Below are 57,671 nucleotides of genomic sequence, written 5' to 3' on the forward strand. Positions count from 1 at the left end.
CCGTGACCGTGGGGACTGGGTCATCAGTCGTCAACGTGCGTGGGGCGTACCAATCCCAATCTTCTATGCAGAGGATGGAACGGAAATCATCACAAACGAGACAATCGATCACGTCGCGAACTTGTTCCGCGAACACGGATCAAACGTTTGGTACGAGCGCGAAGCAAAAGACCTTCTCCCTGAAGGATTCGCGCATCCGAACAGCCCGAATGGCGAATTCCGTAAAGAGCTCGACATCATGGACGTCTGGTTCGATTCAGGTTCATCACACGCGGGTGTGTTAGAAGAACGTGAAAACCTACGTCGCCCGGCAGACCTCTATCTTGAAGGGTCTGACCAATACCGTGGTTGGTTCAACTCGTCACTCTCAACAGCTGTTGCGACGACGGGCAAAGCTCCATATCGTAACGTCTTGAGCCACGGTTTCGTCCTTGATGGAGATGGACGTAAAATGTCGAAGTCGCTCGGCAACACGATTGCACCGAACGATCTCGTGAAGCAGTATGGTGCTGAAATCGTGCGTCTTTGGGTCGCTTCGGTCGACTATCAGTCGGACGTTCGCGCTTCACACGATAACTTTAAACAAGTGTCAGAAGTATACCGTAAGATGCGTAACACCATTCGTTTCCTTCTTGGAAACTTGAACGGTTTTGAGCCGTCGATGCGCGTTGCATTCGATGACATGCCAGAGGCAGACCGCTTCATGGCGACAAAACTGAAACAGCTTCAGGCGAAAGTTGTCAAAGCGTATGACACGTTTGACTTCATGGCGGTGTACCATCTCGTCCATAACTTCTGCGTCAACGAGTTGTCATCGTTCTATCTCGACTTCACAAAAGATATCCTTTATATCGAACGTGAAGATGATCTTCGCCGTCGTGCTGTTCAGACGGTCATGTACGATGCGGTCGTCCTGTTAACGAAGCTGTTGGCTCCAGTTCTTCCACACACTGCCGATGAGGCGTGGAAAGAGGTTCCTGGGAAGTCAGAAGCAAGCATCTTCTTGACTGATCTTGAAGAAGTCGATGCGTTGACGACTGACGAGCAAGCGTTGTTAGACAAATGGTCGAAATTCCTCGTCTTCCGTGACGATGTCCTCAAAGCGATTGAAATCGCACGTGGCGAGAAATTGATTGGGAAACCGCTTGAAGCGAAGTTGATTCTCGCACCGAAAGCTGAGACTGCAGCGTTGTTGGAAACAATCGATAACGTCAGTCAGTTGCTTCAAGTTTCACAAGTAGAATGGGCTGAGACGGCAGACGTCGATTATGCGACGACAAAAATCACAGTCATGAAAGCTGATGGAGCTGCTTGTGCACGTTGTTGGACATACTCGACAGAGCTTGGACAAAACGAAGAGCATCCTGAGCTTTGCCCACGCTGTGCATCAGTAATCGGTTAAGACGAACCGGAGTGGCGTCCCCACTCCGGTTTCTTAACGGCTTGAAAGGAGACGCATATGAAACGATATTACGGATTGGCCGTCATCTTGATTTTGATCGACCAACTCACAAAATGGGTTGTCGTTCAGACGATGACGATCGGTCAATCGATTGAAGTCATCCCGAACTTGTTATATTGGACCTCTTATCGCAATAAAGGAGCGGCTTGGGGGATGTTAGAAGGACAGATGGTGTTCTTTTTCGTCATCACAATTCTTGTCGTTGCGGGACTAGTTTACTTCTTGCATAAAGAAGTAAACGGGTATCAGCTTCTTGGATATAGTGTTGGGCTACTCTTGGCCGGTGCGATTGGTAACTTTATCGATCGCTTGTTCCGTGGCGAAGTCGTCGACTTTGTCGATACGTATCCGTTTGGCTACAACTTCCCGATATTTAATGTGGCCGACATGGCACTCACATTTGGTGTCATCTTGATGGTCATCGCGATTTTATTTGAAGAAAAATTACACAAAGAAAGGGGACAATCGTAATGGAATCCTATACTTTTGTCGCCGATGAAAAGGCAAGAATTGATAAGTGGGTGAGTGATCAGGGTGAATGGTCACGCTCACAAGTACAAGAATGGATTAAGACAGGTGCGCTTCTCGTCAATGGAAGTGCCGTCAAACCGAACTACAAGCTCCAAGTGGGCGATGAAATCGAAGTGCACGTACCTGAAGCGGTGGAACTCGAAGTATTACCTGAAAACATTCCGCTTGAGATCGTGTTCGAAGATGAAGATATGATTGTCGTCAATAAAGCACGTGGGATGGTCGTTCACCCTGCAGCTGGTCACACGTCTGGAACGCTCGTCAATGCGCTACTCGGACATTGTGATGACCTTTCAGGTATCAATGGGGTGAAACGCCCAGGAATCGTGCACCGAATCGATAAAGATACGACGGGTCTCCTCATGGTCGCTAAAAATGACTTGGCTCATGAGTCGCTCGCGAGCCAATTGAAAGATAAGACGATTAAACGCGAATACATCGCGCTCGTTCACGGCGAACTCGTTCACGAACTCGGGACGATCGAGGCACCGATTGGTCGTGATACGAATGACCGTCAGCGTATGACCGTGACGGACAAGAACGCAAAAGAAGCGGTGACGCATTTCCGATTACTCGAGCGCTATAAAGACTTCACGCTCGTCGAGTGTAAGCTCGAGACAGGTCGCACACACCAAATCCGTGTGCATATGCGCTATATCGGGCATCCGCTTGCGGGAGATCCGAAATATGGACCGCGCCGTACGATTGATTTAGGCGGTCAAGCCTTACATGCGGCAACGCTTGGATTCCACCATCCACGTACGAAAGAATGGATGGAATTTGAGGCACCACTTCCGGAAGACTTTAAAGCAGAACTCGCAAAGTTAGATAAAATCGAGAAAACTCGTTGACTTCTATCACGTTCCGATTTATAGTCTAGGAAGCATAACACCTTTAAACCCAGTCCAGAGAGGCTGCGAAAGGATTGTGACCGCGGTCACACTAACGTCAATTCAACCCGGCATCAGACTGCCGTTTTTGATGAAGACTCCCTTTCCAGCCGGACGAGGGAGTCTTCTTTTTTGGATAAAGTAAGAAAGGAGGAATGACATGAAACAATCCGTCATTTTAGATGAATCAGCCATCCGTCGCGCGCTGACCCGAATCGCTCATGAAATCATCGAGCGCAACAAAGGGATTGATGATGTGGTGCTCGTCGGAATCAAGACGAGGGGAGAGACGCTCGCCGACCGACTCGCTCGTCGCATCGAAGAGATTGAAGGCAAGCCGATCGCACTCGGGAATCTCGACATCACGCTTTACCGGGATGACTTATCGAAAAAGTCACTAGACCCGGAAGTGAAAGCAACGGAATTGCCACATGATATTAACGGTAAGACCGTCGTCCTCGTCGACGATGTCCTGTATACCGGTCGAACGGTTCGTGCCGCAATGGACGCACTCGTCGACCACGGTCGCCCAGACTACATTCAACTTGCGGTCTTGATTGACCGAGGGCATCGGGAGCTCCCGATTCGACCTGACTTCATCGGGAAGAACGTTCCGACATCGAAGTCCGAGCAAGTCGTCGTCCGACTCAGTGAAGTCGACACGGCAGATGAAGTGACAATCAATCAGCAATAATCCCATACCTTTAAGGTGGTCCAGAGAGGCCAGGAAGGAGAAATTCAATATGAAACAACCCGTTCTACACATCCACGAGCGTCCTGCTCACTTTCCACAATGGCTGTTATTCAGTCTTCAGCACGTCTTCGCCATGTTCGGAGCGACGATTTTAGTCCCGATTTTAACAGGATTAAATACATCGGTCGCCCTCGTCGCTTCCGGAGTGGCCACGCTCTCATTCTTAGCGATTACTCGCTTCAAAGTCCCGACATACCTTGGTTCAAGTTTTGCCTACATCGCTCCAATCATTGCGGTCAGTCAACAATGGGGTGTCGAAGCCGCACTGTTCGGCGGAATCATTGCCGGTTCGGTATACGGCGTCGTCTCCTTGATCATCTACAAGACAGGCGTCAACTGGTTGCTCCGGTTGCTCCCACCGGTCGTCGTCGGACCGGTCATCATGGTCATCGGATTGTCGCTCGCGCCGGTCGCCATCGACATGTCCATGAATCAAGATGGAGCCTACAATGGAACGTTCATGACAATCGCACTTCTTACACTCGGGATCACAATGCTCGCCATGACGAAACTGAAAGGCGTTTGGGGAGCGGTTCCAATCCTTTTCGGAATCGTCGGAGGATATGGGATTGCCGCAGCATTCGGAATCATCGACTACTCACCGATCCAACAAGCAAGCTTGTTCCAACTTCCTGACTTCACGATGGTGTTCGTCGACTATATGCCGATGTGGCAAGTCGGTGCACTCCTCGCCATCGTACCGGTCGCACTCGTCACGATGACAGAGCATATCGGCGATCAAATGGTCACATCTAAAATCATCGGACGAGAGACGATGAAAGATCCTGGCCTTCATCGCACGCTACTCGGCGACGGAGTAGGGAAAGCGGTCGCTTCCGCACTCGGTGGTCCGCCATGTACGACATACGGGGAGAACAACGGCGTCATGGCCATCACTCGTGTATACAGCGTCTACGTCATCGCCGGAGCAGCGCTCATGGCCATCAGCTTCGGGTTCCTCGGTCATATCGAGGCATTCATCTCAACCATTCCGAATCCGGTCAAAGGCGGCATCTCGATCCTCTTGTTCGGGGTCATCGCGTCGAACGGACTACGCACGATGGTGGAGAGCAACGTCGATTTGGCAGAAAAACGCAATTTGATCATCTCATCGGTCATCCTCGTCATCGGTCTAGGCGGGGCGATGATTCAACTTGGAAGCTTCCCGGTACAAGGGATGGCGCTCGCAACGGTCGTCGGGATTCTCTTGAACGCCATCTTACCGAAAGAAGAAGTCGAGACAGTGGTTGAAGTCAACACAACTGAAGAAACGAAACAAGCAAGTAACTTTTAATTCGATCCCGTGAGGTCGGCAAAGTGAAGGCTCGTTTATTTGGGTGTACCTTGCCCAAATAAAGGCGTCCCTTCACATCGGTGAAGAGACGCCTTTTCTCTTTGCCTCTAACAAAAGGAGGAGACGAACTTGAATACGATGCAAACCAATGTGAAACCAGTGAAACACTTCGTCAGCTTGGACACACTCTCGCTCGATGAGATCATGGGCATGATTGAAGAGTCTTTGCGCTATAAGCAAGGAGACCTACCGCCTTTATTTGACGGGAAGACGGTCGCGAACCTGTTCTTTGAAAACTCGACACGTACAAAAAACTCGTTTCAAATGGCCGAGCGACATCTGAACATGCAAGAGATTCCGTTCGACGTGACGACATCCTCGGTCACGAAAGGCGAGACGCTGTATGACACGTGCAAGACGCTCGAGGCAATCGGCGTCGATGCGCTCGTCATCCGACATCCGGAAGCGGGATACTATCATGAACTCGTCGAGAAGTTGAATATCCCGGTACTAAACGGGGGCGATGGGAGCGGCGAACATCCTTCTCAATCGTTACTCGATCTCGTCACCATCTTTGAAGAGTTCAAAACGTTTCAAGGGTTAAACGTCGCCATCTGTGGAGATCTCGTCCACAGCCGCGTCGCACGATCGAATGCGAGTGTGTTGAAACGTCTTGGTGCAAATGTGGTCGGATGTAGCCCTGCTTCTTGGTGGGACGACTCAATGGGACTCGAGCGTAAGGAGCTCGATGACGTTCTAGCAGAAAGTGATGTCATCATGCTACTCCGTGTTCAACACGAGCGGCATATCATGGGAGACATCTTCTCGAAAGAGGAGTATCACACGCAGTTTGGCTTGACGGTCGAACGAGTCGAGCGGATGAAAGAAGGAGCCATCATCATGCATCCGGCACCGGTCAATCGGGATGTGGAGATTGCAGGCAGTCTGATTGAACATGAACGTTCGCGCATCTTCCCACAAATGAAGAACGGCGTCTATGCACGCATGAGTATTCTAAATCGAGCACTAGGAGGACAACAATGATACTTCAACACGCGACATGGTATGACAACGGGACAAAGCGCACGACAAACATCTTCGTGAAAGACGGGAAAATCGAATCGCTCGACTATAAAGGGACGACAGCCGGTGAAGAGACCATCGATGCGACGGGCTATTTACTCGCACCAGGGCTTGTCGATGTACATGTACATTTACGTGAACCAGGAGGCGAAGCGAAAGAGACGATCAAAACAGGGACGATGGCTGCGGCGGCAGGCGGATTCACGACAATTTGTTCGATGCCGAACACGCGACCGGTACCAGACAATCGAGAAACGATGGACGCACTCCTTGAGAAGATTAAGGAAGATGCGGTTGTCCGTGTCCTTCCTTACGCCGCCATCACGAAACGGCAACTCGGCGAAGAACAAGTCGATATGGAATCTCTATCAGATGCATTCGCGTTCACCGATGACGGCGTCGGTGTTCAATCAGCGGCGATGATGCGTCAAGCGATGCGCGAAGCCAAGCAATTGAACAAAGCGGTCGTCGCACACTGTGAAGACAATACGCTCAAAGCGGGTTCGGTCCACGAAGGGAAGTTCAGTGAGGCTCACGGGATTCAAGGGATTCCAAGCCTTGCAGAAAGCATCCACATCGCCCGTGACGTCCTGATTGCGGAAGAAACCGGTTGTCACTATCACGTGTGTCACGTCTCATCTCGTCAATCGGTTCGTGTCATCCGAGATGCGAAGCGGGCAGGCATTCAAGTGACAGCAGAAGTGACACCCCATCATCTTGTCTTGAGCGAAGAGGATATCCCGGGGCTCGATGCAAACTTTAAGATGAATCCACCGCTCCGAAGCGAAGATGATCGACAGGCGCTACTCGAAGGGTTATTCGACGGGACGATCGATATGATTGCGACCGACCATGCCCCGCACACGGCAGAGGAAAAAGCGCAAGGCATCGAGAGAGCTCCGTTCGGGATTACCGGGTTCGAGACGGCGTTCCCACTTCTATACACGACGTTCGTGAAAGAGGGTGTCATGGAAGAGCACCAGTTGATCGACTGGATGACGAAGCGTCCGAGCGACGTGTTCGGCCTATCAAGAGGTGAACTGGAAGTAGGGGCGGATGCTGATTTAGTACTGATCGATACAGAGACGATACGGTCGGTAGATCCGACGACGTTCTATTCTAAAGGAAAGAACACACCGTTTACGGGGAAACAACTTGTCGGGTGGCCGGTCATGACGATGGTCGGTGGCGAAATTGTATATAAGGGGCGATTTGATGAAAAGAACATTATGGCTTGAGGATGGAATGAAATTTGTCGGAAAAGGATTCGGAGCACCAGCGGATACGATGGGGGAAGTCGTCTTCCAAACAGGTATGACCGGCTATCAAGAAATCTTGTCGGATCCTTCGTATTGCGATCAGATGATCGTCTTGACGAACCCGTTGATCGGAAACTATGGAGTCAATCGTGAGGACTTTGAAACGACGGTTCCGATGGCAAAGGCGTTGATTGTGAAAGAGGCGTGTGACACACCATCAAACTTCCGTTCAACGGCAACGCTTGACGCGACGCTTACGCGATTCGGTATCCCTGGCTTGTCGGACATCGATACGCGTATGTTAACACGTCACTTGCGGGCGCAAGGTGTCATGCGAGGTGTCCTTATCGATGGGGAGTTGACGTGGGACGAGGTACAATCACGCTTTGACGAACTGTCACCGAACGACCAAGTGGCGCGAGTTTCGACGAAGCGGACGTATGTGAGTACAGGTAAGGGACCACGAATCGCGTTGATTGACTTCGGGGCGAAGCTTGGAATCATGCGCGAGTTGATGAAACGAGACTGTGAAGTCATCGTCTTCCCACATGACGCCACCGCAGAAGAGGTGTTGCGGTATGAGCCAGATGGCATCATGTTGTCGAACGGACCTGGGGACCCGAAAGACGTCCCGACAGCGATTCCGCTCATTCAACAACTCATGCCGACGACACCGATGTTCGGGATTTGTCTTGGGCATCAACTGATCGCCCTTGCAAACGGTGCGAACACGTTCAAGCTTCCGTTTGGACATCGTGGGGCGAACCATCCGGTGCTCGAATTAGAGACAGGCGCCGTGACAATCACGTCACAAAACCATGGATATGCGGTAGAAGAGTCATCGCTTCTCGATACTGCGCTCATCGTGACGCATCGCGCGGTCAACGACGGAACAATCGAAGGAGTGAAACATCTACACCATCCGACATTCTCGGTACAATACCACCCGGAAGCAGCACCTGGACCATTTGACGCCAACGATTTATTTGACCGTTTCATGCAACTCGTTCAAGAAAACAAACAGAAAGTGGGAATTTGACATGCCAAAACGACCAGATATTCAGAAAATCCTTGTAATCGGATCAGGACCGATTGTGATCGGACAAGCAGCAGAATTTGATTATGCTGGTACACAGGCATGTCTCGCCTTGAAAGAAGAAGGCTACGAGGTCATTCTCGTCAACTCGAACCCGGCAACGATTATGACGGATCCGACGACAGCGGACCGTGTCTATATCGAACCACTCGAACCAGAATTTGTGGAGCGGATTATCCGCCAAGAACGCCCTGATGCGTTACTCGCGACACTCGGTGGACAGACGGGATTGAACTTGGCGTTTGAACTCGATAAGCGAGGGGTCTTACGAGACTGTGGTGTGGAATTACTCGGGACGAACCTAGCTGCCATCGTACAAGCTGAAGACCGTGAACAGTTCCGTAACCTCATGTTCGAACTCGGACATGGCGTACCTGAAAGTGAAATCGTCCATACGCTTGAATCCGCTTGGGGCTTCGCGGAGCGCATTGGATATCCAATCATTATTCGACCTGCCTACACGCTTGGCGGTACCGGTGGAGGGATTGCCCATGACCGAGAATCGTTCGAGCAAATCGTCGAATCTGGATTAAAAGCGAGTCCAGTGACACAAGTCTTGCTCGAGAAATCGATTGCTGGGATGAAAGAAGTCGAGTTTGAGGTCATGCGTGACTCGAGCGACCAAGCCATCATCGTCTGTGCGATGGAAAACTTTGACCCGGTCGGTGTCCATACGGGAGACTCGATCGTATTCGCACCGACCCAGACGTTGTCGGACCGGGATTACCAGATGCTTCGTAGTGTCTCGCTCGATATCATCCGGGCACTCGGGATTGAAGGGGGATGCAACATCCAGTTCGCACTCGACCCGGACAGCTTCACATATTACGTCATCGAAGTGAACCCACGTGTCTCAAGAAGCTCGGCACTCGCATCAAAAGCGACTGGTTATCCGATCGCCAAACTCGCTGCAAAAGTCGCTGTCGGCTATAAGTTGTCAGAACTGAAAAACCCGGTCACCGAGACGAGTTACGCCTCATTCGAACCGGCACTTGACTATGTCGTCGCCAAAATTCCTCGTTTCGCTTTCGATAAGTTTGAGTCCGCGGATCGCCGCTTAGGCACACAAATGAAAGCAACGGGAGAGGTCATGGCCATCGGTCGAAATTTAGAAGAGGCATTGTTGAAAGCAGTGCGTTCGCTCGAACTTGGGATGGAAGAATTATACGTTCCGCAACTTGAGCAATTGAATACAGATCAGCTCGAGCACGGGCTCGTTCATCCGACAGACGAGCGCTTGTTTATGGTATATGAAGCGCTACGTCGCGGATACACGGTGGAAGCACTTCACCAATTGACGAAAATCGATCGTTTCTACTTACACAAATTGAATCATATTTGGCAAGCCGAGCAACAACTCGCTAACGAACCGTTGACGTCAGAACGTTTACTCGACGTGAAGCGACTTGGCTTCAGTGATGTGGCGATTGCCCGCATCCTTGCATCAGACGTTGAGACGATTCGTTCGCAGCGTCACGGATGGAACATTCGACCGGTGTATAAGATGGTCGATACGTGTGCGGCGGAGTTCGCATCGGAGACGCCATATTTCTACGGGACGTATGAAGTGGAGAACGAGGCGGTGAAGACGGAACGTCCATCGATCCTCGTCCTCGGATCAGGTCCGATTCGAATCGGTCAAGGAGTCGAGTTCGACTATGCGACCGTCCATTCGATTCAGACGATTCGCGACGCCGGATATGAAGCCATCATCATTAACAACAACCCAGAGACGGTCTCGACAGACTTTTCGATCTCCGATCGATTGTACTTCGAGCCGTTGACGACAGAAGATGTGTTAGAAGTCATCGATAACGAAAAGCCGCTCGGCGTCATCGTTCAATTTGGTGGACAGACTGCCATCAACTTAGCGGCATCGCTTGAGGCGAACGGTGTGAAAATTCTCGGGACGACGCTAGAAGACATCGATCGGGCTGAAGACCGAAAGGCGTTCGAAGCTACGTTGTCTGCCGAACGATTGGCTCAACCACCAGGCAAGACAGCGACGAACGTCGAAGAAGCAGTAGCCTGCGCGAACGATCTTGGATATCCGGTGCTCGTCCGACCATCTTACGTCCTTGGCGGACGGGCGATGGAGATCGTATATGAGCAGTCGGAGCTCGAGCGGTACATGCGAAATGCCGTCATCGCCTCAAAAGATCGTCCAGTCCTCATCGACCGCTATTTGACGGGGATTGAGATTGAAGTCGACGCGATCTGTGACGGGACGGACGTCTATATCCCAGGCATCATGGAGCATATCGAGCGTGCCGGCGTACACTCTGGCGACTCAATCGCAGTATATCCACCGCAACGTCTCAGTGATGCGTTGAAACAAAAGGTTGTCGACTACACAATCAAATTGGCGAAGGCATTCCGCATCAAGGGACTGCTCAACATCCAGTTCGTCTATGCAGATGACTTGTACGTCATCGAAGTAAATCCGCGTGCGAGTCGGACGGTCCCGTTCATCTCGAAAGTGACAGGCTTACCGGTCGCGCGAATTGCGACGCAAACGATCCTTGGCACGAGCCTGAAAGAACTCGGTCTCGGAACGGGCATCCATCCTGAGTCAGACAGTATCTCGGTCAAAGTGCCGGTCTTCTCGTTTGCGAAATTAAAAGAAGTCGATCCGTCGCTCGGACCTGAGATGAAGTCGACCGGGGAGGTCATGGCGACAGACCGCACACTTGAAAAAGCACTCTATAAAGGTCTTGTCGCAGCAGGAATGAACATCGCTTTAAAAGGAAACGTCCTGATGACCATCGCAGACCACGACAAGGAAGAGGCGGTTGCCTTAGCCAAACGATTTGACCGTCTCGGCTTCCGTCTTATGGCGACGAGCGGTACAGCAGATACGCTAGAAGCGGAACAGATGCGTGTCAGACGGGTTGGGAAAATTCAAGAATCGGGTGAGACGATGCTGAGCGTGATCGAGCGCGGGGAAGTCGACTTGATCATCAATACGACGAGTCGCGACGCACTCGTGACAAAAGATGGCTTCTTGATTCGCCGTACGGCCGCCGAGCAAGGCACGCTTTGCCTCACATCGCTCGATACGGTTGAAGCGTTGCTACAAGTCATCGAAAGCCTGTCGTTCCAAACGGTCAGCATCCCGGCATTCACTAAGTTCGGGGTGATGGTATGAGACGTGACGTCACAATCATCAGCAATCGTCAAATCGCAAAAGCGACGATGGAGATGAAAGTACAGTGTCCTGGGGTGGAAGTCGCCCCTGGGACGTTCTTTCACATCAAGACGTCCGGTTTGTTACGTCGACCGTTATCGGTGGCGAACGTCGAAGGAGACGAGGTCACATTTTTATACAAAGTGATTGGAGAAGGCACTTCCGAGTTGGCAAGAAAGCGCGTCGGGGAAACGCTCGATGTTCTCGGACCTCTCGGGAACGGCTTTCCGCTCAAACAACATGGAAAACGGGTCGTCCTCGTCGGTGGCGGAATTGGGGTACCTCCACTTTATTACGTCAGACGTCGTCTACATGAAATGGGAATTGAAACGATTGCGATTCTTGGGTTTGATTCAAAAGAAAGTGTCTTTTATGAAGAAGCCTTTCAAGCGCTTGGGGAAACGATTATCACAACAGTTGACGGGAGCTACGGAGAACGCGGATTTGTGACGGGACCACTCGCACGCATCGAGGCGGACGTGTTATTCAGCTGTGGTCCAGAAGCGATGTTGAAGGCGGTCGCTGCTTCACCGATTCCGGAGCGGTACGTCTCGATTGAAAATCGAATGGGTTGTGGCATTGGCGCTTGCTTCGCTTGCGTCTGCAAAGCACCGGAAGGCTACGTGAAAGTGTGTAGTGATGGTCCGGTATTCAATGCGGAAGAGGTGCTGTTATGAGATTACACGTCGATTTACCAGGACTCCAGTTAAAGAATCCGATCATCCCGGCTTCCGGTTGTTTCGGATTCGGAGAGGAGTTCGCCAAACTGTATGACCTCTCCATCTTAGGTGGCATTATGATCAAGGCGGCGACAGAAGAGTCGCGATTTGGAAATCCGACGCCACGTGTCGCGGAGACGGCGCAAGGGATGCTCAATGCGATTGGACTTCAAAATCCAGGCGTCGATGCGATCATCGAAGAGAAATTACCGTTCCTCTCCACGTTTGATACAGAGATCATCGCCAACGTCGCCGGGTCGACACCAGACGAATATGTGGAAGTCGCGCGTCGCATTAGCGCGGACCCGACCATCAAAGCGATCGAGTTGAACATTTCATGCCCGAACGTGAAGTGTGGGGGCATGCAATTCGGAACAGACCCTGAGATGGCAGCAGAATTGACTAGACTCGTCAGAGCGGCTTCAAGTAAGCCGGTCTATGTCAAGCTGTCCCCGAACGTCACGTCCATCACTGACATGGCACGCGCGGTCGAAGCAGCTGGTGCGGATGGATTGACGATGATCAATACACTCGTCGGGATGAGAATCGATATCCAGACAGGTCAACCGATTTTGGCGAACCGAATCGGAGGATTGTCGGGTCCAGCGATCAAACCGGTGGCGGTTCGGATGGTATACGAAGTCGCACAAGCGGTCGATATTCCAATCATCGCCATGGGGGGAGTCCGGACAGTCGATGACGTTCTCGAATTCATCTATGCGGGGGCTTCTGCCGTTGCAGTCGGTACCGCGAATTTTGAAAATCCATACGTTTGCCAAGAAATTATCGAGGCATTACCGTCACGACTTGATTCACTCGGGATTGACCACATTCTGGATGTGAGGGGGAAAGCATATGCACAACTTGTATCTCGCCCTTGACGTGGAAACGCGTGATGAGGCACTTCAGTTATTAAAACCGTTCCCAGTCCGTCCGGCTGTCAAAGTGGGGATGGAACTATTTTATCGAGAAGGCGGACGCTTTGTCGAAGAATTGGTCGATCTCGGCTATCCGGTCTTTCTCGATGTGAAAGTACACGATATCCCGGAGACGGCACGACGGACGATGCGTCAAATCGGAAAGCTTGGGGTCACGATGACGAATGTTCATACGCTAGGCGGTGAGAAGATGATGCGCTATGCATTGGACGGTCTTCGTCAAGAGAATGACACGACTCGATTGATTGGTGTCACACAGTTGACGTCTACGGATGAACACATGATGCAGACGGAGCTCGGAATCGCGGGTCGACTCGACCAAGCCGTCATCCGTCAGGCGACGCTCGCCAAACAGGCAGGACTTGACGGGGTCGTCGCATCTGTCCGAGAAGCGAAATGGATTCATGAGGAACTCGGTGACACGTTTATGACGGTCACACCTGGAATCCGACTCGGTCAATCCGATGACGACCAAGTGCGTGTTGCGACGCCGCGTGAAGCGAGAATGATTGGTGTCCACTCGATTGTCGTCGGTCGCCCGATTACACGCGCAAATGATCCGATGGCCATGTATGAACAATTTATGAGGGAATGGGGACAAACATATGAAACAAATCGCTGAAGCATTATTAAAAATTGAGGCCGTCACATTATCACCGACGGAGCCATATACATGGTCGAGCGGATTGAAGAGTCCAATCTATTGTGACAACCGATTGACGCTCAGTTATCCCGACATCCGTAACAGAATCATCGATGGGTTGGTCGATGCAGTCGAGTCAATAGAAATCGATGTGATCGCGGGAACGGCCACAGCCGGTATCCCACATGGAGCTTTGCTTGCCGACCGTCTCGGGCTTCCGTTCATTTACGTTCGTTCGAGTGCAAAAGGACACGGGAAAGGAAATCAAATCGAGGGGAGACTCGACAGCGGGGCACGTGTCCTTGTCATCGAGGATTTATTGTCGACCGGTATGTCGAGTATCGAGGCGGCGCAGGCGATTCGTGAGGCGGACGGTGAGGTCGTCGGTATTCAAGCCATCTTCTCTTACGGATTGCCGATTTTAGAGAAGAATCTAGCGGACTCACATCTCGAAGCTGCTTCATTGACGACATTCCTCGAACTGATCGATGTTGCGCAGTCGACCGGAATCTTGAACGAATCAGAAATTCTTTCTCTTCGTGAGTGGCAGCAGGATCCTCGCGCCTGGAGCGACCTTGTCACATCGTAAGAATCCACCTTCGGGCGGATTCTTTTTCAATTCGGCATATGTCATACTTCATGGTAAACTGATGAAAGTGAACCAAGAAGGAGAGGCATATGGCGTATTCAAGAAGCAAGGAAAAAACATGGAGGGCACGGTTTCGGGCAATTCCGAAACATCGTAAAATCGCCTTTGGTCTCGTCTTGACGGTCATCCCAACGCTCTTTCTCGTGAATTTATTCGTATTCAGCCATCTGTTGGCGTTGGGAGATCAGTATGAAGATCGATACCAAATGAAAAAGTTACGACTCGAGACGTATCATGGGAACGTCGAGTTTGTGCGTAGTCCGAATGAAAAAGTACAAATCGAAGTGGTACAGACCAATTCGAAAGAACGACGGATTAAAGTCAAATCGGTCGGCGATACGATCTATGTCGTCGAACGGTATGGATGGTTCAGTTACTTCGGCAGTCGTGCCAGTGAAGAACCGTCACGCTATAAGCTACGTGTCGCCTTGCCTAGCTCGATGACTTCGGTCCATTTAGGGGCTGAACAAGTGACCGGGCAAGGACTGAATGTGAAAACGATCGTGATGGATGCGAACGCGGTCAATTTGAAACAAATCGACAGTGATCGCCTCCGAATTGAGACGAAAAGCGATGCGACAATCGAATCAGCACGTCTCGTAACGGGAGATATTCGTTCCTATCGCCATGCGACCGTCAAGGATGTCGTCGTGAATCAGGCGATGACCGTTCAAACGGAAGCGGGAACGCTCAGTTATGCACCAAAACATGCGACTGGGCAAGTGAACGTGACGACGGCCGGAAAAATTTCAAGTAGCGACCGTTACGACGAAGTTGAGCCAGGTGTCTATCAGTTGTCGACATCGAATCGACCCGTCGTTGAGTTGATTTCTGAGACAGGGAAGGTCGAGCTGAAATGAACAGAAAACGCTACATCCCGAAAATCGGGCTTCGTACGTTAAAGACGGGAATTGCCGTATCGATTACCGTCGCAATCTCGTGGTATGTATTTGGAATTTATTCCGGAATGGGTGCGATTGCAGCCGTCGTGGCGATGCAACCGACCGTCAAGCGTTCGTCTAAAATTGTATTCAGTCGAATATTTGGAACGGTCCTCGGGCTCATGTGTGGACTGTTCATCGTCTATTTGTTCGGTGTCAATCCCATTTCGATCGGGTTGGCGGTCATCGTTTCGCTCACGCTCAATACGACGTTCGATAAGACACACATGTCGACATACGCGGCGTTCGCCATCGTCATGATGCTAGAGAACCCGACATCGGATTTCTTTCATTATGCATGGACGCGTTCTTTATTGACGGCGGTCGGTGTATTTGTCTCACTCGGTGTGAACTACGCGTTCTTGCCACCACGTTATGAAGATCGATTATTGAATGAAGTTAGAAAGACCTCATCTTACTTGTTCCATCATTGGCGTGAACTCGTTGGCTCCCCGGCGGAGCTATTAGAGACGCGTGCTCGTATTCTCGGCCATCAGGAACTCCACATGATGCTTCAAGAGGATATGAAAGTGACGAACGTGAAGTTGAAGTATATGACAATCAAGCAATATCGATTACTGATTCATCTAGAAGACAAGCTCGTCTTATTGTTAGAAAGTCTGGCCGAGCACCGTGAAGCCTTCCTGCTGATGAGTGAGGAAGAACGTCAGGCGTTCGAATCGGAGTTCTTATATTTGCTCGCGCACCATCATGATATTCTCTATACGTGCGATAAACCATATTCACTGTTTAGACTACCGCATGAAGATTTATCCGTTTCAGAAATTTTACACGGGCACTTGCTCGATTATCATGAACAGCTCGAAGCGTTTAAGCATGATCCAAAAGCGTGAACAAGCTATAAAGGCCCGCCATCAAGAAATGGCGGGCCTGACTTTTTTGCAGAATGGTTTTGTTTGCCTTGCCTTCGGAAAGCGTGGGCGCAAGAAAGCCGAGTGCGATTTTTATCTTTCCCAATATTTAGATGAAACCTCGCCATGAGAACACGGCGAGGTTTCGATTACGACTGTTTCAACGACTTCATCAATTGTTCATCTGGCGTCACGTAGACGGTCTGTTGATCCGTATAGATGACAAAGCCAGGTTTGGCGCCGCTCGGTTTTTTCACGTAGCGGGCGCGTGTATAATCGACGGGCACACCGCTCGATGCGCGTGCTTTCGAGAAGTAAGCAGCGACCGATGCGGCTTCGAGAAGCGTCGTTTCATCCGGTTCCGTCGAACGAATGATGACATGAGAGCCGGGGATATCTTTGACGTGAAGCCAAATCTCGTCACGACGGGCGAACTTGAACGTCAAATGATCGTTTTGTGTATTGTTTTTGCCGACAAAGAAGTCCGTTCCGGTCGAAGACGTGTACGCTTCAAGCGAAATTTTCGGATTCGCTTTTTTCTTTTGACGTTTTTGACGGATATATCCTTCTTCGGCGAGCTCTTCCCGAATTTCGAGCAAGTCGGAAGGCGAAGCAACATCGAGCTGAGCGGTGAGTGTTTCCAAATATTCGATCTCCGCGTCGTTTAATTCGAGTTGCTTCTTCACTTCGACTTTCGCAACTTTTAGCTTGTTGTATTTCTTATAGTATTGCTGTGCATTCTCGTTTGGTGTTTTGAGCGGGTCGAGCGGAATCGAGATGGTCGCACCGTCTTCGTCATAGTAATCGACGACTTCTGCGACACGCATTCCTTTCTCAAGTTGGAACAAATAGGTCGTCAATAACTCACCGAACTTTTGTAATTCGTCTGCTCGTTCTGTCGCTTTTAAGTCTTCTAAGAGACGGCGACGTTTCAATTGATTTTTCTCGAGTTCTGATTTTAAGAGACGTTCGACATCGTGAGCTTGCTGTCTGACACGATCGCGGTTTGCTTTTTCATAGAAGAAACGGTCGAGCACTTCTTGACTCGATGCATATGTTTCCTCGGAGACGATGTCTCCGGCCGTTAATACAATCGGAGCGAAACGCTCTTTACCATTCGCAAGTTGTTGAAAGACGTAAGGTCCCTCGAGTTGACGTAGTACGTTCTCGAACGCTTGCTGAACCGAGTCGCGGTTAGGCATCTTCGCAAGATGAACGACTTCCTGGGCGATTTGAGGGCTGACACCGGCGAACGTGGCGACAATCTGTTTGTCGAGTTTGCCGGCATTCCAGTCGATTCGCTTCAGTCCTTCCGTCAAATCAGACAACGGGTCGAACTTATGTTGTTCAGGCGGGAGGAGGTATTCACTTCCCGGCATGATCGTCCGATAGGTGTTTTGCGAAGGCGGGAGATGTTTGATCGCATCTAAGATTTTCCCCTCTTCTGTCGTTAGGACGACGTTTGAGTGACGTCCCATCAGTTCAATGTAAACTTTTTTTGATTCTTCGTCGCCGAGCTCATTTCGAGAGCGGACAGAGATGACGATGACGCGGTCACGTCCAATTTGTTCGACCGCCGTGATAAATCCGCCTTCTACATGTTTCCGTAACATCATGCAGAACATCGGGGGTTCTTGTGGGTTTTTAATCGGTGTATCCGTCAGCTGGAGACGGGCATACATCGCATTTGCTGATATGAGTAGTTGCGCGTTTTGTCGGTTCGAACGTATCTGGAGCATCAAATCGAGAGAATACGGTTGATGTACTTTATTGATTCGTCCTCCGACGAGCGATTGTAATTCTTGTACGACACGATATGTCATTAATCCATCATAAGCCAATGATCTCATCACCTTTGTTCATTTTCTGTCTCTACGTTATCAGAAAAACAGAAAATATGGTACGATGGAGTAGGAAATCCGAACTTCTTCTTGCCGGGACAATTGATTGACTGCTATTATAATTAAATGTGATGTTAGAAGATGGAGGGCTTGCAGTGAATTTTAAAGAACGAGGATTATTAATCGTTTTGTCTGGACCGAGCGGTGTCGGAAAAGGGACCGTTTGTCGTGCTCTTCGCGAGGAAGAGGACAATAACCTTCAATATTCGGTGTCGGCGACGACTCGAAAGCCACGTGAAGGGGAAGTCGAGGGAGTACATTACTTCTTCAAATCGAGAGAAGAGTTCGAACGCATGATCGAACAAAAAGAATTGCTCGAACACGCCGAGTTCGTCGGCAACTATTACGGGACGCCTGTAGAGTGGGTGCGTGAAACGCTCGAAAGCGGCCAAGATGTCATTCTTGAAATTGAGGTGCAAGGGGCGTTCCAAGTGAAGGAACTTCTCCCGGAAGCCGTCTTTTTATTCTTGGCACCACCAAGTCTTCAAGAACTTCGCAATCGTCTAATCGGACGAGGCACGGAGTCAGAAGAAGTCATTAAGCAACGCCTGCTCGTCGCGCGTGAAGAAATCGAGTTGATGGACGCCTATGATTACGTCGTCACGAACGACGAGGTCGACAAAGCCATCGATCGAATTAAAGCGATCGTGACAGCTGAGCATTGTAAACGTGAACGTGTTGCGTCACTCTATAAAAAAGCCATGATGGAGGTCATTTAATGTTATACCCTTCGATTGATGCCTTACAACGTACTATCCCGTCAAAATATACGATCGTTACGGTCGCTGCGAAACGGGCGCGTCAGATTCAAGATGGAAAAGCACCGAAAGTCGCCGAGCCAAAATCATATAAGCCGGTCGGTCAAGCGTTAGAAGAACTATTTTCGGGTGATACGACAATCATCGTGAACGAAAAAAACAACGGATGAAGTGTGACCCAAGTCGTTTGCGACTTGGGTCTCATTGTCTATAAGGGGGAGTTTGGGAATGGTGAAGGATCGTACTATTTTGTTATGTGTGAGTGGTGGCATCGCCGCCTATAAGGCGTGTGCGCTCACATCGAAATTGGTTCAAGCCGGAGCGAATGTTCGTGTCGCGATGACGAAATCGGCAGAACAATTCGTGGGTCAGGCGACCTTCCAGGCGCTCAGTCGAAACCCGGTCTATACCGATGTGTTCGAAGAGCACGACCCGACAAAGATTGCGCATATCGATGTCGTCGACTCGAGTGATTTGATCGTCGTTGCTCCTGCGACAGCAAACATGATTGCAAAACTGGCGAACGGGATTGCAGATGACTTTATCACGACGTCGATTCTTGCGGCGAAGTGCCCGGTCATCGTCTCACCGGCGATGAACGTGAATATGCTCGAACATCCTGCCACACAGCGGAATATCGAGACGTTGAAATCATACGGCTATCAGTTGATCGAACCGGGCGTCGGCAACTTGGCATGTGGTTGGATTGGTGGTGGACGCCTACCAGAACCAGAAGATTTGGTACGCATCATCGAAAGCCAGTTCGTCCCGAAACTATACCTCGGAAAAGAAGTATTGATTACAGCTGGTCCGACGGTAGAGCGTATCGATCCGGTCCGTTACTTATCGAACGACTCATCAGGGAAAATGGGTGTCGCGCTCGCAGAAGTGGCACGTGATATGGGTGCCCGTGTCACACTCGTCCACGGTCCGCTTCAAGTCCCGGTTCCAGACGGTGTGACGGCGATTCCGGTTAAGTCGAGTGAAGAGATGCTACATGAAGTGACAAGTCGTTTTGATTCACTCGACCTCGTCGTGAAGTCGGCGGCCGTTGCGGATTATCGTCCGAAAACGGTTCATGCAGAGAAACATAAAAAAGTTCACGGACCACTCACCATCGAACTTGAAGAAACGACGGACATTTTAAAAACACTCGGTGAACGAAAGACTCATCAAGTGTTAGTTGGGTTTGCTGCCGAGACAGAACGGCTCGAAGAACATGCCGCAGCCAAACTGAAGAAAAAGAACGTCGATTTCCTCGTCGCAAACGATGTATCCGGCAGCGACGTCGGATTCGGTGCGGACGACAATGAAGCAGTCCTCTTTCATGCAGACGGGACGACGCTCAACTTACCGAAACAATCGAAGAAACAGTTGGCGTTCGAACTGCTCACACATTTTAAGGAAGCGGTCCGATGATTGCCCACGTCCATGTCGATGCACCGGTGATCACGATTGATCGTCCGTTTGACTATGAAGTGCCGGAACAGTTCGAATCCTTGATTGAACCAGGGATGCGCGTCTCGGTTCCTTTCGGCTCACGCCGTCTGTTAGGAATCGTCGTCGGCACGTCTGACGGGACGAGAGATGGATTGAAGCCACTAGAAGCTTTATTAGATGAAGAATCGTCACTCACTGATGAACTGCTCGACTTGTCCATCCATGTGAAAGAGACGACGCTTTGCTTTCGGTCTTCCGCGCTTCTCGCGATGCTACCTGCAGCGCTGAAAGTCAGTTATGACAAAGAAATCAAAGAAGGGCATGTGCCTGACGGTGTTCGTCTAGGGACACATTTATCGGAGTATCCGAAAGACATACAGTCTGTCATTTTAGGACTCGCTAAAAAAGGGGAGCTTACCCTAGCCCCTGTTCTGAAAGAGAAGAAAACGGTCAAAACCGACATCGTCGTCGAACTGCTCGATGCGACCGTCGTCTCGAAACGCGCGAAAAAACAGCTTGAAGCGATTCAGCAGTTAGAAGAGACGCCGCGTATGTACTGGTCGGCACTTCGTCAAATCGGATTGACTCGCCCACAACTTCAAAAGCTTGAAGACATTGGGGCGGTACGGTTGACGGAAGTTGAATTGAATCGCGACCCTTACGCGACGATTGAACAAGTACAGGAATCTGTGCAGTTGAATGATAGTCAGGCGAATGCGGTCCAGGCGATTCATGAAGCGGATGCAGGAGAGACATTACTCGTCCATGGCGTGACGGGTAGCGGAAAAACCGAAGTGTATTTAGAGTCGATCGGACAAGTCATCGATGAAGGAAAACAGGCCATTTTGCTCGTGCCTGAAATCAGTTTGACCCCGATGATGGTGAAGCGATTTAAGCGTCGCTTCGGGGAACGTGTCGCAGTCTTACACAGTGCTCTTTCAAAAGGTGAGAAGTATGATGAATGGCGTAAAATCAAGCGGAAAGAAGTCGACGTCGTCGTCGGGGCCCGTTCTGCGATTTTTGCGCCGCTCGACCGTCTCGGTCTCATCATCTTGGATGAAGAGCATGAGACGACGTATAAACAAGAAGAAAATCCACGTTATCATGCGCGTGATGTCGCCATTTGGAGGTCTCGCTATCATGGGTGTCCCGTCGTATTGGGAAGTGCGACACCTTCTCTCGAATCTTACGCACGTGCGCAAAAAGGTGTATATCGTTATTTACACTTGAAAGAGCGTTACGGCGGGGAAATGCCACCTGTCCACATTATCGATATGCGCCGCGAACTGGCAAAAGGCAATACGACGATGTTCTCGGAAGAATTGTTCGACGGGATTCTCGACCGAATCGCAAAAAAAGAGCAATGTGTCATTCTGTTGAACCGTCGTGGGTTTACGACATTTGTCATGTGTCGGGACTGTGGGGAAGGGATGACGTGTCCGCACTGTGCCGTCAATTTAACGTATCACCAGTATGGTGATCGATTGAAGTGTCATTATTGTGGCTATGAAGTCGGGATGCCGTCGACGTGTCCATCGTGTAACAGCAAAAAAATCAAGCAGTTCGGATCAGGGACGCAAAAGATCGAAACGGAGCTGTTGAACCGGATTCCAGAGGCGCGCATCATCCGCATGGACCAAGATACGACGTCGCGGAAAGGTTCCCATGAACAACTGTTACGACGCTTTGAAGAAGGAGAGGCCGACATTTTACTCGGCACCCAAATGATTGCCAAAGGACTCGACTTCCCGAACGTCACCCTCGTCGGGGTACTCGCGGCAGATGCGACACTCGGGATGCCTGACTTCCGAGCGACCGAACGGACTTTCCAACTCGTCACCCAAGTGGCGGGAAGGGCGGGGCGCGGCAAACTTCCAGGTGAGGCATTCGTGCAAACGTACAACCCGGACCATTACGTGATTGAGACAGCGAGTGAACATGATTATGAAACGTTCTTTGCGAAAGAGATGGGTCTTCGTCAAGTCGGGAACCACCCGCCGTATTGGTTTTTGACGCTCGTCACGTTCTCAGCAGAGAACCCGCTCGTCGCCAAAGCGGAAGCGGAACTGTTCGCATCGGACTTTTTACAAGCGCAAGTAGAGAATAGCCGCTTGAACGGTCCGATGCCTGCCCCGCTATCAAAATTAAAGAACGCGTATCGTTATCAAGTGTTCATTAAAACGAAACAACCTGACACGCTCTACGCGGAACTAGCACGACTTCAACAAGCAAGAGCAAAAGCAATCAGTAAGAAAGAATATCAAATGAGTATCGATGTGAACCCATACGTATTCATGTGAGGTGGAGAGACATGTATAAAGTAGTAGAAGTACCAAACGATATTTTACGTGTGACATGCGAACCGGTAACGAAGTTCGATAAAAAATTGCGACAAACGGTCGACCGTTTGTTTGATACGATGTATGAGTACGATGGAGTCGGAGTCGCGGCGCCACAGGTCAATTTGAATCAGCGACTCGCTGTCGTCCATACCGATGATGAGACGGGTCCACTCGTCTTGATCAATCCTGAAATCATTGAAACGTCTGGACGTGAGGTCGGTCTTGAAGGATGTTTAAGCATCCCAGGAGAATTCGGATTCGTGGAACGTCATGAGTCGATCGTCGTCAAAAATCAGGACTTGAAAGGCCGGACGCATACCATTCAAGCGAGCGGTTTCTTCGCTCGTGCGATTCAGCATGAGATGGATCATTTGGATGGGGTCTTGTTCACTGACAAGCTAGCGGTTCCAAACCCTGGAAAAGACAAGCGAATCGTCTTTATGGGAACTCCGACATTTGCGGTATCTGTACTTGAGCGACTGCTCGAAGAAGGATACAATGTCGTAGGTGTCGTTTCGCAACCGGACAAACCGGTCGGACGAAAACGTGAACTCAAACCAACGCCTGTGAAAGAGTGTGCACTCCGTCACGGTATTCCTGTCTTACAACCTGAGAAAGTTCGAACAGATTATGCCGGAATTTTAGAGTTGCGCCCGGACCTCATCGTCACGGCAGCGTATGGACAAATCGTGCCGACCGCATTACTCGAGGCACCGCCTCACGGAGCGATCAATGTCCATGCCTCACTTCTTCCAAAATATCGGGGAGGCGCCCCGATTCATCAAGCCATCATCGATGGTGAATCGGAGACAGGTGTGACGATCATGTATATGGTCGACAAGTTAGACGCGGGTGACATGATTGCGAATACAATCGTCCCAATCGAAGAGATGGATACGGTCGGAACGCTATTTGATAAACTTGCCGTAGCGGGAAGTGATCTTCTCATTCGCACACTTCCAGCTTTCTTAGAAGGATGGATTGAAGCGGTCCCTCAAGATGAGCGGGAGGTGACGTTTGCGCCGAACATTAGCCGTGAGCGCGAACAGATTGACTGGAGTATCGGTGGAGAAGCCATCTATAACCATATTCGAGGGATGAACCCATTCCCGACGGCCTACTCGACGCTTGACGGAGAACGGGTGAAACTGTTCATGGGAGAAAAGACGACCGGTGCAGGTCAACCGGGAGAAGTCATTCGCCTAGAAGAAGACGGGTTCGTCGTGGCGACCGGAAACAATGTCGCCATCAAAGTGACGGACCTACAACCAGCAGGTAAAAAGCGAATGGATGGTGCGACCTTCATGCGCGGAGCTGGACAAAAGTTGCGTGTTGGTGACCGATTAGGAGGAACTCATGAACGTACGTGAAGCAGCGCTCGATACGCTGATGAAAATTGAACAAGGCGGCGCGTATTCAACGATTGCCGTCAATGATGTATTAAAACAAAAAAAAGTTGCCCCGAAAGATGTGGGTCTGTATACCGAACTCGTCTACGGGACACTCAGTCGGAAAGGGACGTTGGACTACATCTTAAACGATCGAATCCGTTCTCCGAAGAAGCTCGACAAGTTCGTGCTTCCGCTTCTTCGAATGAGTGTATATCAACTTTTTTACCTTGATAAGGTACCGGATCGTGCCGTCTTGCACGAAGCCGTCGAAATCGCAAAAAAACGAGGACATCATCTCGGGACGAGTAAGTTCGTGAACGGGGTGTTACGTAACGTTCTCCGTGAAGGATTCCCTGATTTTAGTGAATTGACGGATGCGGAGAGAATCTCGATTGAGCATAGTCACCCGAAGTGGCTCGTTTCGGACTGGATTGATTTGTACGGTGTCGAGACGGCTGAAGCCATCTGTCAATTAAACAATGAGCCGGCTCCTGTCACGGTACGCGTCAACCGGAAACGTGCGTCTGTCGACGAAATGATGAATCGCTTGGCCGACTTGGGCGTCTTGACATCTCGCTCTGAACTATCGAGCGATGGACTCGTTGTCGAATCGGGCAACGTCCATTCGACCCCATTCATCGAGGAAGGACTTTTATCGGTTCAAGATGAGAGCTCGATGCTTGTCGCAGATGCGCTCGGCGTTTCGAAAGATGACCATATTTTAGATGCGTGTGCCGCCCCTGGTGGGAAAGCGATGCATACGGCTGAGCGGATGGAAAGTGGATCGCTCACAGCGCTCGATTTACACCCACATAAAGCGAAATTGATTGACCAGCAAGCCAAACGTCTTCACATCAATGGAGTGACCGCACTTGCCCTTGATGCTCGTCTGGCAGGTGAACAGTTCGAAAAAGAGAGTTTTGATCGAATCCTTCTGGACGTTCCTTGTTCAGGGCTCGGTGTTATTCGTCGCAAGCCTGATATCAAATGGACGAAAGACAAAGCCCAGCTCGAGAACTTACCGAAGATTCAACGACAAATCATTGATGCCGTATTGCCACTGCTCAAGCCAGGTGGTACGCTTGTTTACTCGACATGTACAATTGATCCGTCTGAGAACGAGACACAGGCTGACTATGTGTTATCAAAAGGATTGGTCTGGGACGAAACGTTACGAGAACGTCTCCCACAATCTGTTCGTCCGATCATGGCATCGGACCGTGCTGAATTAAAACTATTACCGACGACATTCGGGACCGACGGCTTCTATATCGCCGCATTTAAGAAAGAGGTATAAAAAATGAATCCAAAAGCAGTAGAAAAAAACCCACTTTTAGGCGCAAAACCGTCACTTTATTCGTTGACGTTCCCTGAACTTGAAGCGTGGGTCGTGGAAGCAGGAGAAAAATCATTCCGTGCGAAACAATTATATGATTGGATGTACGTTAAACGTGTCACGTCATTCGACGATATGACGAACGTTCCAAAGGCACTACGTGACCAATTAGAAGCATCATTCCAATTGACGACGTTAAAAGAATTGGTCAAACAAGAATCACAGGACGGTACAATCAAATTCTTATTTGAACTTCAAGACGGTTATTCAATTGAAACGGTTCTCATGCGTCACGAATATGGGAACTCAATTTGTGTCACGACACAAGTCGGTTGTCGAATCGGTTGTACGTTCTGTGCTTCAACACTCGGTGGATTGAAGCGAAACTTAGAAGCCGGTGAAATCACGGCACAAGTGCTCGACGTACAGCGTGCGTTAGACGCGACAGGTGAGCGTGTCGACTCAATCGTTGTCATGGGAATCGGTGAGCCGTTTGATAACTATGATGAGTTAATGCGTTTCTTGCGCACGGTCAACCATGATCACGGACTCAACATCGGAGCACGCCACATCACAGTATCAACAAGTGGAATCGTTCCAAAAATCTACAAGTTTGCGGATGAAGGAATGCGCATTAACTTCGCCATCTCGCTTCATGCGGCTACGACAGAACTACGTACACGTCTCATGCCAATCAACCGTGCCTTTGACTTAGACAAGTTGATGGATGCCGTCCGTTACTATACCGAGAAGAGCGGTCGTCGCATCACGTTCGAATACGGATTGTTTGGTGGCGTCAATGATACAGAAGACCATGCCCATCAATTGGCTGATTTGTTGAAAGGAATCAAATGTCACGTCAACTTGATCCCGGTTAACCACGTATTGGAACGCGATTATGTACGCACACCGAGAGCTCAAATCTTTGCCTTCGAAAAAGTGCTCAAAGACCGCAATGTGAACGTGACGATTCGTCGCGAGCAAGGGTCGGATATCGATGCTGCTTGTGGGCAACTTCGAGCGAAGGAGCGCGAACAAGAAACGAGGTAATCAGAAAGATGGAATTAGCATTTCGAACAGATCGTGGACAAGTACGCACACAAAATGAAGATGCAGTTTTAATCTTAGGCGATGCCTTCTCAGGAATTGCGCTCGTTGCCGACGGGATGGGTGGACATGCAGCGGGAGAGGTCGCGAGTCAAATCGTGATTGAGGAGTTTCGACGGGCTTTCCCGTCTCTCCCGTCGACCCCGGTCGATATCGAGCGATGGTTCCGTCATCACATTCACTTGGCGAATGAACAAGTGTTGCAATTTGCAAAGCAGTCGAACCTCGTCATGATGGGAACGACTGTGGCAGCCGTTTGTTGGAACGGAGAGACGGTGGTCATCGTTCATATCGGTGACAGCCGTGTCTATGCCTTGCAAGCAAATGAATTAAGACGTCTCACAGAAGATCATTCTTACGTCAACGTGCTTAAACAGCTCGGTGAATTGACAGAAGAGGAGATGCGCGTTCATCCGAAACGAAATGTCATCACCCGGGCGATCGGTTCAAGCGAACAAGTCGAACCTGACGTGCAAGTGCTCGCTGACCCTGAGTTTGATGTGATATTAATTTGTACGGATGGATTGACGACACATCTGACGGATGGCGCAATTCAACACGTGTTACAACAAGCTGTATCGGCTGATCAAAAAGCAGATCAACTCATTGCTGAAGCCAATCAATTGGGAGGGAGCGACAACATCACGGTCGCGCTCGTTCAATTCACAGATAGAAAGAGAGGATGAATCCGATGCGAAGCGGAGAACGAATCAACGATCGTTATCGGATCGAACAACAAATCGGCAGCGGAGGCATGGCAAATGTCTACCGGGCTCATGACGAGATTTTAAACCGAACCGTCGCCATCAAGGTGTTGCGATCTGAATTCTCACATAACGAACAATTTATACGTCGGTTCGAGCGAGAAGCCCACGCGGCTACGAGTCTGAACCATCCGAATATCGTCGCCATCTACGACGTCGGTGATGAAGATGATTTATACTATATCGTCATGGAACACGTCGATGGCGTGACGTTAAAACAATATTTGCAAGAAGAATACATATCTGTCGATGAGGCGTTGCGCATCATGGGACAGATTTGTGATGCGATTGATCACGCCCATGCGAATCGAATCATTCATCGGGACATCAAACCACAAAATATGATGATCGATCAGCATGGAAATGTGAAGGTGACCGATTTTGGAATTGCGGTTGCGATGTCGAATGCGACGTTGACGCATACGATGTCCGTCCTAGGCTCTGTCCACTATTTCTCACCTGAACAAGCTCGCGGGAAATTCGCGGATGAAAAGTCGGATATTTACTCGCTAGGTGCCGTTTTGTACGAATTGTTGACGGGGCGCGTACCGTTTATCGGCGAGACGCCGGTCGCAGTCGCGCTTCAACATTTGCAAGATGACCCGATTCGGCCGATGGATTTGAATCCGAATATTCCACAAGCGCTTGAGAATTGTGTCATGCAAGCCTTGTCGAAATCACCGGGTGCCCGTCATATATCGGTCGCAGCTTTCAAGAAAGATTGTATGACCGCATTAAGCCGAGAACGTGCCAATGAGCCGAGACGTCTCTCAGCCAATCAAGACGAGTTCGACCAAACACTCGTCATGGCGCCGGTCATGCCTGAAGAAAAACAAGATGTACCGGTGACACCGCCCCCGGTCACACCACCAAAGGAACAGGAGCCAAATGAGGCACCGGTTAAAAAGAAGAAACGCAAATGGTGGATTTGGATATTACTCGTCATTCTCTTAATTGGGGGAAGCATTGCGGCGTATGTGGTCGCCGACGAAATGTCGCGCGCCGTCGTGCCTGATGTCGTCGGCATGAGTATCGGGGACGCGACGACAGAACTCGAGGCTTCTGGATTTGTCGTCGAAGTGACAGAACGTGCGAGCGATGATATTGCGGAGGGTGAGGTCATTTCGCAAAATCCGCAAGAAGGACGTAAACCGAAACGCGGCACGACTGTGACGATTGTCGTATCGGCCGGAAAAGAGACGGTCGAGATGCCGAACGTGGAAGGTCTTTCACAGACTGCCGCTGAGCGTATGCTAAAAGACTTGGCATTCAGCGATCTTGAAATCAAAACCGAAGCTTCTGAAACGGTAAACAGTGGGGATGTAATTTCACAATCGGTTGACCCAGGTGAAGAGGTCGTTCCTTCAGAGGTGACGGTCACGCTCGTTGTGTCGACAGGTAGCAACAAAGTGGAACTATCTAACCTTGCCGGGTATACGTTCGACGAAGCATCTATTTATGCTGAACAGAACAAATTGAAAATCGTGAAGAAGGATGAATTTTCGACAAGTGTTCCAAAAGGTCAAATCATCCGTCAACTTCCGACAGCCGGGACGGCAGTCGACCCGGGAACGGAGCTCACGGTGATTGTATCGGAAGGCGTCGAACCGACCGATATCTCGATTGAACGTGAAGTGAGTGTTGAAGTCGAGCAACTGGATAAGGATAAGAAGCCGAAAGCGGTCGAAGTCGTCATTCGTACGGTTGACGCACGTGGTGAAATTGAGGTACTTCGTGATCAAATCACAGAGACGACAACGTACTCGTACACGCTAGTCATTGCCCCTGACGAAGTCGGGACAGCAACGATTGAAGTTGATGGTGAGATTGTTCGAACGGATTCAGTCACATATGCGCAAGCCGAAGAGGCACAATAAAGAGGTGACGGTGTCGTCACCTCTTTTTTAAAAGGAGGTAGTCATAATGAAAGGAACAATCATTCGTCTTCAAGGCGGGTTTTATGATGTGATGACCGAGGCGAATCAAGAGATTCGTTGTCGGGCAAGGGGGAATTTTCGAAAACGCAATATCTCACCTGTCGTCGGCGACGATGTGGTGATTCAAGATCAAGAAGATGGGACCGGCTATATTCTTGAAGTGGAAGAGCGCCAAAACCATCTCGTTCGGCCACCGATTGCGAATATTGATCAAGCGTTCCTCCTCTTTTCAGTTAAGGAACCAGCGTTTTCCTATCATTTGCTTGACCGTTTTCTCATTCTCATTGAATCGAAGCAAATTCATCCAATCATCGTATTGACGAAGATGGACTTGCTCGATGAAAGTGAAGTCGAACCGATTCAAGTGGCGATTGCTCGCTATCGGGCGATTGGGTATGACGTGATCGAAACGTCGACGGAGCATGGGCACGGTGTTGATGAAGTGCGCAGTCTATTCAAGGGAAAAACGAGCGTCTTCGCCGGTCAGACCGGTGTCGGGAAAAGTTCGTTACTCAATGCAGTCGCGCCAGAACTCGAGTTGGCGACAGGTGCAATCTCGAAATCGCTCGGACGAGGAAAACATACGACACGTCACGTGACGTTAATCCAATTGGCGGATGGTCTCGTTGCCGATACACCGGGTTTTTCAAGTCTAGAGTTTCCTCAGGAACTTGAGACAGATGAGCTCAGATGGTGCTTCCCCGAATTCGTGGAACGCCATGACGATTGTAAGTTCCGGGGATGTGTCCACGTTAATGAACCAGGATGTGCCATCAAACAAGCGGTTGAAAATGGCGAAATTGCTTCAACAAGGTACGAAAATTATGTTACCTTTATGGAGGAGTTAAACGATCGAAAACGGAGGTATTGACAGATGATTAAAATTGCACCATCTATTTTAGCTGCCGATTTTGCCAACTTGGAAGCTGAAGTAAAAGCCGTTCAAGAAGCAGGGGCTGACTATATCCATTTTGACGTGATGGACGGGCAATTCGTACCAAACATCTCGATTGGTCTACCTGTTCTCGCGAGCTTGCGTAAAAAATCAGACATGGTACTCGATGTACATTTGATGATTGACCAACCAGAACGCTACGTTGAAGATTTCGTGAAAGCCGGTGCGGACATCGTAACCGTACACGTGGAAGCGACGAATCATTTGCATCGTGTCTTACAGCAAATCAAAGCGGCAGGTGCGAAATGTGGGGTCGTCTTAAACCCACATACACCACTTTCGACGATTGAACACGTACTCACGGACGTCGATATGGTGTTGCTCATGACGGTCAACCCAGGATTCGGGGGTCAGGCGTTTATTGAATCGGTCGTGCCAAAAATTTCAGCGCTTAGCCAACTTCGTCAAGACCATCAACTTGATTTTGAGATTGAAATCGATGGTGGTGTGAACGCAGAAACGGCAAAACGTTGCATCGATGCTGGAGCTGATGTGCTTGTGGCAGGATCAGCCATCTATAGTCAATCGGATTATAAAGCAGCCATCGATAGCATTCGTGGCGCATCTCGTGTATAATCGACGGTAGAACAACAAGATAGAGTCGCAAGGGGTGTCACATCATGTGGCTGAGAGGCATACGCTAACCCTTTGAACCTGTTCCGTTCACACGGACGTAGGGATGTGGCGAAAATGCACGTTGCGAATTCAAGCAGCATGGCGTTTACGTCATGCTGCTTTTTGTCGTTCAAACAAATAAAGGAGGAAGAAGGATGAAATCACGTTTCAAATTACAAGCGCTCATTGAAATTTCATTGTTTGCGGCGCTCGGGCTTATTTTTGATTTGCTCATTCCATATCGTTTACCACAAGGTGGGTCTATCAGTTTAGCGATGCTCCCGATCTTTGTCATGGCGTTCCGTCACGGGCTGAAAAGTGGTCTTGCGACAGGCGCGCTCGTCGGGACACTTCAACTCTTGTTCGGAGCATACATTTTCACACCTGTACAATTCTTGCTCGACTATACGGTCGCATATGGCCTCGTCGGTATGGCCGGGGTATTCGCAGGGCGAGTGAAACATGCTGCGAGTCAAGGTGCGACAAAGACGCTTGCCATCTATTTAGTGCTCGGGGCATTGCTCGGGTCGATGTTACGATACGCAGCGCACGTCATCTCGGGTATCGTCTTCTTCGCTGAATACGCAGAAGGTCCGGTCGTGGCCTACTCGCTCGGATATAACGCCACGTATATGCTCCCATCCTTTGTCATCTCGGCCATCGTGTTAGTACTTCTCTTCACGACAGCACCACGTTTCACGCGTGTGGCGACACGGGATATCCGTCAATGAACGTACTAATCGTCGCGGCGAGTCCGGCACCTATTCCGGACTTACCGCGTGATGCCGATTTTGTGATTGGTGTGGATGGTGGATATCAAAGACTGTTAGATGAAGGAGTTGTACCAGACGTCGTGGTGGGAGATTTTGATTCGTTCGATGGGACACCACCTGATCAAGCGTTACGCTATCCTTCGGAGAAAGATGTGACAGACTTAGAAATTGCATTGGAGTTAGCAAGAGAACGGGGAGCAACACGAATCGATGTGTATGGGGCTCTCGGGGGACGGATCGATATGACGTTTGCGAACGTAGGCTTACTGGAGTCCTATCCGGAGATGCACCTTCATGATGAAGGGCAAACGGTCTATCTTGTAAGAATAGGAGACTATACCATTCCGAAACGGGACGGTCACTATTTGTCTTTCATGCCATGGAAGACAGCTACGATTTCCATTAAAGATGTCAAATATCCACTTGACCATCATGACGTGACGAGCGGAGAGGCGCTGACGATCTCAAATGAATGGTCTACGGATTCTGCCCGGTTGACGGTCCATCAAGGGACCGTTCTCGTCATGATTGTCAAAAAATGAGCACAAAAAAATCCCATCGGCGAATGCCGCTGGGATTTATTCGTTCGTGTATAAGTATTATACGCGTTCAACGAGACCTGATTTAAGTGCGCGAGCTGAAACCCAAACGCGTTTCGGTTTACCGTCAACGAGAATACGAACTTTTTGTACGTTTACACCCCAAGTACGTTTTGTCTTGTTGAGTGCGTGCGAACGGTTGTTACCTGATTTAGGTGATTTACCTGTTACGTAGCATTTACGTGCCATGCGTTTCCCCTCCTTTTTTATGTGGGTTCGTCCTAATAGACACTCGTTTATATTAGCACGGCTTTTTTCCCGATGCAACTAGAAAATCGTACCATGACAAGAAAAAAACTTGACATTACTCTCAAGGATTTGAATAATGAATGAGGTTATCGCGTTAATTGACCGAGTTTCTGGAGCAGGTTCTTTTAATAACTAGGTACTTATTGTAGAATGTACATTAGGAATCATTCCGAATAAAGGAGGCTACTCCATATGGCAATTGAAATGAAGACAACATATGGCAATATTGACATCACAAGTGACGTCATCGCGACACTCGCAGGTGGTGCAGCGATGGAATGCTTCGGTGTGGTCGGCATGGCTTCACAAGCACAATTGAAAGACGGCATTGCTGAATTGTTAAAACGTGAAAATTACGCGCGTGGTGTCGTCGTACGTCAAGAAGACGAAGACGTACATATCGACATGCACATCATTGTAAGCTACGGGACGAAAGTATCTGAAGTCGCATACAACGTGCAGAGCCGAGTCAAGTATACGCTCGGAGAAACTTTAGGATTAAACGTTTCGTCGGTAAATATATTCGTTCAAGGCGTTCGTCTGACGAATGACTGACGAAAACGGAGGAGGATTTGGTGTGGGTTTAAAACGTTTAGATGGATTGGCGCTCTCAAACATGATCGCGAACGGAGCGGCCAACTTGAGCCAAAACGCAGATTATGTAGATTCGCTTAACGTCTTCCCGGTTCCAGACGGAGACACGGGGACGAACATGAACTTGACGATGACGTCGGGCGCGAAAGAAGTAGCGGCGATGAACTCATCAAATATCGCAGAGGTGTCATCAAAGTTTGCACGTGGACTACTTATGGGAGCACGCGGAAACTCGGGTGTTATTTTAAGTCAGTTGTTCCGTGGATTCGGTAAAGCTGTTGAAGGAAAAGCAGAACTGACAACAGTTGATTTTGCAGAAGCGCTCAAGCGCGGTGTCGACACGGCATACAAGGCGGTTATGAAACCGGTTGAAGGAACGATTTTGACGGTTGCTCGTGAAGCGGCCGACGAAGCGCTCCTTGCGTCAGAGTCGACAAGTGATTTCACTGAATTTATGAAACGCGTCATCGAAGAAGCGAAAGCATCGTTAGACCGTACACCGGACTTGTTGCCGGTATTAAAAGAAGTCGGCGTCGTCGACTCGGGCGGTCAAGGACTTCTCGTCATCTACGAAGGTTTCCTTGCTAGCCTTGAAGGCAAAGAGCTCGAGAAACCACATGCTCCTGTCATGGATGCGTTGATCGAGGCAGAACACCATGCGCATGCGGCACAAGGGTTCATGTCTACAGAAGATATCGAATTCGGTTATTGCACAGAGATCATGGTTCGTTTCCAAGACGAAAAGTTAAAGGATGCACCGTTCAATGAAGATGCGTTCCGTAACGAATTGTCTGAACTGGGAGATTCTCTCCTTGTCGTCGCGGACGAAGAACTCTTAAAAGTTCACGTTCACGTTGAGACACCGGGTGAGGTCATCACGAAAGGTCAACGTTTCGGTGAACTCGTCGCCGTTAAAATCGAGAACATGCGTCAACAACACTCGACCATTCTCGAAGAAGAACATGGTGCGAATCAACACGGTGTTCAACAGGCAGAGAAGCCGAAAGCACCATTTGCGATCGTCACGGTAGCAATGGGTGAAGGCGTCAGCGAATTGTTCCGTTCACTCGGGGCAGCACACGTCATCGAGGGCGGTCAAACGATGAACCCATCAACAGAAGATATCGTCAAGGCGATTGAGTCTGCACATGCGGAACACGTCTTTATCTTCCCGAACAACTCAAACATCATCATGGCTGCTGAGCAAGCAGCGTCTGTCGCACCATGCGGCGTCTCTGTCATCCCGACGAAGACGGTCCCACAAGGTCTTGCGGCAGCAATCGCCTTCAACCCAGAGGCGGATGTCGAGATGAACGAACAAGCGATGAAGTCAGCTGCCGCGACTGTGAAGTCCGGACAAGTCACTTACGCTGTTCGTGACACGAGCATCGATGGTGTGGAAATCAAGAAAGACGAGCACATGGCGATTGCAGAGAAGAAAATCGTTTCTTCCTCAACGTCGAGCCTCGAAGCTGCTAAAAAGTTGGTCGATGCACTCGTCGAAGCAGATGATGAAATCATTACGATCTTAACGGGTGAAGGTTCATCTGAAGCAGACGTAGAAGCGTTGACGTCATATATCGAATCTGTAAATGATGAGATTGAGATTGAAGTACACGACGGCAAACAACCGCTTTACTCTTATATTTTTAGTGTGGAATAAGCTGTTTCAAGTCCCTACCTTCTGTATAATGAAGGTAGGGATTTTTGAAAGGGGGAAAATTAGGTGAAATATCGTAGTGTGTTTGACATCATTGGTCCTGTCATGGTCGGGCCATCGAGTTCGCATACAGCAGGTGCCGCGCGCATCGGGCTGATGGCAGGGAAATTATTCGGAAGAACGCCACGCACCGCACGCATCACGTTTTATGGGTCGTTTGCGGACACGTATCGTGGTCACGGTACGGATGTCGCGATTGTCGGTGGAATTATGGGGTTTGATACGTTCGACCTGCGAATCCCACAAGCGTTAGACATTGCCCGTGAAAAAGGAATCGAAGTCATCTTTGAGACGAGCGATTTGTTGACGGATCATCCGAATACAGCGCGTGTCTTGCTCGAAGACGAGTTCGGTACGTTTGAAATCGTCGGGATCTCAATCGGTGGGGGAACGATTGAAATCACGGAACTGAATGGATTCCCGTTAAAGTTGACAGGTGGGGGACCTGCGCTCGTCGTCTTGCATCATGACCGATTCGGGGCAATCGCCGCAGTGACAGGTGTCTTGGCGAATCATCAATTGAACATTGGACATATGGAAGTGAGTCGTCACGAAAAAGGAATGCAAGCCTTGATGGCCATTGAGATTGATGAAACGATTCCTGCTGAAGTGTTAGCAGAGCTAGAACGATTACCGCAGATCGAACGGATCGCTATTTTTGGGGAATAAGGAGAATGTGAGATGTTTAAATCAGTAGAAGAGTTAGTGACGATGGCAACAGAACGAGGTATCCCGATTTCTGAGGTGATGATCGAACAAGAGATGCACGTCAGACGCTCGAGCCGGGAAGACATCATCGGAATGATGGACCGTAACCTCGAGGTCATGGAAGAAGCGGTCGAACGTGCGCTTCAAGGTGTCACATCGGTGACGGGATTGACGGGGAACGATGCCGTACTCATGCAAGATTATATACGTTCAGGCAAATCACTTGCCGGAGACCTTATTTTAGATGCCGTGTCAAAAGCAATCGGGACGAACGAAGTGAACGCGGCGATGGGACGAATTTGTGCGACACCGACTGCGGGGAGTGCGGGCGTCGTGCCAGGAACGTTATTCGCGGTGAAAGATCGCCTCGAGATGGACCGCGATGCCATGATTCGCTACTTGTTCACGTCAGGAGCGTTCGGGTTTGTTGTGGCGAACAACGCTTCGATTTCAGGAGCGGCAGGGGGATGCCAGGCAGAAGTCGGTTCAGCGACCGGAATGGCAGCAGCAGCGATTGTCGAAGCGGCCGGCGGGACACCGGACCAGTCGGCTACGGCGTTTGCAATCGCCCTTAAAAACATGCTCGGCCTTGTCTGTGATCCTGTGGCAGGACTCGTTGAAGTGCCGTGTGTGAAACGGAACGCCATGGGCGGTGCTAATGCCATTGTCGCAGCGGACATGGCCCTCGCGGGAATCACATCGCGTATTCCTTGTGACGAAGTCATCTCAGCGATGCATGAAGTCGGTCAAATGATGCCGACTGCGTTGAAGGAGACGGCTAAAGGTGGATTGGCGAATACGCCGACGGCTCGTCGCCTCGAACGAAATATTTTTGGAGCGAAAGAAGATGCAAAACAATGAACGGCTGACGACTCTGAAAGGAGTCGGGCCAGAGATGGCCAAAAAACTAGAAATGATGGGACTTGTTCGAATCGAGGACGTGCTAGAGCACGTCCCGTTTCGTTATGAGAATTATAATAGTGGGACCGTAACGACCGCTGTTCACGGGGACCTCGTCAAATGGAGTGGGACGGTACAAGCAGAACCACTCGTTCGTTACTACAGTAAAGGTAAGAACCGCCTTCAGTTTAGATTATTGCTAGAAGAACGGTATGCAGTCCAAGTGACGATGTTCAATCGGGCGTTCTATAAGGATAAGTTGACGATTGGCGAAACCGTCACGGTCAAAGGGAAATGGGATATGAATCGGATGACGATCAGTGCGACCGACCTCGAATTCGGTGCACCGTCAGGCGGCCTTCAGCCCATCTATTCGTTACGAGCCGGACTCACGCAAAAAAACTTTAGTCGAATCGTCAAGTTAGCTTTCGAACAAGTGACGGACCTCCCGGAACGGGTGCCGCAGTCCATACGAGACAGGTATCGACTAGAGGACCGAATGACCATGCTTCGCGGGATGCATTTCCCGGATACGGTGGAGACATATAAGCAGGCGAGACGGAGCTACGTATACGAAGAGTGTCTCATGTATCAATTGAAATTGCAGGCGTTTCGGAAAATGGAGCGGTCAGGAAACGGTCGGGCCCTTCAACTTGATAAGCCTCAATTGAACGAATTCGTCAAACGACTCGCATTCCCATTGACGGGAGCTCAAACACGGGTCATCCGTGAAATCGTGTCCGATCTCGAAAAGCCAGAACGGATGAATCGATTGTTGCAAGGGGATGTCGGGAGCGGGAAGACCGTCGTTGCCGCGATTGCCTTGTATGCGACCGTCATGGCTGGGTATCAAGGCGCATTGATGGTACCGACCGAAATTTTAGCCGAACAGCACGCGACATCTTTACAGGAATTGTTTGAGCCGTTTGGCATCACCATCGCCCTCTTGACGAGCTCGGTGAAAGGAAAAGCCCGGGAGGCGCTTCTGACTGCGATTCGATCCGGTGATGTCGACATCATCGTCGGAACGCATGCCCTCATTCAAGGACCGGTCGAATTTTCGAATTTGCATTTGGCGATTACAGACGAACAGCATCGATTCGGTGTCGAACAACGGAAGAAACTTCGTGATAAAGCCGAATTTGCGGACGTCTTGTATATGACAGCGACCCCGATTCCGAGGACACTTGCAATCAGTGCGTTCGGAGAGATGGACGTCTCGACGATTGATGAGATGCCAAAAGGCCGAAAACCGATTGAAACATATTGGGCGAAGCAAGACCAAATCGACCGTGTTCATTCGATGGTCGATCGAGAGCTGACGCTTGGCCGTCAAGCCTATGTGATTGCACCACTCATCGAGGAGTCGGATACGCTCGAAGTCGAAAGTGCGACAGCTTTATATGAACTGTTGAAAGAACGGTTCCCAAACTATGCCGTCGGTTTGATGCACGGGAAGCTATCGAGCGCAGAAAAAGACGACGTGATGAAATCATTTGCCGACAATGCGACACAAATTCTCGTGTCGACGACGGTCGTCGAAGTCGGGGTAAACGTTCCGAACGCTTCACTCATCATTATTCATGACGCTGAGCGCTTCGGTCTCGCACAACTGCACCAGTTGCGAGGACGTGTCGGTCGTGGTGCCCATCAGTCCTTCTGCATCCTCGTCGGGGATCCGAAGTCAGATGTTGGAAAAGTTCGACTGAAAACGATGACGGAGACGAATGACGGATTCGTATTGGCGGAGAAAGATTTAGAGTTACGTGGTGCCGGTGATTTCTTTGGTACCGCCCAAAGCGGGCTGCCTAGCTTCCGGGTCGCCGATCCGGTTCTCGATTTAAAAGTGATGGAAGTAGCGATGCGTGACGCCGTGGCACTTCTCGGAAGCGATGCGTTTTGGCAGGACGCCCAATATGAAGGGTTACGTGGCTATTTGAAACAACTCGACCTCCTCGTAGGGGAAAGGTTAGAATAATACTTGAAAATGACGACTAAAGAATATATACTGCTATTAGTACCAGGTATTAAGTTCTTTAGCGATTAGTTTAGGAGGGAACTGAATGCGGGTACCTAAGAAAGAGCGGCAACGCTTGTTACAAGAAACGATTGAGCGCAATCCGTTCATCAAAGACGAGGAACTGTCAAAACAGTTTTCCGTCAGCATCCAGACGATTCGTCTCGATCGGATGGAATTAAAAATTCCAGAAGTGAGGGAACGAATCAAACATGTGGCTTCTGAACACCTCGATGAAGTCAAATCGCTTTCAATGAGCGAGGTCATCGGTGATATGATTGACTTGAAACTCGATGACTCTGCGATTTCTGTCCTCGATATCGAAAAAGAACACGTCTTTAGCCGCAATGAGATTGCTCGTGGACACGTCTTGTTCGCGCAAGCCAACTCGTTAGCGGTGGCGCTCATCAATGATGAATTGGCGTTGACCACTAAAGCGGAGATCCGATTTAGTCGCCAGGTTCATCTTGGAGAGCGAGTCGTTGCCAAGGCTCGTGTGATTAAGCTAAGAGGAGACGGAAGAACAGACGTCACAGTCGAAAGTTATGTCGGCGAGGAGCGCGTCTTTGAAGGCGACTTCACGATTTACCGACGTGGTGAGGAGGAACAAGCATGAAATTAGCAATTGATGCAATGGGTGGCGACCACGCACCGAAAGCAATCGTAGAAGGTGTGAAACGGTTCGTCGAACAATATCCGAACGAGCCGATGGAGCTCTTTTTAGTCGGTGACGAGGTGAAAATCGCCTCTTACGGACTTGACGATCCTCGTGTGACGGTCGTTCCAGCTAGTGAAATCATTACAGGAGAGGACGAGCCGGTTCGAGCGGTCCGCCGTAAAAAGGACAGTTCGCTCGTCGTAGCGGCCAATCTCGTCAAAGAAGGTAAAGCGGATGCTCTCGTGTCTGCTGGAAACACTGGCGCCTTGATGGCTGCATCTCTCTTCATCATCGGACGAATCCCAGGAATCGAGCGTCCGGCATTATCTCCGACGTTCCCTACATATACAGGTAGTGGTGTCGTCGTGTTGGATGTCGGAGCGAATCCGGATGCGAAAGCCGAACATCTTGTGGATTATGCGATCATGGGCTCACTCTATGCCGAACATGTTCGTGGCATCAAAACACCGCGTGTCGCGCTTCTCAATATCGGGACAGAAGCCGGAAAAGGAAATGCGCTCACGAAAGAAGCGTTCCCCCTCCTTGAACAGGCCCCTGTCCACTTTGTCGGGAATGTCGAAGCGCGTGAAGCGATGTCAGGAGATGTGGACGTCATCGTGACAGAAGGATTTGCCGGAAACATCTTGTTAAAAGGTGTAGAAGGATCCTCAGCAATGCTTATGAAGATGATGAAAGAACAATTCACGAGCAATCTTGTATCGAAACTTGCCGCTCTCATCTTAAAACCGAAATTAAGACGATTGAAAGAAACGCTTGATTATCGCGAACATGGGGGAGCCGGTTTATTTGGGATCAATGCGCCTGTCATCAAGGCGCACGGATCGAGTGACGCACTCGCAATGATGAGTGCGTTGAAACAGGCGAAAATCATGGTAGACCACGATGTCGTCGATAAAATCAAGCGTGCCAAAGCGATAGACTAAGCGAAAGCAGGTGAGGACATGGGGAAAGTAGCATGGGTGTTCCCGGGACAAGGCTCTCAAGCCGTCGGAATGGGACAGACATTTTTAGACCAACCTGAAACTCTTCAGGCAATCGGGCGTCGACTCGGATTTGACCTTCTTGAAGTCATGTCTGCTGGGTCGAAAGAAGACCTCCAAGAAACAGAAGTCGCACAACCGGCAATCGTGGCGCATGCCTCGTTACTGGCACAAGCCTATGCGGCAAATGGTGCGACACCAGATGTCGTCATCGGACATAGCGTAGGAGAGTATGCTGCGCTCGTCTCGGCAGGGGTCATCGATTTAGAAGAGGCGACCGTGCTCGTTCGAGAACGTGGTAATTTGATGTCTTCAGTGAAAGACGGGACGATGGCGGCAGTCGTCGGAATGACCGATCTTCAAGAAGCGCTTCATATCACTGAAAAAATTAGTGCGAGTGGGGATTTAGTACAAATCGCTAACTTGAATTGCCCTGGTCAGTTTGTCATTTCCGGGCATATCGATGCTGTCGAACAGGCAAGTGTAGAATTGAAAGCAGCCGGCGCGAAACGAGTGTTACCGTTAAACGTCTCCGGTGCGTTCCACAGTTCATATATGATGCCGGTGGCGACACGTTTCCAGGATGTCCTCGCCTCATCACCGTTCAAAGAGGCGTCTGTCGATTTCATCTCGAACGTGGATGCGGTTGTACATCGCGATCCTGAACATTTAAAAGCGTTGTTGACGAAACAACTCTATTCGTCAGTGCGTTTTGAAGAATGTGTTCGAAAAGCGATTGCAGACGGAGTGGACACGTTCATCGAGTTCGGTCCATCGTCACCCCTTTCAGGGTTGATTAAACGAATCGATTCGAACGTTTCGATTCAAAAGGCGACCACGCTTGAAGAAGTCGCCTCGTTAGGAGGAGAAGTTCGTGCATGATCAAGTAGCGATCGTGACTGGTGCGTCCCGTGGAATCGGTGCGGCCATCGCGAAACGTTTAGGGGAAGACGGCTTCCGTGTCGTCGTGAACTACTCGGGTAGTGAAGAGAAGGCAAACGCCGTCGTGGCAGCCATCACCGAAGCAGGCGGAGAAGCCATTGCTGTGAAGGCAGATGTCTCAAACGCAGACGACGTCAAAGCACTCGTCAAGACGGCAGTCGATACGTATGGACGCGTCGATTGTCTTGTGAACAATGCAGGGATTACACGTGATGGGTTACTCATGCGTATGAAAGAGGCAGATTTCAATGACGTCTTATCGACGAATTTGAAAGGGGCATTCCTCACATCGCAAGCGGTGACACGTCCGTTGCTCAAATCAAAATCAGGGCGTATCATCAATATCGCCTCGGTCGTCGGCATCACTGGGAACGCAGGACAAGCAAACTATGCGGCCGCAAAAGCAGGGTTGATTGGATTGACAAAATCTGTGGCACGCGAACTCGCAAGTCGTCATGTGACGGTCAATGCCGTTTGTCCTGGTTTCATTCAAACCGACATGACCGATGCCTTGACAGATGCGCAGCGAGACGCTACACTCGAGCAAATTCCGTTCAACCGTTTCGGACAAGTGGAAGATGTAGCGAACCTCGTCTCATTTTTGGCGTCTGAACAGGCTGCTTACGTGACTGGCCAGACGATTGCCGTCGATGGCGGCATGACGATGGCATAAAAGAGAACTTTACCAATAGACAGACATTTAATATACTTACCTTTGGAGGGATTTTATCATGACAAAAGAACAAATTTTAGTAGACGTACAAGAAGCAGTAGCAGAGAAACTCGGAAAAGACGTTTCTGAGATCACGGCAGAGAAATCGTTCAAGGACGACCTTGGCGCTGACTCGCTTGAAGTAATGGAAATGGTGATGGACCTCGAAGACAAATTCGACATCACGATTGAAGACGAAGACGCTGAGAAACTTGCAACTGTTGGCGACGTAGTCGCATACATCGAAACAAAAGTGTAATCAAGCCATCCCACCGCTCGGTCCCGAGTGGTGGGCTTGTGCTTATTCATGGAGGGAATTATGACAAAAGAAAAACGGCGGTTTGACCGTCAAGGATCGGCGCAACGGCGTCGACGTCAGGAAATGGAACGAGCACGCATCTTAGAGTTATTCAAGTCATTAGAAGAGCGTTTAGACGTTCAGTTTTCAAATCACGACTTGCTCATGCAGGCGTTCACGCATTCATCTTATGTGAATGAGCAGCGTGGGTTGCGAAAAGACAATGAACGCTTAGAGTTTTTAGGGGATGCCGTATTAGAATTGACCGTATCCCGGTTCCTATATGAGACTTATCCGGAGCGCTCCGAGGGGGAATTAACAAAGTTACGGGCGGCGATTGTTTGTGAACCGTCACTCGTGAATTTTGCGGAGGCCTATGCCTTCTCTGACTTCATCTTGCTTGGAAAAGGTGAAGAGTTGACTGGTGGACGAAAACGTCCGGCATTACTTGCCGATGTCTTCGAATCCTATATCGGTGCTCTTTATTTAGACCAAGGGATTGAGGCAGTCGAACGATTCCTCGCCGAAGCGGTTTTTCCGAAAGTCTTAGCCGGAGTATTTGAAGAACAGACTGATTTCAAGAGCCAGTTGCAGGAAAGCGTGCAACGTGAAGGGTTAGGTCCGGTCACTTATGAGATCATCGAAGAGCGCGGACCGGCACATAGCCGAGAATTTGTGGCTCATGCACGTCTCAGCGACGATATTGTCGGTGAAGGGGTCGGGCGTTCTAAAAAAGAAGCGGAACAATTGGCAGCGAAAGAAGCGCTCATCGCTTTTAATCGGCGATACGCAGATTTATAAACAAAAGGAGTGGACCATTCACCATGGTTCCACTCCTTTTTCATGTCAATTGACCGAGCTCTTCGACGATTCCGTCGACTTCTGATAAAGAGAGGGAAGAACGTGTCATCACGTACTCATAAATCTCTTTCACCGCTGATGGGTCAGCCTCATTATATTCTTCCGCTTTGATCGCACCGCGGTTAATAATGTTCATCTTATCCAAAATCGCTTCAATCATCTGTTCATTCGTCATCTGTATTCCCCTTTCTACAGTTCTTTTAAGAATAGCATGATTCTGGCATTTTGACGAACTGTTAACTGTGGTAAAATATACAGATGAATGCTTACTGCGGATAGGATGGTCACGATGCACTTAAAACGAATCGAACTCGCTGGCTTTAAATCATTTGCCAAGCGAATTGAATTAGATTTCCGTCCCGGCGTCACGGCTGTAGTAGGGCCGAACGGGAGCGGGAAATCCAATATATCGGACGCTGTTCGCTGGGTACTTGGAGAACAGTCGGCCAAATCACTGCGCGGTGCCAAGATGGAAGATGTCATCTTTGCCGGAAGTGAAGGTGAGAATCACCGAAACGTCGCCGAGGTCACACTCGTCCTCGATAATCGCGACGAACAGTTACGTCTCCCTTATGAAGAAGTGAGTGTGACCCGTCGCGTGACCCGGAGTGGGGACAGCGACTATTTTATGAATAAAAAACCATGTCGTCTAAAAGACGTGATTGATTTATTTTTAGACACAGGTCTTTCCCGCGATGCATTCGCTATCATCGGGCAAGGGCGGGTCGAACAAGTCATTTCCGGGAAACCGGAAGATCGCCGGGCCGTCATCGAAGAGGCGGCGGGAGTCCTCAAGTATCGCCAGCGTAAAAAACAGGCTGAGCGTAAATTACAAGATACGGAGTTGAACTTATCTCGTGTCGACGACATCTTATTTGAGTTGGCTGACCGGGTAGAGCCCCTTCGCGAACAAGCAGCGCTTGCTCGGGAGTATAAAGTGGCAAAAGCCCGTCATGACGAGCTTGAAACGGGTATCATGGGTGCCGAAATTCAAATGCTTCAACAAGAAATCGAGCAGGTGACGGTACGTCACACAGAATCCATTCAGCAATTGTCTAACTCCGACCGTTCGGTACAGAACCTTACCGAAGAACGTAGTCAACTCGAGGCGACACTTTCGACACTTCGTGACGAGTTGGCTGAATTGAATCAAAAGGAGCGCGAACAGTCGACGTATGTCGAGCGTTTGACGGGTGACATCAAGCTCGCAAAAGCCCAAGAAGAGCACGGTGCCGAGATGAAAGACCGTCTCTTGCGTCAACGTGAAGAAGTAAAAACTGAGATGGCAGAGCTTGAGACACGGTTGCAGACCGTTCGTGATGAATTGTCTCAAAAAGTAGATACGTTGCGCCAAACGACTGAGGCGAGAGATGCGCTTCAACAACAGTTGACAGCCGCATCGCGTGATTTCAATTCTGAAATCGAAGCGTTACAAAGTGAAGCGTTCGAACTCGCGACCACGCGAGCGACAATCAGTAACCAACAAAAGCGGGAACAACGGGATATCGATGTCGCCATCGAGTCGAAAGAACGACTTCTTCGTGAGAATAAACATCGTCTCGATGACCGTTCTTCACAAGAAGCGACACTGTTAGCGGCGCAAAAACAGTACGAAGAGGTACAAAGTCGTTTTGAACAATTGACTGATAAAGAGGCGGAACTTCACGATCAAGAAACGACGATCCGTGAGAAATTAACGCGGGCGGAGACGTCTTACTATGATCTCGAGCGTCGTCGTCAAAAAACAGAAGATCGGATCGAAATGCTCGAACGGATGAAGCAATCGTATGAAGGTTATTTCCATGCGGTCAAGTTCGTGTTGAAAAATCGTTCTGCAGGTGTGCTCGGTGCCGTCGCTGAACTCATTCGTGTTCGTCCTTCGTATGAAGCAGCGATCGAAACAGCTCTCGGTCAGACGCAGCAACATGTCGTCGTCACAGACGAGACAGTCGGTCGCCGTGAAATCGATCAATTGCGAAAAGCGAACGCGGGTCGTGCGACATTCTTGCCGCTGACGACGATCAAGCCGAGATTCGTACCGACCGAAGTGATGCATCGCCTCGAATCGATGAATGGGTTTGTCGGTGTGGCGTCCGATTTGGTCGAGACGGACGAATCGTTTGAGACGTTAAAACAATCACTCCTCGGTGCGGTGCTCGTCGCGGAGACGTTAGAAGTCGCGAACCGAATGGCACAGTCGACCGGATATCGTTTCCGCGTCGTCACACTCGAGGGAGACATCGTGAACGTCGGCGGTTCGATGACAGGTGGTAGTCGTAAGCAAGGTGTGGCTTTGTTTACACAATCGCGTGAACTAGATGACTTGAAACAAGGATTGACACAAGGTCTTGCCATGCTCCATGAGCAAAAGCAACGTCTTCAAGAGTATACGGAAGCATTGACAACGATTACTCAAGCACTATCGACACTTCGAGACGAAAAACGTACCGTCGAAGTCACGCTTCGAGAGGTCGAGGCTACTTACCGCACTGCTGAACGTGCCTCACTCGATGCCAAATCACAACTTGAACTGTTCGATCACGAGATGATGCGCTATGAACGGACGATTGAGACGTCGACAGCCGAGCTCGAAAGATTGACGAAAGCCTTGGCAGATACGGACAAAGAGCAAGCGGATATTCGTGTCCGTCTAGAATCGCTCCGTGCCGAACAGTCAAAAAGTGCCGAGAGTACGGGGCAACTCGAAACGGCGCTTCGCCAAAACGAACTCGACCTGCAACGCCATACGCTCGAAGAAGAACGTGTTCGATATGAATTGGAGCGCTTGACGACTGAACTTAATCGTCTACAGGAACGAAACAATCAGATGGAGCGTGAACTCACGCGCCTCGATAGTGGAGAAGTCGTTTCATCTGCTGAATTAGAAGCGACGCTTACCACGGCCAAGCTCGAATTCAACGAGATTCAAGAGTCGCTACAAGCAATGGCAACAACGCTCAAGTCGAATGAAGAAGCGTACCGGATCATGCGTCAGCGTGTCGACCAGGCGACGGAAGCGCGACGACAGGCAGAAGCGGTCGTCCGAAAACTAGAGACGGCGAAGCAAGAGTTCGAATTGAAGCGACAATGGAAGCTCGATGCGTTAGAAGAACAGGGTCTTGTCGCAGAACTCTTACCAGCGCTCGAGATTCCTCTTGATGAAGCGAAAGAAGAGTTTAAATTGCTCGTTCGTCAAATTGAGGAAATCGGACCGGTCAATCTGAATGCAATCGAAGAGTTTGATAGCGTTCACGAACGCTTTACGTTCTTGTCTGAACAGCGAGATGACTTGGTCAGTGCAAAAGAAGATTTGTATGAGATCATCGCCGAGATGGACCGTGAAGTGACACGTCTCTTTAAAGAAACGTATACGAACGTACGGGCACACTTTAAACAGACGTTCACCGAGTTATTCGGTGGAGGTGAGGCCGACTTAAAACTTGTTGATGAATCGGACTTGCTGAACACAGGAATCGAGATCGTTGCCAAACCGCCTGGCAAAAAGCTACAGACGCTCAGTCTATTGTCTGGTGGAGAACGCGCACTCACAGCGATCGCCTTATTGTTTGCGATACTGAAGACGCGTCCGGTACCGTTCTGTGTCCTCGATGAGGTCGAGGCGGCTCTTGATGAGGCGAACGTACACCGGTTCGGGGAATATATTCGCACGCTATCGATTGACACGCAGTTTGTCATCATTACGCACCGAAAAGGCACGATGGAAGCGGCGGACACGCTTTATGGCGTCACGATGCAACAGAACGGGGTGTCCGAAGTGTTATCGGTCGAACTGTCTGAAGCAAAACGTGTCGTAGAAATGGATGAAGAGATGGAGGAATCACGTTGAGTTTTTTCAAGAAATTAAAAGAGAAATTAACGACATCTACCCAAGAGGTGTCACAAAAGTTTACAGACGGGTTGACGAAGACACGTGACGGGTTTGCGAGTGCCGTCAACGACCTCGTCTATCGTTTCCGCGAGGTGGATGAGGACTTCTTCGATGAACTCGAAGATTTGCTCATCCAAGCGGATGTCGGCGTCACGACGACGATGGATCTTGTCGAAGATTTGAAAGAAGAAGTGAAACGCCGCAACTTAAAAGACCCGGTCGCAGTTCGGGATGCACTCGTTGAAGTAGTAGCGAAACGCCTCCAAGAAGACGAATCAGACCGCGAACTGAATATGCAAGATGGACTTACGGTCATCTTGTTTGTCGGTGTGAACGGGGTCGGGAAGACGACGACAATCGGAAAACTGGCGCATCAATTGAAGTCGGAAGGTCGTAACGTCATGCTCGCGGCAGGGGATACGTTCCGTGCAGGGGCAATCGAACAACTCCAAGTTTGGGGAGAGCGTGTCGGCGTTCCTGTTATCCGTCAAACGGAAGGATCAGATCCGGCTGCTGTCGTATACGATGCCGTCCAATCCGCGAAGTCGCGTAACATGGACGTCCTCATCTGTGACACGGCGGGACGTCTTCAAAATAAAGTGAATCTAATGAAAGAACTCGAAAAAGTGAAGCGTGTCATCGAACGAGAAGTTCCGAACGGTCCGCATGAGGTCTTGCTCGCATTAGATGCAACGACAGGACAAAACGCCATGATTCAAGCTAAAGCGTTCAAAGAAGCGACGAACGTGAGCGGAATCGTCTTGACGAAGCTCGACGGGACGGCTAAAGGTGGGATTGTGCTCGCGATTCGAAATGAACTCGACATCCCGGTCAAATATGTCGGTCTTGGTGAAAAGATGGACGATTTACAAGAGTTCGATCCAGAACAGTTCGTCCTAGGGTTATTCGGGGACGTTTTCGAAGAGAAGTCAGAAGACGACTCGACTGAAAAAGAGGACACAAACAAAGACCTCGCCTAAGTTTTGCTGTTAAGAAAAAAACTTGACAAGTACTAGGCACGGCTGTACTATAGGTAGTTGTAAAGGGATTTCACTTAACATGTGGAGGTGAAAGGTTTGACGCTCGAAAAAACGAATCGCATGAACTATCTCATCGATTTCTATCAAGCGCTCCTCACACCGAAACAGCGCAACTATATGTCTCTTTATTACCTAGATGACTACTCGCTCGGAGAGATAGCGGAAGAGTTTGAAGTCAGCCGTCAAGCGGTCTACGATAACATAAAGCGTACAGAAACGATGCTTGAACAGTACGAGGAAAAGCTCGCTCTATTCGAAAAATTCGAACAGCGTCAGCAACTTCTTCAGACCCTCAAACGTCAAGTCGAGCTCACGGATGACGTGAATGCCACGATTTCTGCGCTTGAGAATTTAGAGTAGGGGGCTGGAGCATGGCATTTGAAGGATTATCAGAACGGTTGCAAGCGACGCTTTCAAAGATGCGTGGTAAAGGGAAAATCTCGGAGACTGATGTCAAAGAGATGATGCGTGAGGTTCGCCTCGCCTTACTAGAAGCCGACGTCAACTTTAAAGTGGTCAAGCAATTCGTCAATGACGTGAAAGAGCGTGCGGTTGGTCAGGATGTCATGAAATCATTGACGCCAGGTCAACAAGTTGTCAAAATCGTTCACGAAGAGTTGACGAATTTGATGGGAAGCGATGTCGTCCCGATCTCATTTAGTCAGAAACCACCGACAGTCGTCATGATGGTCGGGCTACAAGGGGCAGGTAAGACGACAACGACCGGGAAGCTAGCGAACTTGATTCGTAAAAAGCATAACCGCAGTCCACTTCTCGTCGCGGCGGATATTTATCGTCCGGCGGCAATCAAGCAGCTCGAGACACTCGGGAAACAACTTGATTTACCGGTCTTCTCACTTGGCGATCAAGTGAAGCCGGAAGAGATTGTGACGAAAGCACTCGAGTACGCAAAAACAAATCATCACGATTTCGTGTTGATCGATACGGCGGGTCGCCTTCATATCGACGAGACGCTCATGGGTGAGCTCGAAAATGTGAAGACGATTGCCAAACCAAATGAGATCTTCCTTGTCGTCGACTCGATGACAGGTCAAGATGCGGTCAATGTGGCCGACAGTTTCAATGAGAAACTCGGAATCACCGGGGTCGTGCTCACAAAGCTCGACGGAGATACACGAGGCGGGGCAGCCCTTTCGATCAAGGCAGTCACGGGAGCGCCGATTAAGTTCGTCGGTCTCGGAGAAAAGTTGGATGCCCTCGAACCATTCCATCCAGAGCGCATGGCGTCACGGATTCTTGGAATGGGGGACGTGCTCTCGCTCATTGAAAAAGCCGAGACACAAATGGACCAAGACGCAGCGAGAGAGCTAGAAAGCAAAATTCGCGACGCGTCATTCACGTTCGATGATTTCATTGAACAGTTGGGTCAAGTGAAAAACATGGGCCCGATTGATGAATTACTTTCGATGTTACCTGGTGCAGGTAAGATGAAAGGGTTGAAGAACGTCCAAATCGACGAGAAACAACTCGATCACGTCGAAGCGATTATTCGTTCGATGACGAAACATGAGCGTTCCAACCCGGAAGTGCTCAATGCGAGTCGTCGGAAACGGATCGCAAAAGGGAGCGGTCGCTCGATTCAAGAAGTGAACCGTCTCATCAAACAGTTCGATGACATGAAGAAGCTGATGAAGCAAATGTCAGGACAAATGAAAGGGAAGAAAAAGGGCTTAGGTCTTCCGTTCTTCTAACAAAAACTTTTGTCAGTCGGACAAAAAAGCTGTATACTATAAAAGTTGTCAATTCTTAAACACATGATGGAGGTATATTACCATGGCAGTTAAAATTCGTCTTAAGCGCATGGGCGCAAAAAAATCACCTTTCTACCGTATCGTTGTAGCAGACTCACGTTCACCACGTGATGGTCGCTTCATCGAGCAAGTTGGTCACTACAACCCGGTTGCAAAACCAGAAGCTGAAGTTCGCATCAACGAAGAACTCGCTCTCAAATGGTTGGCAGACGGCGCGAAGCCATCTGACACAGTACGTAACTTGTTCTCTAAAGCAGGGATCATGGAGAAATTCCACAACGCGAAAAACGCGAAGTAATGATGTGGCCGACCTTTTCTGAGGTCGGCCTATTTTGTTGAGGAGGGAACGCGAATGGATTGGTTATACGTTGGGAAAATCGCCAATACGCACGGCCTTAAAGGGGAAGTAAAGATTTTGGCGGCGACAGACTTCCCGGAAGAACGATTTAAAAAAGGAAATACGTTGTTCCTTGACGTGGACGGAACGAAACAAGAGATGACGATCACGACATATCGTCCGCATAAACAGTTTCATCTCGTCACGTTCAAAGGATTTGAAAACATCAACCTCATCGAGAAATATAAAGGGTTGAAGTTGTACGTCCATGCCGAACACGTGCACAACCTCTCGGAGAATGAATATTACTATCACGAGATTATCGGTTGCGAGGCGATTGTCGATGGCGAGGCAATCGGGGTAATCGATGATATCTTTGAGACAGGTGCGAACGACGTATGGGTCATCAAACGACCAGGCAAGTCGGACGCGCTCATTCCTTACATCGAATCGGTCGTGAAAGAGATTGACGTGGAAGCGAAACGGGTCGTCATCACCCCAATCCCTGGAATGATTGACGATGAAGATTGATGTGTTGACGTTATTCCCGGACATGTTCAAGTCGCTCGACCATTCCATCGTCGGCCGAGCGAAAGCGCTCGGACAAGTGGATATGTCGTTCATCAATTTTCGGGATTTTTCAACGAACAAGCATCATAAAGTCGATGACTATCCGTACGGAGGAGGAGCGGGCATGTTGCTCACCCCACAACCAATCTTTGATGCATTTGACTCGATCGAAGCGAAGTCACCACGTGTCATTCTCACGACGCCGACCGGAAAGCCGTTCAATCAACAGATGGCGGAAGAATGGGCCCGTGAAGAGCATCTAATCTTTTTGTGTGGACATTATGAGGGATTCGACCAGCGCATCCACGATGAACTGGCGACGGACGAAGTGTCCATCGGCGATTTCGTTTTGACGGGTGGGGAGCTCGCGACGATGGTGATGATTGATGCGACGGTGAGACTGCTCCCGGACGTCCTTGGTGATCAGGCGAGCCACGAAGACGATTCGTTCTCGACCGGTCTCCTTGAGTATCCGCACTACACACGCCCTGCGGAATTTCGCGGGTTGAAAGTGCCGGACGTCCTCCTGTCTGGAAATCACGCTCGTATCGAGACGTGGCGACGCGAGCAATCGCTCGCGAGAACGTATCGACGTCGTCCGGATTTACTCGAGCAAATCGAGCTGACGGAAGACGATAAAAAGTTTCTTCAATCGTTGCGCGATTGAGAAATATATGCTATGTTTGAGCATGTGGGTTAAACCCATCGATTACCGATGTTCCGCTATTGGATGCTTGGGCATATGAAGATATGAACATTGAAGAAAAAGGAGATATGATTCATGAACACACAAAAACTGTTCCGTGAAATCACAGAAGAACAATTCAAATCGGACGTACCTGCTTTCCGTCCTGGTGACACAGTACGTGTCCACGTTAAAGTTGTAGAGGGAACGCGTGAGCGTATCCAGATCTTCGAAGGCGTTGTTATCAAGCGTAAAGGTGGCGGCATCAGCGAAACATTCACAGTCCGTAAGATTTCTTACGGCGTAGGTGTTGAGCGTGCATTCCCGCTTCACTCACCACGCGTTGCGCAAATCGAAGTAGTACGCTACGGTAAAGTTCGCCGTGCGAAACTTTACTACCTCCGTAACCTTCGCGGTAAAGCAGCACGTATTAAAGAAATCCGTCGTTAAGATGGGAATTAAGCTTGTCGCTTGCGACAAGCTTCTTTTTTTCTAGTACAATAAGTTCAAATGGATAGAGGAGTGAGTGAAGTTGAAAGAAGTGTTTAGTTGGCTAAAGGCCATCGTTGTCGCTCTTGTCATCGCGTTCGTCATCCGGACGTTCATCTTCGTTCCTGTCATCGTTGAAGGGGAGTCGATGATGCCGACACTCCACAATGCGGATCGAATGATCGTCAGTAAAATTTCGAACTATGTTGGTGAGCTAGACCGAGGCGATATCGTCGTATTCCATGCGACAGAATCAAAAGACTATATTAAACGTGTCATCGCCATCCCAGGCGACACGCTCGAATATCGAGATGACGTGCTCTATATTAACGGTGAAGCGGTTGAAGAACCGTATTTAGACGAGTTCCGCGCACAGATGAACGGGTTCCCGTTGACGGAGAACTTCACGCTTGAACAAGTGACAGGCGAGTCAGTCGTTCCTGAAGACTCATACTTCGTCATGGGAGATAACCGTCAAAACTCGAAGGACAGTCGTGAAATCGGATTTGTGTCGAAAGAGGAGATTGTCGGCAAGACGAACTTCATCTTCTGGCCGCTCGACGATGTTGGCACGGTAGAAGATTAAGGTGGTGCTTTTTTGGCAATTCAATGGTTTCCTGGCCACATGGCCAAAGCAAGAAGACAAGTTACTGAAAAATTAAAATTGATTGATGTCGTCATCGAGCTCGTGGATGCACGTGTACCGCAATCGAGCCGCAACCCGATGGTCGACGAGATTACGGCTGGTAAGCCAAGACTCATCGTCTTGAACAAGGCAGACATGGCCGACCCGGCCGTGACGGATGCATGGTTACGCGCCTTGAAGAGTGAGGACGTTGAAGTCGTCGCAGTCGATGCGAAGCATAGCAAAGGCTTGAAACAGCTCATCACAGGTGCTCAAAAGTTGATGAAAGAAAAACATGACCGCATGCGTGAAAAGGGACGTAACCCTGGACCGATTCGTGCGCTCATCATCGGGATCCCGAACGTCGGGAAGTCGACACTCATCAACCGTCTTGCCGGGCGTAACATCGCCATCACAGGTGACCGACCAGGCGTGACGAAGCGTCAGCAGTGGATCAAGATGAAGGGCGGCGAGATGGAGCTCTTGGATACGCCAGGGATTCTCTGGCCGAAATTCGAGGACCAGCTCGTCGGGTATCGTCTAGCCGCGACAGGCGCGATTAAAGATGAGATTCTTAACTTGGACGATATCGCCTTGTATACGGTTCGTGAGTTGCATGCTCGTTATCCGGAACAATTAAAGGAACGATTCAAGCTCGAAACGTTACCTGAAGACGGCGTGGAGCTCCTTGAGATGATCGGGAAGAAGCGCGGTTTGATCAGTGGCGGTTATGTCGACTTTGAAAAGGCAAGCGAACTGCTTTTGAATGAACTACGACATGAGAAAATCGGACGGATCTCGCTCGAGACACCGGCTGACCATGAAATGGCGTAAAGCCCTGTGTAAACAGGGCTTTTTTTGAATAGGAGGAAGACCGTGACGATTCAACAGATTAAACAACAACTAGAGGACATCCGATATGAAGAATGGGTACAACTCTTTCCCACCCTGTCACAAGACCCCCGAGCGGGCGTACAAACGTTGCTTAAGCAAAAACAGCGCCAATTCGAACGAGTTCAGGCGCAACGGGTCGATTTCGAACGTCGGATGGCGTATGAGCGTGAATGGAAGGCGGAAGGGTTCACTCGAATTGTCGGAGTGGATGAGGTCGGACGGGGCCCCCTCGCGGGACCCGTCGTGGCGGCCGCCGTTCTATTGCCGGAAGGGTTTTATATTGCAGGATTGGACGACTCGAAGAAAATGTCGAAAACGGCTAGAGACGCGGCGTATGATCTCATCATGGAAGTCGCGGAAGTCGGTGTCGGAATCGTCGAGCCTGCGGTAATCGATGACATCAATATCTATGAAGCGACGAAGCTTGCGATGATGGAGGCGATTCGTCAAGTCGGTGAGGTCGATGCCCTGTTGATCGACGCCATGAAACTCGATCTCGATCTTCCCCAACAGTCTCTAATCAAGGGGGACACGCTGAGCGTATCGATTGCAGCGGCGAGTGTCATCGCTAAAGTCGTCAGGGACCGGATGATGGAAGAATACGACCGTACGTATCCTGGCTACGGGTTTGCCAACAATGCTGGTTATGGGACGGAGGCACATTTAGAAGGCTTGAGACGTCACGGGGTGACGCCGATCCATCGTCGTACATTCGCCCCAATCAAGCACATGTGAAAGGAGTGGTAGCGTTGCGGATCGATCATCAAGGAGTCTTACCGTTCAAAGTGACCGAACAGACGTCGCGACCGCTTTTACTCGGGAATACAATTGTCGGGAAAGTGTTACAACTTCTGCCCGGAAATGAGGCGGTCATGCAGTTGCCGCAAGGAATCTTCCGGGTCGGCGTCAATGCGAACGTCAAAGAGAATGTGACGTATAAAATGGTCGTCACGGATGTCGAGCCGAAGCTTGTCTTGAAAGTCGTCCCACAAGCATCAGAATCACTTACAGCTGCCAAGTCGCCTCTCCAGGCGTTAGGCGAACAGCTCGCCCGTTTCATTCGGGAACCGATTCCGACACCAGAATCGGTCAAGACAGCCGGGAAAGCGATGCTAGAGAGCGGGGCGGGGTCTGATGTAAAGACGCTCGTCGGCGAACTGTTCAAAGCGAAAGGCGAGCCGAAATTCGAACAGTTTGTGCGAGCTCAGGAAGCGTTTAATGCGACTCAAAGTCCACCATTCGTCGCACAAGCATTTCACATACCGCAACTAGGTCCGTTCGAGCACGTTCAACTTCGTTTAGAAGCACCGAAGCGAGAGGCGATCGATTCCGACCATGCCCGCATCGTCTTGTTTCTCGAAACACCACGTTTTGGCGAAACAGGAATCGATGTATTGATCCAAAAACGGTACGTGTCCGTTCGGGTATTTAATGAGACTCACGATTTAAGTCCATACGTTCGTACATACGAACCGCTTCTAAAAGAAGGGTTGAAACGTGTCGATTTTGATTTGTCTTCATTTTCATACGAAGCAAAGCGTGAACGTGTACCCGAAACATTTGCGCCTCTTGGAAAGGTGGATCTCCAAATATGAACGATCCAAAGAAAGCAATCGCACTCTCTTATGAGCAATCGATGGAGGCCCCGCACGTCGTGGCGAAAGGGACAGGCATCGTCGCTGAGCGGATGCTTGAGATTGCCCAGGCGAACGGAATCCCTGTTCATGAGGACCCGGCACTCCTTTCCTTACTCTCAGCCTTAAACATCGAAGAGCAGATTCCAGAGGACGTCTATCAGGTCATTGCCGAACTTTTTGTGTTTCTTTATCAGATGGAACAAGATAAAATTTGATTTGTCTAGGGTTATATGTGAAAAAAAGATGAAAACTTAAAGCAAGAACGATAGACAGCGCTTTCAGTTTTTCGTTACAATAGACGTGCCGATATTAAAGGGGACTAAGGGGGAAAAACATATGAATATCCATGAGTATCAGGCGAAAGAATTGTTAAGAGAGTTTGGGGTAGCCGTTCCGACGGGTTATCCAGCCTTTACTGTTGAAGAAGCTGTAGCAGCTGCTGCCAAGCTTGACGGTGATTTGAAAGTTGTGAAAGCACAAATCCACGCAGGTGGCCGCGGTAAAGCAGGTGGCGTCAAACTTGCGAAGACAGATGAAGAAGTGAAGCAATACGCTTCAGAGATTCTCGGGAAAACGCTCGTGACACACCAAACAGGTCCGGAAGGAAAAGTTGTCCAGCGTCTCTATATCGAAGAAGGTTCTGCGATTGACCAAGAATTTTACTTAGGACTCGTGCTTGACCGTTCGATCGGCCGAATTGTCATCATGGGTTCATCTGAAGGTGGTATGGACATCGAGGAAGTCGCTGAACATACACCTGAGAAGATTCATAAAGAGATTGTCGACCCGGTTGTGGGCTTGCGTCCATTCCAAGCACGTCGTCTCGCATTTAAAATGGAAGTCCCGACGAAACTTGTGAACAAGTTCAGTGACATGGTCATGAAGTTGTACAAAGTATACGTCGAGACAGATTGCACAATCGCAGAAATCAACCCACTCGTCACGACGAAAGACGGAAACGTCATCGCGCTTGATGCGAAGTTGAACTTCGATAGCAACGCACTCTATCGCCATTCAGACATCCTATCACTTCGCGATACGACGGAAGAAGATCCACGTGAAGTCGAGGCATCTAAACATGACCTCAGCTACATCGCGCTTGACGGAAACATCGGTTGTCTCGTCAACGGTGCTGGCCTTGCGATGGCGACGATGGATATCATCAAACATTACGGCGCTGAACCCGCTAACTTCCTCGATGTAGGCGGCGGTGCGACAAAAGAAAAAGTAACGGAAGCGTTCAAATTGATTTTGTCAGATGACCAAGTCAAAGGAATCTTCGTTAACATTTTCGGTGGAATCATGAAGTGTGACATCATCGCAGAGGGGATTGTCGCAGCGACGAAAGAAATCGGACTCGACTTACCACTCGTCGTTCGCTTAGAAGGAACGAACGTTGATGCCGGGAAGCGCATTCTCGATGAATCTGGACTTGCGATCACGACAGCTAGCTCGATGGCTGACGGTGCGGAAAAAATCGCAGCACTTGTTCGATAAGGGGGAAACGACATGAGTATTTGGGCGAATAAAGATACGAAAGTCATCATTCAAGGGATTACAGGGAAGCAAGGTTTGTTCCATGGTGAACAAATGCTTGCGTATAACACGAAATTAGTCGGTGGTGTCACACCAGGTAAGGGTGGCACGACGGTCCTCGACAACGTTCCAGTCTTCAACACGGTATCTGAGGCGGTCGAGGCGACGGGTGCGAACGCATCAATCATCTACGTACCACCAGCTTTCGCTGCCGACTCGATCATGGAAGCAGCGGACAGTGGCATCGAACTCATCATCTGTATTACAGAAGGCATTCCTGTAGTGGACATGATTCAAGTGAAACGCTATCTCGAAGACAAACCGGCTCGTTTGATCGGACCGAACTGTCCTGGAATCATCACGCCAGGAGAAGCAAAACTTGGAATCATGCCTGGCTATATTCATACGAAAGGGCATGTCGGAATCGTGTCACGTTCTGGAACGCTCACGTATGAAGCAGTTCATCAGTTGACGACGGCAGGAATCGGTCAATCGACAGCTGTCGGAATCGGTGGAGACCCAGTCAATGGAACAAACTTCATCGATACGCTTAAAGCGTTCAACGATGATGAGGACACGAAAGCTGTCATCATGATCGGGGAAATCGGTGGAACGGCTGAAGAAGAGGCGGCTGAATGGGTGAAAGCGAACATGACGAAACCGGTCATCGGCTTCATCGGCGGACAGACGGCTCCTGAAGGCAAACGTATGGGACACGCTGGCGCGATCATCTCAGGTGGTAAAGGGACGGCTGCTGAAAAAATCAAGACATTGAACGCGAATGGGATCGAAGTAGCTGAAACACCAGCAGTCATCGGTGAAACGTTGATTCGTGTCTTGAAAAAAGAAGGTCTATACGAAGCGTGTGTCACGGGTCAACCGACGACATAAGAATCATGAGGGATGCTTGCATCCCTCATTTTTTTAAAGGGGAGATTGTGATGAATCAAACAATAGCTCGGTTTGCTGCTGCGCGCATTCCTGTTGAATTCGTGCATCATTATTTGAACGGGACGTTAGACACACATCGCACTCAATTTTCTACACATGTTTGGAAGCGAGCCAGTTTGGCTCTTCGCTCAAGCGAATTGTATACTCATTTTGTCACATGGGAAGATGAGTCTTTCCCAAAGCGATTGCTCGAGATTCCAAACCCGCCATACTGTTTGTTTTACGATGGGGATTTAGAGGTACTACAAGAAAGAACGACCGCAATGGTCGGAAGTCGTGAGTTGAATCGGATCAGTCAATCGTTAGTGCGACACTATCACTCTTTAATAGAAGAAACTATTTCGGTTTCG

General features: G+C 49.7%; 59 protein-coding genes and 1 riboswitch (2 of these 60 cut by a window edge). Of the genes, 56 read left to right on the forward strand and 3 right to left on the reverse strand.

The window, feature by feature from the left end; genetic code table 11:
• From ileS to KNO91_RS02170, 16 genes are all read left to right on the forward strand, one after another.
• Window positions 1-1,402, forward strand: partial view of an isoleucine--tRNA ligase gene (ileS, locus tag KNO91_RS02095; protein ID WP_214815867.1) — the 3' portion only. Its footprint begins 1,325 nt before the window's first position; the window shows 1,402 of its 2,727 coding nt (coding positions 1,326-2,727); its start codon lies beyond the left edge, outside the window; its stop codon occupies window positions 1,400-1,402.
• Window positions 1,403-1,459: 57 nt separating this feature from the next.
• Window positions 1,460-1,933, forward strand: coding sequence for a signal peptidase II (gene lspA / locus KNO91_RS02100; protein WP_214788978.1), 474 nt, complete (start codon window positions 1,460-1,462; stop codon window positions 1,931-1,933).
• Entirely contained in the window at window positions 1,933-2,844 is a 912-nt protein-coding gene (locus tag KNO91_RS02105; protein WP_214788975.1) for an RluA family pseudouridine synthase, read from the forward strand. The genes lspA and KNO91_RS02105 overlap by 1 nt, the downstream gene beginning before the upstream one ends.
• 199 nt (window positions 2,845-3,043) lie before the next feature.
• Window positions 3,044-3,577 carry a bifunctional pyr operon transcriptional regulator/uracil phosphoribosyltransferase PyrR gene (pyrR, locus tag KNO91_RS02110; protein ID WP_214788973.1) on the forward strand — a complete coding sequence of 178 codons (534 nt, stop codon included), beginning with the start codon at window positions 3,044-3,046 and terminating at the stop codon, window positions 3,575-3,577.
• A 49-nt stretch (window positions 3,578-3,626) separates the two neighbouring features.
• Window positions 3,627-4,931, forward strand: coding sequence for a uracil-xanthine permease family protein (locus KNO91_RS02115; protein WP_214815870.1), 1,305 nt, complete (start codon window positions 3,627-3,629; stop codon window positions 4,929-4,931).
• Between the two features lie 159 nt (window positions 4,932-5,090).
• Window positions 5,091-5,975, forward strand: coding sequence for an aspartate carbamoyltransferase catalytic subunit (locus KNO91_RS02120; RefSeq protein ID WP_214794577.1), 885 nt, complete (start codon window positions 5,091-5,093; stop codon window positions 5,973-5,975).
• A complete protein-coding gene (locus tag KNO91_RS02125) occupies window positions 5,972-7,252 on the forward strand; it encodes a dihydroorotase (RefSeq protein WP_214794165.1) in 1,281 nt (426 codons plus the stop codon). The genes KNO91_RS02120 and KNO91_RS02125 overlap by 4 nt, the downstream gene beginning before the upstream one ends.
• A complete protein-coding gene (locus KNO91_RS02130) occupies window positions 7,230-8,312 on the forward strand; it encodes a carbamoyl phosphate synthase small subunit (RefSeq protein WP_214794163.1) in 1,083 nt (360 codons plus the stop codon). Before KNO91_RS02125 ends, KNO91_RS02130 begins: the two co-directional genes overlap by 23 nt.
• A gap of 1 nt (window position 8,313) precedes the next feature.
• The gene (carB, locus tag KNO91_RS02135) at window positions 8,314-11,517 is read left to right on the forward strand and encodes a carbamoyl-phosphate synthase large subunit (RefSeq protein ID WP_214794161.1); all 3,204 of its coding nucleotides are present in this window, start codon (window positions 8,314-8,316) and stop codon (window positions 11,515-11,517) included.
• Window positions 11,514-12,233: a dihydroorotate dehydrogenase electron transfer subunit gene (locus KNO91_RS02140; RefSeq protein ID WP_214788958.1), complete on the forward strand. Its 720-nt coding sequence runs from the start codon at window positions 11,514-11,516 to the stop codon at window positions 12,231-12,233. The genes carB and KNO91_RS02140 overlap by 4 nt, the downstream gene beginning before the upstream one ends.
• Window positions 12,230-13,156 (forward strand): dihydroorotate dehydrogenase, encoded by a 927-nt coding sequence (locus tag KNO91_RS02145; protein ID WP_214815873.1) that lies wholly within the window; start codon window positions 12,230-12,232, stop codon window positions 13,154-13,156. Before KNO91_RS02140 ends, KNO91_RS02145 begins: the two co-directional genes overlap by 4 nt.
• Window positions 13,131-13,835, forward strand: a complete 705-nt coding sequence (gene pyrF, locus KNO91_RS02150) for an orotidine-5'-phosphate decarboxylase (RefSeq protein WP_214788951.1) — start codon at window positions 13,131-13,133, stop codon at window positions 13,833-13,835. Before KNO91_RS02145 ends, pyrF begins: the two co-directional genes overlap by 26 nt.
• Window positions 13,819-14,445: an orotate phosphoribosyltransferase gene (pyrE, locus tag KNO91_RS02155; protein ID WP_214815876.1), complete on the forward strand. Its 627-nt coding sequence runs from the start codon at window positions 13,819-13,821 to the stop codon at window positions 14,443-14,445. The genes pyrF and pyrE overlap by 17 nt, the downstream gene beginning before the upstream one ends.
• Before the next feature lie 89 nt (window positions 14,446-14,534).
• Window positions 14,535-15,365, forward strand: a complete 831-nt coding sequence (locus KNO91_RS02160) for a hypothetical protein (RefSeq protein ID WP_214788944.1) — start codon at window positions 14,535-14,537, stop codon at window positions 15,363-15,365.
• Window positions 15,362-16,300 (forward strand): FUSC family protein, encoded by a 939-nt coding sequence (locus KNO91_RS02165; RefSeq protein ID WP_214794155.1) that lies wholly within the window; start codon window positions 15,362-15,364, stop codon window positions 16,298-16,300. The genes KNO91_RS02160 and KNO91_RS02165 overlap by 4 nt, the downstream gene beginning before the upstream one ends.
• A complete protein-coding gene (locus KNO91_RS02170) occupies window positions 16,284-16,448 on the forward strand; it encodes a hypothetical protein (RefSeq protein WP_214815879.1) in 165 nt (54 codons plus the stop codon). Before KNO91_RS02165 ends, KNO91_RS02170 begins: the two co-directional genes overlap by 17 nt.
• Window positions 16,449-16,467: 19 nt before the next feature.
• On the opposite strand, the gene KNO91_RS02175 is transcribed toward KNO91_RS02170, so the two are convergent.
• A complete protein-coding gene (locus KNO91_RS02175; protein ID WP_214815883.1) occupies window positions 16,468-18,159 on the reverse strand; it encodes an Rqc2 family fibronectin-binding protein in 1,692 nt (563 codons plus the stop codon).
• Between the two features lie 131 nt (window positions 18,160-18,290).
• Here KNO91_RS02175 and gmk point away from each other — a divergent pair, with 131 nt between their 5' ends.
• From gmk to KNO91_RS02240, 13 genes are all read left to right on the forward strand, one after another.
• Window positions 18,291-18,938 carry a guanylate kinase gene (gmk, locus tag KNO91_RS02180; RefSeq protein ID WP_031421596.1) on the forward strand — a complete coding sequence of 216 codons (648 nt, stop codon included), beginning with the start codon at window positions 18,291-18,293 and terminating at the stop codon, window positions 18,936-18,938.
• Entirely contained in the window at window positions 18,938-19,147 is a 210-nt protein-coding gene (rpoZ, locus tag KNO91_RS02185; RefSeq protein ID WP_015881337.1) for a DNA-directed RNA polymerase subunit omega, read from the forward strand. Before gmk ends, rpoZ begins: the two co-directional genes overlap by 1 nt.
• A 58-nt stretch (window positions 19,148-19,205) precedes the next feature.
• Window positions 19,206-20,396, forward strand: coding sequence for a bifunctional phosphopantothenoylcysteine decarboxylase/phosphopantothenate--cysteine ligase CoaBC (gene coaBC, locus KNO91_RS02190; protein WP_214794149.1), 1,191 nt, complete (start codon window positions 19,206-19,208; stop codon window positions 20,394-20,396).
• A complete protein-coding gene (priA, locus tag KNO91_RS02195; RefSeq protein WP_214794146.1) occupies window positions 20,393-22,717 on the forward strand; it encodes a primosomal protein N' in 2,325 nt (774 codons plus the stop codon). Before coaBC ends, priA begins: the two co-directional genes overlap by 4 nt.
• A gap of 11 nt (window positions 22,718-22,728) precedes the next feature.
• Window positions 22,729-24,129, forward strand: coding sequence for a methionyl-tRNA formyltransferase (gene fmt, locus KNO91_RS02200; protein WP_214788929.1), 1,401 nt, complete (start codon window positions 22,729-22,731; stop codon window positions 24,127-24,129).
• On the forward strand, window positions 24,116-25,447 hold the full coding sequence (gene rsmB / locus KNO91_RS02205) for a 16S rRNA (cytosine(967)-C(5))-methyltransferase RsmB (RefSeq protein WP_214794143.1): 1,332 nt from the start codon (window positions 24,116-24,118) through the stop codon (window positions 25,445-25,447). Before fmt ends, rsmB begins: the two co-directional genes overlap by 14 nt.
• A 3-nt stretch (window positions 25,448-25,450) precedes the next feature.
• Complete coding sequence (gene rlmN, locus KNO91_RS02210; RefSeq protein WP_214794140.1) at window positions 25,451-26,536, forward strand: dual-specificity RNA methyltransferase RlmN; 1,086 nt, start codon at window positions 25,451-25,453, stop codon at window positions 26,534-26,536.
• A gap of 8 nt (window positions 26,537-26,544) precedes the next feature.
• Window positions 26,545-27,279 (forward strand): Stp1/IreP family PP2C-type Ser/Thr phosphatase, encoded by a 735-nt coding sequence (locus KNO91_RS02215; RefSeq protein WP_214788920.1) that lies wholly within the window; start codon window positions 26,545-26,547, stop codon window positions 27,277-27,279.
• 5 nt (window positions 27,280-27,284) lie between these two features.
• Window positions 27,285-29,234, forward strand: coding sequence for a Stk1 family PASTA domain-containing Ser/Thr kinase (gene pknB, locus KNO91_RS02220; RefSeq protein ID WP_214815887.1), 1,950 nt, complete (start codon window positions 27,285-27,287; stop codon window positions 29,232-29,234).
• 43 nt (window positions 29,235-29,277) lie between these two features.
• Window positions 29,278-30,165 carry a ribosome small subunit-dependent GTPase A gene (gene rsgA, locus KNO91_RS02225; RefSeq protein ID WP_214789858.1) on the forward strand — a complete coding sequence of 296 codons (888 nt, stop codon included), beginning with the start codon at window positions 29,278-29,280 and terminating at the stop codon, window positions 30,163-30,165.
• A 3-nt stretch (window positions 30,166-30,168) separates the two neighbouring features.
• A complete protein-coding gene (rpe, locus tag KNO91_RS02230) occupies window positions 30,169-30,825 on the forward strand; it encodes a ribulose-phosphate 3-epimerase (RefSeq protein ID WP_214788915.1) in 657 nt (218 codons plus the stop codon).
• Between the two features lie 20 nt (window positions 30,826-30,845).
• Window positions 30,846-30,946: riboswitch (TPP riboswitch) on the forward strand.
• A gap of 73 nt (window positions 30,947-31,019) precedes the next feature.
• The gene (thiT, locus tag KNO91_RS02235) at window positions 31,020-31,595 is read left to right on the forward strand and encodes an energy-coupled thiamine transporter ThiT (protein ID WP_214815889.1); all 576 of its coding nucleotides are present in this window, start codon (window positions 31,020-31,022) and stop codon (window positions 31,593-31,595) included.
• Window positions 31,592-32,179, forward strand: a complete 588-nt coding sequence (locus KNO91_RS02240; protein WP_214794133.1) for a thiamine diphosphokinase — start codon at window positions 31,592-31,594, stop codon at window positions 32,177-32,179. Before thiT ends, KNO91_RS02240 begins: the two co-directional genes overlap by 4 nt.
• A 57-nt stretch (window positions 32,180-32,236) precedes the next feature.
• Here KNO91_RS02240 and rpmB read toward each other — a convergent pair whose 3' ends face one another.
• Entirely contained in the window at window positions 32,237-32,425 is a 189-nt protein-coding gene (gene rpmB / locus KNO91_RS02245) for a 50S ribosomal protein L28 (RefSeq protein WP_015881349.1), read from the reverse strand.
• A gap of 252 nt (window positions 32,426-32,677) precedes the next feature.
• Between rpmB and KNO91_RS02250 the strand changes: the two genes are divergently transcribed.
• From KNO91_RS02250 to rnc, 11 genes are all read left to right on the forward strand, one after another.
• Window positions 32,678-33,040, forward strand: a complete 363-nt coding sequence (locus tag KNO91_RS02250) for an Asp23/Gls24 family envelope stress response protein (protein WP_015881350.1) — start codon at window positions 32,678-32,680, stop codon at window positions 33,038-33,040.
• A gap of 22 nt (window positions 33,041-33,062) precedes the next feature.
• On the forward strand, window positions 33,063-34,742 hold the full coding sequence (locus KNO91_RS02255; RefSeq protein WP_214815893.1) for a DAK2 domain-containing protein: 1,680 nt from the start codon (window positions 33,063-33,065) through the stop codon (window positions 34,740-34,742).
• Window positions 34,743-34,805: 63 nt separating this feature from the next.
• Window positions 34,806-35,468 carry an L-serine ammonia-lyase, iron-sulfur-dependent subunit beta gene (gene sdaAB / locus KNO91_RS02260; protein ID WP_214788903.1) on the forward strand — a complete coding sequence of 221 codons (663 nt, stop codon included), beginning with the start codon at window positions 34,806-34,808 and terminating at the stop codon, window positions 35,466-35,468.
• A 12-nt stretch (window positions 35,469-35,480) separates the two neighbouring features.
• Window positions 35,481-36,368: an L-serine ammonia-lyase, iron-sulfur-dependent, subunit alpha gene (sdaAA, locus tag KNO91_RS02265; protein ID WP_214788900.1), complete on the forward strand. Its 888-nt coding sequence runs from the start codon at window positions 35,481-35,483 to the stop codon at window positions 36,366-36,368.
• Window positions 36,355-38,385 (forward strand): ATP-dependent DNA helicase RecG, encoded by a 2,031-nt coding sequence (gene recG / locus KNO91_RS02270; RefSeq protein WP_214816091.1) that lies wholly within the window; start codon window positions 36,355-36,357, stop codon window positions 38,383-38,385. The genes sdaAA and recG overlap by 14 nt, the downstream gene beginning before the upstream one ends.
• An 85-nt stretch (window positions 38,386-38,470) precedes the next feature.
• On the forward strand, window positions 38,471-39,040 hold the full coding sequence (fapR, locus tag KNO91_RS02275; protein ID WP_214788894.1) for a transcription factor FapR: 570 nt from the start codon (window positions 38,471-38,473) through the stop codon (window positions 39,038-39,040).
• Complete coding sequence (gene plsX, locus KNO91_RS02280; RefSeq protein WP_214788891.1) at window positions 39,037-40,026, forward strand: phosphate acyltransferase PlsX; 990 nt, start codon at window positions 39,037-39,039, stop codon at window positions 40,024-40,026. Before fapR ends, plsX begins: the two co-directional genes overlap by 4 nt.
• 18 nt (window positions 40,027-40,044) lie before the next feature.
• Complete coding sequence (gene fabD, locus KNO91_RS02285; protein ID WP_214794124.1) at window positions 40,045-40,965, forward strand: ACP S-malonyltransferase; 921 nt, start codon at window positions 40,045-40,047, stop codon at window positions 40,963-40,965.
• Complete coding sequence (fabG, locus tag KNO91_RS02290) at window positions 40,958-41,698, forward strand: 3-oxoacyl-[acyl-carrier-protein] reductase (protein ID WP_214788886.1); 741 nt, start codon at window positions 40,958-40,960, stop codon at window positions 41,696-41,698. The genes fabD and fabG overlap by 8 nt, the downstream gene beginning before the upstream one ends.
• 58 nt (window positions 41,699-41,756) lie before the next feature.
• A complete protein-coding gene (gene acpP, locus KNO91_RS02295; protein WP_214788883.1) occupies window positions 41,757-41,996 on the forward strand; it encodes an acyl carrier protein in 240 nt (79 codons plus the stop codon).
• Window positions 41,997-42,119: 123 nt separating this feature from the next.
• Window positions 42,120-42,836, forward strand: coding sequence for a ribonuclease III (gene rnc / locus KNO91_RS02300; protein ID WP_214693956.1), 717 nt, complete (start codon window positions 42,120-42,122; stop codon window positions 42,834-42,836).
• 40 nt (window positions 42,837-42,876) lie between these two features.
• Here rnc and KNO91_RS02305 read toward each other — a convergent pair whose 3' ends face one another.
• The gene (locus KNO91_RS02305) at window positions 42,877-43,071 is read right to left on the reverse strand and encodes a DUF1128 family protein (protein ID WP_214788880.1); all 195 of its coding nucleotides are present in this window, start codon (window positions 43,069-43,071) and stop codon (window positions 42,877-42,879) included.
• 114 nt (window positions 43,072-43,185) lie between these two features.
• On the opposite strand from KNO91_RS02305, the gene smc reads away from it, so the two are divergent.
• The 16 genes from smc to dprA form a co-directional block, all read left to right on the forward strand.
• The gene (smc, locus tag KNO91_RS02310; protein WP_214815897.1) at window positions 43,186-46,743 is read left to right on the forward strand and encodes a chromosome segregation protein SMC; all 3,558 of its coding nucleotides are present in this window, start codon (window positions 43,186-43,188) and stop codon (window positions 46,741-46,743) included.
• Window positions 46,740-47,765 (forward strand): signal recognition particle-docking protein FtsY, encoded by a 1,026-nt coding sequence (gene ftsY, locus KNO91_RS02315; RefSeq protein WP_214788874.1) that lies wholly within the window; start codon window positions 46,740-46,742, stop codon window positions 47,763-47,765. The genes smc and ftsY overlap by 4 nt, the downstream gene beginning before the upstream one ends.
• A 96-nt stretch (window positions 47,766-47,861) precedes the next feature.
• Window positions 47,862-48,185 (forward strand): putative DNA-binding protein, encoded by a 324-nt coding sequence (locus KNO91_RS02320; RefSeq protein ID WP_214702252.1) that lies wholly within the window; start codon window positions 47,862-47,864, stop codon window positions 48,183-48,185.
• A gap of 11 nt (window positions 48,186-48,196) precedes the next feature.
• Window positions 48,197-49,537, forward strand: a complete 1,341-nt coding sequence (gene ffh, locus KNO91_RS02325; protein WP_214788871.1) for a signal recognition particle protein — start codon at window positions 48,197-48,199, stop codon at window positions 49,535-49,537.
• Between the two features lie 82 nt (window positions 49,538-49,619).
• Complete coding sequence (gene rpsP, locus KNO91_RS02330; RefSeq protein WP_015881366.1) at window positions 49,620-49,895, forward strand: 30S ribosomal protein S16; 276 nt, start codon at window positions 49,620-49,622, stop codon at window positions 49,893-49,895.
• A 54-nt stretch (window positions 49,896-49,949) separates the two neighbouring features.
• Window positions 49,950-50,465: a ribosome maturation factor RimM gene (gene rimM / locus KNO91_RS02335; RefSeq protein ID WP_214788868.1), complete on the forward strand. Its 516-nt coding sequence runs from the start codon at window positions 49,950-49,952 to the stop codon at window positions 50,463-50,465.
• On the forward strand, window positions 50,455-51,171 hold the full coding sequence (gene trmD / locus KNO91_RS02340) for a tRNA (guanosine(37)-N1)-methyltransferase TrmD (RefSeq protein WP_214794116.1): 717 nt from the start codon (window positions 50,455-50,457) through the stop codon (window positions 51,169-51,171). The genes rimM and trmD overlap by 11 nt, the downstream gene beginning before the upstream one ends.
• 114 nt (window positions 51,172-51,285) lie before the next feature.
• On the forward strand, window positions 51,286-51,639 hold the full coding sequence (rplS, locus tag KNO91_RS02345) for a 50S ribosomal protein L19 (protein ID WP_015881369.1): 354 nt from the start codon (window positions 51,286-51,288) through the stop codon (window positions 51,637-51,639).
• 82 nt (window positions 51,640-51,721) lie between these two features.
• The gene (gene lepB, locus KNO91_RS02350) at window positions 51,722-52,264 is read left to right on the forward strand and encodes a signal peptidase I (protein ID WP_074034770.1); all 543 of its coding nucleotides are present in this window, start codon (window positions 51,722-51,724) and stop codon (window positions 52,262-52,264) included.
• Window positions 52,265-52,276: 12 nt separating this feature from the next.
• The gene (gene ylqF / locus KNO91_RS02355; RefSeq protein ID WP_214788862.1) at window positions 52,277-53,137 is read left to right on the forward strand and encodes a ribosome biogenesis GTPase YlqF; all 861 of its coding nucleotides are present in this window, start codon (window positions 52,277-52,279) and stop codon (window positions 53,135-53,137) included.
• 42 nt (window positions 53,138-53,179) lie between these two features.
• On the forward strand, window positions 53,180-53,932 hold the full coding sequence (locus KNO91_RS02360) for a ribonuclease HII (RefSeq protein ID WP_214794113.1): 753 nt from the start codon (window positions 53,180-53,182) through the stop codon (window positions 53,930-53,932).
• Window positions 53,933-53,937: 5 nt separating this feature from the next.
• Window positions 53,938-54,792: a hypothetical protein gene (locus KNO91_RS02365; RefSeq protein ID WP_371816630.1), complete on the forward strand. Its 855-nt coding sequence runs from the start codon at window positions 53,938-53,940 to the stop codon at window positions 54,790-54,792.
• The gene (locus KNO91_RS02370) at window positions 54,789-55,049 is read left to right on the forward strand and encodes an EscU/YscU/HrcU family type III secretion system export apparatus switch protein (RefSeq protein ID WP_214815900.1); all 261 of its coding nucleotides are present in this window, start codon (window positions 54,789-54,791) and stop codon (window positions 55,047-55,049) included. The genes KNO91_RS02365 and KNO91_RS02370 overlap by 4 nt, the downstream gene beginning before the upstream one ends.
• A 121-nt stretch (window positions 55,050-55,170) precedes the next feature.
• Complete coding sequence (sucC, locus tag KNO91_RS02375) at window positions 55,171-56,331, forward strand: ADP-forming succinate--CoA ligase subunit beta (protein ID WP_214788853.1); 1,161 nt, start codon at window positions 55,171-55,173, stop codon at window positions 56,329-56,331.
• 12 nt (window positions 56,332-56,343) lie between these two features.
• Window positions 56,344-57,261, forward strand: a complete 918-nt coding sequence (gene sucD / locus KNO91_RS02380) for a succinate--CoA ligase subunit alpha (protein ID WP_214788850.1) — start codon at window positions 56,344-56,346, stop codon at window positions 57,259-57,261.
• 50 nt (window positions 57,262-57,311) lie between these two features.
• Window positions 57,312-57,671, forward strand: the 5' end (the start) of a protein-coding gene (gene dprA / locus KNO91_RS02385) for a DNA-processing protein DprA (RefSeq protein ID WP_214815903.1). It continues 435 nt past the right edge of the window; only the first 360 of its 795 coding nucleotides appear in the window; the start codon lies at window positions 57,312-57,314; its stop codon lies beyond the right edge, outside the window.

The organism is Exiguobacterium sp. s59, from assembly GCF_018617475.1.
Lineage (GTDB): Bacteria > Bacillota > Bacilli > Exiguobacteriales > Exiguobacteriaceae > Exiguobacterium > Exiguobacterium aestuarii.

What these genes read in the sequence shown, in the direction of transcription:
- coaBC (WP_214794149.1), top strand. Translation starts at nt 19,206, where the DNA reads ATGGTGAAGGATCGTACTATTTTGTTATGTGTGAGTGGTGGCATCGCC.
- KNO91_RS02145 (WP_214815873.1), top strand. Translation starts at nt 12,230, where the DNA reads ATGAGATTACACGTCGATTTACCAGGACTCCAGTTAAAGAATCCGATC.
- pyrF (WP_214788951.1), top strand. Translation starts at nt 13,131, where the DNA reads ATGCACAACTTGTATCTCGCCCTTGACGTGGAAACGCGTGATGAGGCA.
- pyrE (WP_214815876.1), top strand. Translation starts at nt 13,819, where the DNA reads ATGAAACAAATCGCTGAAGCATTATTAAAAATTGAGGCCGTCACATTA.
- KNO91_RS02130 (WP_214794163.1), top strand. Translation starts at nt 7,230, where the DNA reads ATGAAAAGAACATTATGGCTTGAGGATGGAATGAAATTTGTCGGAAAA.
- smc (WP_214815897.1), top strand. Translation starts at nt 43,186, where the DNA reads ATGCACTTAAAACGAATCGAACTCGCTGGCTTTAAATCATTTGCCAAG.
- sucD (WP_214788850.1), top strand. Translation starts at nt 56,344, where the DNA reads ATGAGTATTTGGGCGAATAAAGATACGAAAGTCATCATTCAAGGGATT.
- pyrR (WP_214788973.1), top strand. Translation starts at nt 3,044, where the DNA reads ATGAAACAATCCGTCATTTTAGATGAATCAGCCATCCGTCGCGCGCTG.
- fabD (WP_214794124.1), top strand. Translation starts at nt 40,045, where the DNA reads ATGGGGAAAGTAGCATGGGTGTTCCCGGGACAAGGCTCTCAAGCCGTC.
- sucC (WP_214788853.1), top strand. Translation starts at nt 55,171, where the DNA reads ATGAATATCCATGAGTATCAGGCGAAAGAATTGTTAAGAGAGTTTGGG.
- rpe (WP_214788915.1), top strand. Translation starts at nt 30,169, where the DNA reads ATGATTAAAATTGCACCATCTATTTTAGCTGCCGATTTTGCCAACTTG.
- KNO91_RS02140 (WP_214788958.1), top strand. Translation starts at nt 11,514, where the DNA reads ATGAGACGTGACGTCACAATCATCAGCAATCGTCAAATCGCAAAAGCG.
- rpmB (WP_015881349.1), bottom strand. Translation starts at nt 32,425, where the DNA reads ATGGCACGTAAATGCTACGTAACAGGTAAATCACCTAAATCAGGTAAC.
- KNO91_RS02215 (WP_214788920.1), top strand. Translation starts at nt 26,545, where the DNA reads ATGGAATTAGCATTTCGAACAGATCGTGGACAAGTACGCACACAAAAT.
- trmD (WP_214794116.1), top strand. Translation starts at nt 50,455, where the DNA reads ATGAAGATTGATGTGTTGACGTTATTCCCGGACATGTTCAAGTCGCTC.
- rnc (WP_214693956.1), top strand. Translation starts at nt 42,120, where the DNA reads ATGGAACGAGCACGCATCTTAGAGTTATTCAAGTCATTAGAAGAGCGT.
- lspA (WP_214788978.1), top strand. Translation starts at nt 1,460, where the DNA reads ATGAAACGATATTACGGATTGGCCGTCATCTTGATTTTGATCGACCAA.
- KNO91_RS02165 (WP_214794155.1), top strand. Translation starts at nt 15,362, where the DNA reads ATGAACAGAAAACGCTACATCCCGAAAATCGGGCTTCGTACGTTAAAG.
- fmt (WP_214788929.1), top strand. Translation starts at nt 22,729, where the DNA reads ATGTATAAAGTAGTAGAAGTACCAAACGATATTTTACGTGTGACATGC.
- gmk (WP_031421596.1), top strand. Translation starts at nt 18,291, where the DNA reads ATGTTAGAAGATGGAGGGCTTGCAGTGAATTTTAAAGAACGAGGATTA.
- rimM (WP_214788868.1), top strand. Translation starts at nt 49,950, where the DNA reads ATGGATTGGTTATACGTTGGGAAAATCGCCAATACGCACGGCCTTAAA.
- priA (WP_214794146.1), top strand. Translation starts at nt 20,393, where the DNA reads ATGATTGCCCACGTCCATGTCGATGCACCGGTGATCACGATTGATCGT.
- recG (WP_214816091.1), top strand. Translation starts at nt 36,355, where the DNA reads ATGCAAAACAATGAACGGCTGACGACTCTGAAAGGAGTCGGGCCAGAG.
- KNO91_RS02125 (WP_214794165.1), top strand. Translation starts at nt 5,972, where the DNA reads ATGATACTTCAACACGCGACATGGTATGACAACGGGACAAAGCGCACG.
- KNO91_RS02240 (WP_214794133.1), top strand. Translation starts at nt 31,592, where the DNA reads ATGAACGTACTAATCGTCGCGGCGAGTCCGGCACCTATTCCGGACTTA.
- acpP (WP_214788883.1), top strand. Translation starts at nt 41,757, where the DNA reads ATGACAAAAGAACAAATTTTAGTAGACGTACAAGAAGCAGTAGCAGAG.
- fapR (WP_214788894.1), top strand. Translation starts at nt 38,471, where the DNA reads ATGCGGGTACCTAAGAAAGAGCGGCAACGCTTGTTACAAGAAACGATT.
- rplS (WP_015881369.1), top strand. Translation starts at nt 51,286, where the DNA reads ATGAACACACAAAAACTGTTCCGTGAAATCACAGAAGAACAATTCAAA.
- rpsP (WP_015881366.1), top strand. Translation starts at nt 49,620, where the DNA reads ATGGCAGTTAAAATTCGTCTTAAGCGCATGGGCGCAAAAAAATCACCT.
- rpoZ (WP_015881337.1), top strand. Translation starts at nt 18,938, where the DNA reads ATGTTATACCCTTCGATTGATGCCTTACAACGTACTATCCCGTCAAAA.
- thiT (WP_214815889.1), top strand. Translation starts at nt 31,020, where the DNA reads ATGAAATCACGTTTCAAATTACAAGCGCTCATTGAAATTTCATTGTTT.
- sdaAA (WP_214788900.1), top strand. Translation starts at nt 35,481, where the DNA reads ATGTTTAAATCAGTAGAAGAGTTAGTGACGATGGCAACAGAACGAGGT.
- rsmB (WP_214794143.1), top strand. Translation starts at nt 24,116, where the DNA reads ATGAACGTACGTGAAGCAGCGCTCGATACGCTGATGAAAATTGAACAA.
- pknB (WP_214815887.1), top strand. Translation starts at nt 27,285, where the DNA reads ATGCGAAGCGGAGAACGAATCAACGATCGTTATCGGATCGAACAACAA.
- ffh (WP_214788871.1), top strand. Translation starts at nt 48,197, where the DNA reads ATGGCATTTGAAGGATTATCAGAACGGTTGCAAGCGACGCTTTCAAAG.
- rlmN (WP_214794140.1), top strand. Translation starts at nt 25,451, where the DNA reads ATGAATCCAAAAGCAGTAGAAAAAAACCCACTTTTAGGCGCAAAACCG.
- KNO91_RS02370 (WP_214815900.1), top strand. Translation starts at nt 54,789, where the DNA reads ATGAACGATCCAAAGAAAGCAATCGCACTCTCTTATGAGCAATCGATG.
- KNO91_RS02105 (WP_214788975.1), top strand. Translation starts at nt 1,933, where the DNA reads ATGGAATCCTATACTTTTGTCGCCGATGAAAAGGCAAGAATTGATAAG.
- KNO91_RS02115 (WP_214815870.1), top strand. Translation starts at nt 3,627, where the DNA reads ATGAAACAACCCGTTCTACACATCCACGAGCGTCCTGCTCACTTTCCA.
- plsX (WP_214788891.1), top strand. Translation starts at nt 39,037, where the DNA reads ATGAAATTAGCAATTGATGCAATGGGTGGCGACCACGCACCGAAAGCA.
- carB (WP_214794161.1), top strand. Translation starts at nt 8,314, where the DNA reads ATGCCAAAACGACCAGATATTCAGAAAATCCTTGTAATCGGATCAGGA.
- KNO91_RS02160 (WP_214788944.1), top strand. Translation starts at nt 14,535, where the DNA reads ATGGCGTATTCAAGAAGCAAGGAAAAAACATGGAGGGCACGGTTTCGG.
- KNO91_RS02305 (WP_214788880.1), bottom strand. Translation starts at nt 43,071, where the DNA reads ATGACGAATGAACAGATGATTGAAGCGATTTTGGATAAGATGAACATT.
- KNO91_RS02170 (WP_214815879.1), top strand. Translation starts at nt 16,284, where the DNA reads ATGATCCAAAAGCGTGAACAAGCTATAAAGGCCCGCCATCAAGAAATG.
- KNO91_RS02250 (WP_015881350.1), top strand. Translation starts at nt 32,678, where the DNA reads ATGGCAATTGAAATGAAGACAACATATGGCAATATTGACATCACAAGT.